This is a genomic window from uncultured Mucilaginibacter sp., assembly GCF_903893715.1.
Taxonomy (GTDB): domain Bacteria; phylum Bacteroidota; class Bacteroidia; order Sphingobacteriales; family Sphingobacteriaceae; genus Mucilaginibacter.
In genome coordinates this window covers 1-57,671 of the sequence record NZ_CAITNG010000081.1, presented here as the reverse complement: position 1 = coordinate 57,671, position 57,671 = coordinate 1, and the positions used below count along the sequence as shown (strand labels likewise).

The window sequence follows — 57,671 nt, the reverse complement described above, 5'->3', positions numbered from 1 at the left end:
TTTCGCGTTTTTGGTATTCGTAGGGATTGTGAGCCGAAAGCTGAAAGCCGAAAGCTGAAAGCTTTTCTTCCGCTTTGTGCTTTGTGCTTTTCGCTTTCCGCTCAACATAACGTTTAACCAAAGCCTGCGCAACCGGTATTTCGTATTCGGGTTCTTCGGTTAGGGATACACGTACGGTATCGCCGAGGCCATCTTCCAGTAAGGTGCCGATCCCCACTGCCGATTTGATACGGCCGTCTTCGCCATCGCCGGCTTCGGTAACGCCGAGATGAAGCGGATAGTTCATACCTTCGGCAACCATGGTTTCTACCAATAAACGGTAGGCCTGCACCATTACCTGCGGGTTGCTCGACTTCATCGAGATAACGAGGTTATAATAATTCATATCCTCGCACATACGCATAAACTCCATTGCCGACTCCACCATACCACGCGGCGTATCGCCGTACTGGCTCATGATCCTGTCGCTCAGCGAACCGTGGTTGGTGCCAATGCGCATGGCCGTGCCATACTCCTTGCAAACCTTAACCAATGGCGCGAATTTTTTATAGATACGCTCGAGTTCGGCCTGGTACTCTGTTGGCGTATAGGTCAGCTGGTCGAATTTCTTTTTATCGGCATAATTGCCCGGGTTTACCCGCACTTTCTCCACAATGCGGGCGGCCACTTCGGCGGCGTTGGGGGTAAAGTGTATATCGGCAACCAGGGGCGTTTTATAGCCGCGTTTGTGCAACTCTTTTTTTATGTCGGCCAGGTTTTGGGCCTCTTTTATGCTTGGCGCAGTAATGCGCACATATTCGCAACCGGCATTGATCATCCGGATGCTTTGCTCTACCGTGGACAAAGTATCCAGCGTATTGGTGGTCGTCATGCTTTGGATGCGGATGGGGTTATCGCCACCCATGGGCACATCGCCAATAAATACCTCGCGGGTTTTAAAACGGGAGTATTCTGTTAGTGAGTTACAGTAACGGCCTTTGAGGGCTTTTATCGCTTCGGCATCCATGCAGATAATTTTGTATTGCAAAAATAGGTATTCGGAAGCTTTTGTTGGTTGGATGAACGTAAAGTTTATTTTCAAAACTTTGTGTTGCCACGAAGGCACAAAGGACTAAGCTTGTCAATTCGAGACTTTGTGTCTTAGTGGCTAAAAATGTTGTGGGCATTTCATATCCTCGTTACTTGCTTTCCACTAATATGGCTACCGCAATATTTCGGTTCTTATTTACTCCTTTTCACCACAAAACAACCAGCCAACTGGTCGTGAATGGCTTGATGGCGGAATGACCAGATGATTTTCATATAAGCCAGGTAGGAAAGCGGGCCGATGATAAGGCCCAAAACTTCGTATATAGTTTTACCGAGGTTCCGCCTTAACGCATGCCAGAAGGTTAGGCCATAACCCAAACCATCTACCACAGCCAGTCCCAAAATATATTTGCCAACCGAGCCGCGCATACGGCCGGCCTCGCAAAGCGAATTGTATAGAACAGTAACCACAAAAACCACCAGTTGGATGATGATGATTTCGGTTTGGTGCTTCAATAGGTTTTCCTGCAACTTAGGGTCGGTGAGAGCGCTTAATGTAAAAACGCCCATTAAACGGCTCATGTATCCCGGGAAAAGTATAAAAGCCAATATCTCGGTACCAAATACAATGATGATAAAATCGATAATATAAGCCGGTAGGCGTAAAAAGTAGCTGGCCGTATTTTCGGGCATAGGGTAATAAATACCCTCGTCGATGAAATACTGCTTAAACTCGGGCAGCAGGTGCGCCTCGGTGCCTTGGTTTTGCAAGGGCATCACCAACAGGTCGTCGGGCTCCAGCGGCCGGTCCATCAGCTCCTGCGGGGTAAATGGCCCTATTTTTTGGCCCGATTCTAAAATATAGTATTCGTTGTCCATTGTACTGTAAGCGAGCTGCTAAATTAAGGATATAATTCTATAGTTCATGGCCGTTGTTTTGTTCATGGATCATGCCGGGAAGTTCATAGATCATAGTTCATGGTTCATGGTAAGAAGTTTTGGGGGTACGCAATTCTTTTACGAATAAGCTTCCCTTTTACTATGAACTATGAACCATCAACTATGAACTTCTTCACACCAACCTGTCTTTTATCACCAGCGTACCGGCTATCATATCGTGCAGGCATTGTTGTTTTTTGGTAAAAAAGCAGAGCAGGTACGGGACTAGGAAGGCCACCGTGGATAATATTTTGGTGAGGTTGCGCGCCGCGGCTTTGGTGTAGTCGGTATTGGAACCATCTTCTGCACATACACTGATATGAAGTACAATTTTTCCGTAGGTGGCGTGTTTGGGTCCGCCTTCCAATACGATGCTGTAAATAAATTTAGCAAGCGGAACCAATATAAACATCAGGCCCAATAAAACGAGCCTGATCATGGCATCCCGCATCAAAATCATGCCGATAACCGCTGGTAGCATAAACACGGCCGAAATCAGCAGCCAATCGAGCATGGTGGCCATTACCCGCTGATCGAACCCGGCAAAGTACTGGGGCGTTACCGGCCGCAGGGCAAAACCGAATATAGCGCGCAGTTCGGCAACTTCGTGGGCTTCTTTGTAGTCGTCCATGGTATCGGTGCGCACAAAGTCGGTGGGCTTTATGCGGCGCGCCTTGAGCTCATCGATGGTAAATGGGCCTTCGGGCCTGCCGTTAACAACCAAAACATATTCCTGGGGCATGGTATAAAAACAAAAAGGGGAACAAGTTTTTGTTCCCCTGTAAATTTAAAGGTTTTAATCAATAACGCGATACTTTAAAATCGGCCATGCCGCCTTCAATGTGGATGTACATTTTTTTGGCGGCGTGATCAAATCCGGGGGTTTGATACTCCGAATCGTCTTTTTTGTCGAACCCATTAAAGTTTCGTGATGAAAGGCCGGTATCGGTGGTGATATCGCAGGCAGCATCGCGCGGTACGGCTATTTTTACTGTTGAGGCACCGCTTTGTATTTCAATATGTGTTGCCTCTAAAGGCTCACCCATTTTAACATCTAAGGAAGCGGCATAACCCTCCAATTCCAGTTTTTTCACTTTATAGGGCGTCAAGTCGAACTTGAGGTTTGTCGCCCCGGCAGATACATCAATATCCCAAACAGGTTTGCTGTTGAGCCTGATGACAGCCTTATTGCCATTGTGGTTAAAAAAGAAAAAACCGTGGCGTTTGTTTTTGGTGCCGTTCATGCTGAAGTCGATGACTTCGGTGGCGCTGTCCATACTGGTTTTGAGGGTATAGCCCATGCCGCTTTCGCGTGTTTTGGCATCAAACAGTTGGTTGGTGGTATCCTTTAAGGTATAGCTTGTGGCGCCGCCGCTAATGTTAAGTTTGGCGGTTTGTACCGCTGAGTTATATGGCTCGTTATAGTCGCCATTGCCCGAACCTGTATAGCTGTCGCTATCGTTCATGTTATTTTCCCACGAAAAATTCCAATGGCTATCGTGGCGGGTTGTGCCATCCCAAATTAAAATGCCCATTCCAATAACTAATACTATTATTTTTAAGGCGGTTGCCCAACCTGTTCGGTTGTGCGCAAACACCAGGTTTACCCCCGCTATGATGAGAATAATAGGCCAAAGACTAAAAAAAGTTTCCCAGCTAAAATTGATATAGCCAAAGTTGTCGAGCAAAAAAATCGCTCCGATTATTACCAGGATCATGCCCGGTATCAGTCTGTCGTTTCTCATGGCTTAAATGGTTTCGTTAGTGTCTTTGTTTTCTTTTTGTTCACCTTGCGCCTTGTGCCAGTTTTCAAACTGATTGGGTATCTCCCGGCTTTTTCCGGCGCCAAAAATAATGGCAAGGCCTAATACCACAAATACCAATGGCCAAAGTTTGTGGTATTCAAAATAAGGTAATATATCATATTCCTTCATTAAAAACAGGGCACCGAAGAAAATCAATACCAAACCCACAACCATGGTGCCGGTTACCGTAGAACGGGCAGGCACAGTGGGGCCATCGGGTGTTGGTATGGTATAGTCAACACCCGGATTAATGGTAAATTTAGCGGGTATCACTATCCATAAAATAATATAAACCCAAAAACTTAAGCCGGCAAATATCCAGCCCAGTACAAAGATGACGCGCATCAGGCCTATGTCCATATTAAAGTAGTCGGCCAAACCGGCACACACACCTCCTATTGCTTTGCGATTTTCATCGCGGTATAAAGTGTTTCTCATGTTGTTTTACATTTAATTGTTAATTGTTATAACTGCCCCCCGACAGGTTTTATCACAATCTCATCGACGTTTGCCCCCGCGCTCATTTTGTAAGCGCAGATGATTGCCGCCGCTACATCACCGGGCGAAACAAACAAGTCAGGCAACAGGTTTGAATCTTTCCACGATTCTGTAAAGGTTGATCCCGGCAATATGGCGGTCACTTTAACATTGTGCGCCTGCATTTCGAGCCTCATTACTTTTGTTAGACCCAACAAGGCAAACTTAGTTACAGAATATGTGCCGGCTTGCATCACAGGATCGATAGCAGCTACCGAACAGGTATTAAAAAAATGCCCGCTTTTGGCCCCCATCATGGTTTTACCGAAAAAGCGGTACAGCTCGTAAGCCGGCAGCAGGTTGGTATTGATGAGTTTATTGAAGGTATCTTCCTCATCATCCAAAATACTTTGGTGGATGTACGTGCCCACATTATTGACGATAACGTTGATAAAACCCAATTGCTGTTGTGCAAATGCCGCGAAAGCTTTGATATCGGCTTTGTCTGACGTATCGGTTTGACGTATGGCCACTTTGATGCCTGGGTTGATGGCCAGCAGTTCATCGCGCAAAGCCAACAATTCTTTTTCGTTGCGCGAACATAGGGCAAGGTTAAGACCTTCTTTAGCGAAAGCGGTGGCTATGGCACGGCCCATTCCTTTTGAAGCGCCGGTGATCAATACGTTTTGCATGGTTGAATTTATATAATTAAACACAATGTTAGGCATACTTGTTAACACAGAAAACTATTATCAAGTTTAAATAAAATTACAAAGCTATTAAATGCCAGCGGTCATACTTTGACTAAAAAGCGTATTTTAGCCAAATTAATAAATAGGAATGCTATACCATTTAGGGAGATATATACTGTTGATGCGGCTCAGTTTTAAAAAGCCCGAAAAATTCAGCGTGTATTGGGCCGAGGTAATGCGCGAAATGGTATCCATCGGTATTGGCTCGTTGGGTATTGTGGCCATTATTTCGTTGTTTATTGGCGCGGTGGCTACCATACAAACGGCTTTTCAGTTGGTGGTTGATTATATACCCAAATCGGTAGTGGGCACGATTACCCGCGACTCGACCATACTGGAGTTCAGCCCTACCATCACCTCGCTGGTGTTGGCGGGCCGTGTAGGTTCGAGCATTGCCTCGCAAATTGGCACCATGCGCGTTACCGAACAGATAGACGCGCTCGAAATTATGGGCGTAAACGCGCCGGGTTTTTTAATATCTCCCAAAATCATAGCCGGCATCACCATGATACCTTTGCTGGTTATCATTTCGATTTCGCTGGGTTTGTTTGGCGGGTACATTGCCTGCGCGGCATCAAAAGAAGTGGCCGTTGCCGAATACATACAGGGCCTGACAGGTGGTTTTAAACCCATCATTTTGCAGGTATCGATGGTGAAGGCCTTATTTTTTGGATATATCATCACTTCTATTTGCGCTTACCAGGGCTTTTATACCAGCGGAGGCGCCCTGGAAGTGGGCCAATCGGCTACACGCGGCGTAGTGTTCAGCTGTATCATGATCTTATTTGCCGACTTAGTTATATCGCGTATCATGCTATGATAGAGACCATCAACATTTGCAAAAACTTTGGCGATAACGTGGTGCTGAAAGACATCAACGTACAACTGAAAGCCGGCCGCAACAACCTCATCATCGGCAGTTCGGGTTCGGGTAAAACTACTTTGCTTAAGTGCATTGTGGGCCTGCATAAACCCACATCGGGCGAGGTGCTATACGATGGGCAAAACTTTACCAAAATGCACTTTGTGGAGCGTGTTCCTATCCGCAAACAAATCGGCATGCTGTTTCAAAGTTCGGCGCTGTTCGATTCGATGAGCGTGCAGGACAATATCATGTTCCCGCTCAATTTGTTTACCGATATGAGCAAGGCCGAAAAGATAGACCGGGCCAACTTTTGCTTAGAGCGCGTTAACCTGGCCGGGAAGAACAAACTTTTCCCTGCCGAACTTTCGGGCGGGATGAAAAAACGGGTAGGTATTGCACGGGCCATATCCATGCAGCCGAAGTACTTGTTTGTGGATGAACCCAACTCGGGCCTCGACCCAAAGACCTCCATCCTGATAGATGAACTGATTGCCGAAATTACCGTCGATTTCCAAACCACTACCGTGGTGGTTACCCACGATATGAACTCGGTAATGGGTATTGGCGACCACATCATTTTTTTAAACGACGGCCAAAACTGGTGGGAAGGCACCAACAAAGAAATAGCCCATACCGATAATGCCGAACTGAACGCCTTTGTGTTTGCCAGTAAGTTTATGCGGGCAGCGAAGGAGAAGTTATAGTAGCAGTTGCAGTCCCGATAGTTATCGGGATGAGTGGCAGTTTGGATGTTTTAAGAGACTGCTACTGCAACTAAATCCTGCCACTCACCTCCGCACCAAAACATACTCTCCCCAAAAATCCGTGGGCGTTGATTGGCAGGAAATATTTAAAATTGATTATATTCGTATAAAATTTATCCCATGAATAAAGCAAAGGCTACCGAGGCTATTAATGATATGCCTACCGATTTTGAGCTGGATGTTTTAATTGAAAAACTGATACTGATAGAGAAGGTAGAAAAAGGCCTGGATCAGTTAAATGTCGGTAATACCTTTACCCATGAACAGGTTAAACAAAAAGTTCGTGAATGGCAGAAATAATTTGGACGGCATTTGCACTCGAAGATCTGCAATCGGTATATGATTACATCGCAAAAGATTCGAAGTTTTATGCAGACCGATATATTGACAAATTAGTAGACAGGGTAGATATTTTAATTGAACAGCCAAAAGCGGGTCGGATCGTCCCCGAATTTGAAAACGAATTAATAAGAGAACTGATAGAAGGCGCTTATCGGATCATCTATAAAATAGAGTCCTTTAATGAAATTGCAATTATCCGTATTCACCATTCCGCGCGGTTACTCAAAGACTTTATATAATTCACTTTTTCACCAACATATACTCTCCCCAAAAATCGGTGGTTGACGTTACGGCTGGTAGATGGTCTCCTTTTGGAGCTTCCGCGCCTGCTGCTAGGGAAACGACAAACACTCCGTTAGCATTCTTTGTGGCCGTAATCCCGAAATCCCTATCTACATTAATCCCCGGTAAAAGTATATGGTAAGCAAATTTAGTGGGATTTACAGTAGATAGCTTGAGATGTTTTAATGGAATAGCAAGTTCGTAGGTATAAGCCATCGTGTTATCAAATGCTTCGCTAACTTTAATGCCTTCGCTACTGTAAATTGAAAGAAGCGTGTCGATACCCGGTATACCGCTGGTGCGTATAAACTTCTCATTTGAGTGTAACTTTTTGTTGGACACCCTGCTTACCGAATCCGGATTCAACGCTGCCGCCTTACGTTGAGATGCCAATTGGCCCATAATAGTGAAACGGATATAGGGTTTGTTATGATATTGAAGTTCAAAAATGGGGAAAGTAACGGATGCTGCATTTTCATCACTCTTCTTCCCTGAAGCATTTACCCTGAACACTACACCGCAATTGGTTATTTTAGTGAGCACATCCGGATCTGTAGCATGCACAACCAAATACAGGTTATCGTCATCGTTACTGATGGTGTAAAAGATATCGGTGGCGTGGTTGTATGCCTGGAACTGGTTGTTCCATTCGGTGGTTTTGCCATCGATTTTGATATTGGCCGGGGCATAGAGGCTGCCTTGTTGGATATTGGGGAGTTTTTGGGCGGTGGCGGCAAGGCTAAACAGCAGCAAAACAAGGGTTATCTTTTTCATGGCGATTACTTTTTTGCGAGGGTGTATTCTCCTGAAAGGTCGGTAGCATAATCCAAAACCAATGTTTCAGGTGTATTTTTCATCTCTAAGGAAGGGTAGCCAGGTGTAGAACGCAATGTGGACTGTCCGTCGGCCGATAGTTGCACTGTTGTATTGGTATTGTAAAAAAGGCCGTTCAGCTTGATATTGTATTTCAACTTATCATTGGTAACACCGGCAGCCTTTAAGTATTTTAGCGGGACTGCTATCTCGCAGGTATAAGCCTGACTATGATCCATTAATGCCATCGCCTTGATGCCCATAGTGTTATTGGCAGTAAGCAAAGAATCTTTGAAAGACACGATCCCGCTAACTTTTATTCCGGAAAGACTTAGCATTTGCGTATTTAAAACCGCTATCAACGAATCGTTGGTTTTACTCACAGCCGCATCGTTCGCAATGCTTACTAATTTGTTCTTATTCTGAATAATGCTACCCTGATTTTTTCTTTCTATCGAGGGATAAGTAACACTCAATGCAATATTCTTGCTTGCTTTATTTCCTTGATTTACAGTAAGCGTAATATTGCCATAAATGATCTTTTTAATAACCACCGCATCGGTAGCCTGCACCACAACATATAAATTATCATCGTCGTTACTTATGGTATAGAAAATATCAGTAGCATGATTATAAGCTTGAAATTGATTGCCCCATTCGTCTGCCTTGCCGTCTATTTTAACATTCTCAGGCGCGTAAAGGCTTGTTTGCTGGATGTTTGGGAGTTTTTGGGCTTGGGAGATAAGTGCCAATAACAAACCCATAACTGCGGCAAATGTTGTTTTCATGAAAGATTGGTTTATAACTATAAATATAGTTATTTATGATTGGTATTTCCAAATGCAACAGATTTTTCTTATATTGTATCGAATGGTGAGTGGTGAGTAGTGAGCGGTGAGTTGATGGAAATTATTGTTATAGAATACCCATATTTACCCATAGCCTCCAAAGATTTGACAACTTTTAAAAAGTTGTCAAATCTACCGGCGAGCAAATTGTTCTTTGAAAGATACCCATAAATACCCATGAGTTTGGCAAAGCGCGTAGCGCATGGCGCAAAGCGTCAAAAGCATTTATATATTGGCACCTGCCAGCCGGCAGGCTGACATCCGCTCATCCCGATAGCTATCGGGAACACATTACACATACCCATAAATACCCATGTGATAAGATGGAAGATGTAATCCCGATAGCCATCGGGAGGAAGACGGAAGATGTGTTTTTTTAATGTACCCATATTTACCCATGTGTTTTTATCTTTGCAGCCGTCGGCGTTTGGGGAATGACTAAATGACCCAATGATTTAATGACGCAAAAAGAATGATCCAACTGCTTACCCCTACCCACTGGAAAGATTACGAACTGATTGACTGCGGCGATTTTGAGAAACTGGAGCGCTTTGGCGAGCTGGTGTTGATTCGTCCGGAACCGCAGGCGGTGTGGGACAAGGCCTTGAGCGAATCGGAATGGCAACGCAGGCACCATATTAAATTCAGGGGCCGCTCGGCAACTTCGGGCGAGTGGGTGAAGAAGAACCAAGGGCTGCCCGACCGCTGGAACATAGGTTACCAAAACGATGATGTAAGCATCCGCATGCGAATGGCGCTCACTTCGTTTAAGCATGTGGGGGTTTTCCCGGAGCAAGCGGTTAACTGGGACTATATATCGCACCATGTCAAAAAATTCAAGACAGCGGAGCAGCCGCGGGTATTAAACCTGTTTGCCTATACCGGCGGCGCATCGTTGATAGCGAAGGCCGCCGGCGCCGATACCACTCATGTGGATTCGATAAAGCAGGTGGTTACCTGGGGCAACGAAAATATGGAGCTATCGGGCATAAAGGATATACGCTGGGTGGTTGAGGACGCGCTCAAGTTTGTAAAACGCGAGGTAAAACGCGGTAAAACCTATAACGGTATTATTTTAGACCCGCCCGCCTACGGCCACGGCCCCAACGGCGAAAAATGGAAGCTGGAAGACAGCCTGAACGAAATGATGCACGACGTGGTAAGACTATTGGACCCCGAAGAGCACTTTTTGATTCTGAATACATATTCGCTGGGCTTTTCGTCGGTTATTGTACAAAACCTGCTGCAAAGCGCTTTCCCGAAAGTACAAAACCTCGAGATAGGCGAACTTTACCTTCAGGCAACCGCAGGGCCGAAACTGCCGCTGGGTGTTTTTGGCAAGTTTTTTAAACACAAAGCATAGGCAGTTTGCATCCACAGTTAACAAAAATTGAATATTGTTAAAAACTTTTAACCCTAAGCCTTAGTTAAGCTTGGTATCTTGCACTGGTGTTATTATCGCCTCATTAAATTCAAATGAAATTGAAAACCCTTCTTTCCGCCATCGTATTATCCACATCGGTTATTGCGTTTACCAATTGCCATTCCGGCGATAAAACAGGTACAGCCTCGGCCGCAGCCACAACAATAAAGGCAGATACTGTTAAAAAACCCGCTGCCGATACAGCAGCAGTTAAGGTAACTTATCCGCCACTCGACAAAGCCAAATACGACTCGTTAATGAAAAGATTGGCCAATGGCGATACCACAGGGCGCTGGCCGGTTAAAAATACCCCTTACCCTTTGCCAGGTGCCATATTGCCCTTTTACAGGGTGGTAGCTTATTACGGTAATTTGTATTCCAAAAAAATGGGCATTTTGGGCGAACTGCCTCCTAAAGAAATGATTGCCAAATTGCAAGCTGAGCGCAAGCATTGGGAAAAGGCCGACCCTAAAACCCCAACCATGCCGGCACTGCATTATATAGCCGTAACCGCTCAAGGCGAACCCGGCAAAAACGGACTGCATAATTTGCGCATGCCCGATAAACAGATTGACAGCATTTTGCATATCGCCAAAACCATACATGCCCTGGTGTTTTTAGATATACAAGTGGGCTTTAGCAATGTACAAACCGAGGTACCGCGTTTGGAGAAATATTTAAAAATGCCGAACGTGCATTTGGGTATTGACCCGGAGTTTTCGATGAAGGAAGGCAGTGTACCGGGCAAACGTATCGGCACATACGATGCAACGGATGTTAACTTTACCACCAACTATTTGGTTAACCTGGTAAAAAAATACAACCTGCCCCCCAAAATATTTATACTGCACCGCTTTACCCGTAAAATGGTAACCAATGCCAAAAACATGAAACTGCACCCCGAAATACAATTTGTTTTGGATATGGACGGCTGGGGCGAACCGGAGCTGAAATTAGGTACTTACCGCGATTGGATATATAAAGAACCGATCCAATTCACCGGCTTTAAACTGTTCTACAAAAACGACATCAAGAAAGCGCCAAACCATATGATGACGCCTGAAGAGGTATTGAAATTGAAGCCGGCACCGATTTACATACAGTACCAGTAAAACAAAAAGCCCTCACGAACAAACGCGAGGGCTTTTTTATAGGACATAATCCGGAAGAAGTACTTATTTAATGCTCACCAAAGCAATATCAACACCCTGGGCATTATCTTTGGTTTTGCAAACCAAGGGGAAGTCGGGGTTGTTCAATATCCACATTTCGCCTTTGCCGTTGGTTGCTATAGCATGGTAAACATCCAGTGGTTTACCATTTAACTTGATGGTGCCACTGTCATCTTTTTTAACGGTATATTTCAGGTCGTCAAACTCGAAGCTTTGTGTTTTTACCATGTTGGCAAATGCTTCTTTCGATATGCAGGCTACAGTTTGATAGCTGGGAAGCTTGGTCAACTGGTCGGGTTCAGCGGCTGTTATTACCATGCCTTTACCACTCTCGAGTGCTTTGGGCGACATTTCGTAATTGCCGGAGCCAACACCTTCGATATTCCAGTCTATTTTTATCGGGTCGCCCAAGCTGCTAAAGGTGAGGGTGAGCGACAGGTCTTGCCCGTCCTGTGTATAAGTGTAGGTAATTACCGAGTTACCCTTTATAGAGGGCACTGTGTTTTGGGCGAATACTGCTGTACCTAGTACAAGTGCCAGTATCGTGAGGGATAGTTTTTTCATTTTAGGTCAGTTTTTGATTATTTGCCTTGATTATAAGGTCTGACTGTGGCAATCTAAAAAAGTTCGACGTGTAACCGTAATGTTATGTTCGTTATGATTTTCTCAAAAAAAACAACAGTTTGATGTAACTTTCATAGTACAGACTACAGAACATCCTTCCGACCCTTGATTTATAATTACGATAAGCGTTCCACAAATTCATCAAAAAATAATCAGACTTTTGCAGGATGGGATATCCGTTTAACCTGAACATAAATTTATGCGTTATTACCTGGTAGCCGGCGAAGCATCGGGCGATTTGCATGGCTCGAACCTGATGAAGGAGTTGAAGAATTTGGACGCTAATGCGGAGTTCAGGTATTTTGGCGGCGACCTGATGCAGGCCGAGGGCGGCACTTTGGTAAAGCACTATGCCGACATGGCCTTTATGGGCTTTGTGGAGGTGATAGCTAACCTGCGTACTGTTTTAGGGAACCTTAAATTTTGCAAACAGGATATTGTAGCCTGGCAACCTGATGTGCTGATATTGATTGACTTCCCGGGTTTTAACCTAAAAGTTGCCGATTTTGCAAAGAAACAGGGGATTAAGGTTTGCTACTATATATCGCCAAAAGTTTGGGCATGGAACCAAAAACGGGTGCTAAAAATCAAAAAATCAGTTGACCATCTGTTCTGTATCTTGCCATTTGAGGTTGATTTTTATAAAAAGTGGGATATGGAGGTTGACTATGTTGGCAACCCTTTGCTGGATGCTGTAACGGCCTTTAAACCGGACACTGATTTTAGGAAAGCAAATGGCTTGTCGGATAAACCTATCATCGCCCTCCTTCCGGGTAGCCGCAAACAGGAAATCAGTTATTTGCTGCCAACCATGCTGGAGTGCGCAAGGCAGTTTCCCGGATATCAATTTGTGATAGCGGGCGCACCATCATTCAGCATAGACTTTTATACGCCTTTTTTTGTTGATGGGCAAAGCATTGCGGTGCTGTTCAATTCGACATACAACTTATTACACAAAGCGCAGGCAGCCATCGTAGCTTCGGGCACGGCAACCTTGGAAACGGCATTGTTCCATGTACCTCAGGTGGTGGTGTATAAAGGGAACGCTGTTTCTATCGGGATAGCGAGGGCAGTGATACAAATCAGGTTTATATCGCTGGTAGACCTCATTATGGACAGGTTGGTGGTGAAAGAGCTGATACAGGGCGATTATACACGCGAAACCGTTCAAGCTGAATTAGAACTGTTATTGCATGACGAGATTTACCGCAAGCAAATGCTGGATAACTACGTCGAATTAGATGAAAGAATGGGCAAACCCGGTGCATCCGGAAAAACTGCTTCCCTTATTTTCGGCTATCTTACAAAAAAACAAATCCCGGCTTAAAGGCCGGGATTTGTTTTTCATAGGTAGATGATAAAAAAATAGGTAGATATATATGTTGATCAGGCAGCCGATAACGTACCGGCGTCCATCCCTTGTTTGATGCTATTTAAAACTCCGCTTTTCGCAGCTTTCATCGTTTTCAAATCGTTCAATAATATATTCTTCAATTCGTTATCGAAACGGGTAAGCAATTGGCTTATCGATGGTTTCTTTATGGTCTTCATAGGTTGATCGCTCTAATATGTTGCTTTGTGTATTGCCAATAGTATGCCAAACAATTGTTTCGCTATGGCTTGTTATCATATCTACGCAAACAGGCTGGCAAAAGGATTTTAAATCATAGAAAAATATGAGAGTGCAATATTATCGTTTAAAAAAAGCTACAGTGTGTCGGTACAATTGAGCGGTTTAGGTGGTAACGGCTATGCGGCGGCTAAACAAGTGTACAAGCAGTAAGGTTGTTGAAAAACCAAGGCCGATGGCGCACACGCCATTCCAGTGGTAGCGGTTCCAAACGGCACTTGCCAAATACGTTCCAAGTGACCCGCCGAGAAAATAACAAACTATATAAACTGTATTAAGGCGGTTCCTTTCGTGCGGGTTGAGGCCGAAAACCATGGTTTGGTTTGAGATATGGGTTGATTGTACACCAAGGTCGAGCAGGATAACGCCGATAACCAAGCCGATCATGCTGCTTCCCGAAAAGGAAAAAACCACATACGAAACGATGATGAGCAAAATAGTAACTGTGGTTAGTTTATAAGGATTTACCCTATCGCTCAGCCGCCCCATTACCGAAGCACCCAAGGCTCCAAATGCGCCAACCAAGCCAAAATATCCAGCCGTTTGGCTATTGCCTTTAAACTGCGGCTGACTTAACAGAAAGGTGAGGGTTGTCCAAAAAGCACTAAAGCAGGCAAAGCCCAAAGCGCCACGGAGTGCGGCCAACCTTAGTTTAGGTTCGGTTTTGATGAGTCTGAGCATTGAGCGCATCAGCGAGCCGTAGTTGCCATCGTATTCAGCTTCTACGGTTGGCAGCATAAAATAAAGCAGTACCCATAAAACAAGCATCAGTGCGGCTGCTATTATAAACATCGTCCGCCAGCCAAAGTGAGCGCCTATGTAACCGCTCAAGGTCCGCGACAGTAAAATACCCATCAACAAACCGCTCATTACAAAGCCAACGGTTTTACCACGGTTTTCGGGACCGGTCAAGTGCGCGGCCATGGGTATCAGCATTTGTGGTATCATGGATGATAAGCCAATAAAAAAGCTCGCTATCAACATAACGGCCATATTTGGCGCAAACGCGGCGCCCAACAACGAAAGGACAATGAGCACAAAATCGAACATCATCAGTCGTTTGCGTTCCAACATATCGGCCAGTGGCAATAACAGCAACATACCGGCAGCATAACCCATTTGCGTAAGCACCGCAATTAACTGCGCCCGGCCTTCAGTTATTTTAAATGTGCCCTCCATTTGCTTCAACAGGGGCTGGTTATAATAGATGTTGGCTACTACCAAGCCGGTAGCTATAGCCATCACCCAAAGTAATGACGGTGTGAGCAGTGGTTGTTGTTTTAAAGGTGTATTACGCATTGAGGCTGCAAATAAAACGTTTTATCCATTAAGCTTTTAACTTGATTGTTTTTTCGACCTGTTGATGTGATAGGGATATGTCTTAGTGGCACGAAATTGGCAAGTGGTTACCCGTAAATTAAAAGTATGAACAACCTAAACGACGAAACACAAAGTAAAGGCGCTTTCGAAAAAGTGAGCAATACCATCACCGATTTTAGCTCCACATCGGCTATGTTCGCAATTGCCGTAGGGCTGATATTGATATGGGCCATCAGCGGACCGATATTCGGTTACTCAAACACATGGTTACTTATTGTGAATACGGGTACTTCCATTATTACTTTTTTGATGGTGTTCCTGATACAGAAGGCACAAAACAAGGAATCGATAGCGGTACAGTTAAAACTAAACGAGTTGATAGCAGCCAATAACAAAGCAAGCAACCGCCTGCTGAATATACAAGACCTAAGCGAAGTTGAACTGCGTACCCTTTATGAGCATTACCAAAAACTGGTGGAACTGACCCAACTGGCCGCTACCAACACGCAAAGCCATTCGGTTGAAGAGGCTATTGAATTGAAAAAAGCGGAAGAAGCTTTAGAAGGTACCAACATCGCGCTCGACAAAGTGAATTGACCCCTATCGACGCCCGGCAAGTGAGAACCTAAAGCCTTGGCTTACTTTGGTCCCATTATTGAAGGCTATGCCATACATTACCCTGATAAAGAGGTACTGCAAGCCAAAACCATACTCGGTATAGCCCTGCAAATCGGGCGTGGCGAGGTAATTCACATCGACAATTTCCTGCAGTTTAAGCTTCCGGATAAGTGGCAGTTTATTGGTAATAAAGCCCGAAAAATTATGCTCCAAATGTCCTTCAAAGTATTGCTTGGCAGTGCTGTACTTATAGTAATCGAGCAATAAAAACTTATTGGGTGAGGTGTCGTAAACCTGCAATAAATTACCGTTGAAGTGTTTATAATCGGTGTAGTATACACTGCCTGCATTCAAAAATTTACCCGCGCCAAGGTAAAACGATGTTTTGCCATACAGGCCAAGGCTAATGTCGGATTTTTGCAGATCGGCGGAGAGTTCGTCATAATCAACATCAGAGCCAAATATATTTTTGATACCTTTTACATAGCTGATGCCCAATGTTGGGTATTTCGACGGGAAATAACGCCGCCCGTTAGGGAAGGTTTCGTATTGGTTACTAAAATCGTAAGTGGTGCGGAGGGCTACTTTAAAGGCGTCGCTATTGGCAAATAAGGGGGCATTGCTGGTAGGTTGGATGGGGTTATTACTGGTATACTCGCGCGAATCGTTGTAAAAAAAAGAATACGATGAGGTATTGGACAGCCATTGGCGTTTGGAAAGTTCTGCTCCGATGCTACCCTGCCAGCCACCGGCAATGCGGTGCGACAGGGATAGGTTGGCAAATTGCTTATCGTAAAACTTTTCGAAGTTTTGCCTTTGGATGAGACTGTATAATGTATTATCGCCGCTACCAAAAGGCACCAAATTATTCATATCCAATACATCCGACCCGAATTTGAAGCCCAGGTTATAGCTCGCTATCGGGATATTTCCGTTGATATTGCCATGTACTAACCTGTCGGAAAAACCGTAGCGCATAGCGCCCTGTACCAATAAATATCGATTATTCAAACTGTCTATTTGTTTTACATACCTTACATCATAATTAAAGTTAAAACCCTCCACCGTATTAAATGATAGCGAACCCAAAACCGAGTTAAAATGCATGTACTCTTTATGGTATCGGTCATTATGGTTTATGCCTGAACCAATGAGTAGCCTGCTGAGCTTGAACTTATTGTTGACGCTGTCAATCGAGTCCATATAGGTTTTCGATTCGCGCTTTTTGGCTAGTACTTCCTTCTTTTTATAGTCTGTTGTTTCTTCGGTCGTTAGCGGTATAGGCCTTTCGGCGTTCCAGTAGGCAGAGTCTTTTTTGTTCACCTCTTTGGTAATGCGCAATACTTCGTTAAACTCGTTCTTCTCGATTTTAGGGTCGAGGTCGTAATTTTTGTATATCGAAATAAAATACCCGCCAAAACGGAATGCCAAAAAGCCCCCGGTAAAGTCGAAACGAATAGAAGCCGGCATCCACACCGTTTTTGATACCGGATAAAACTGCTGGTCGACCTTTAGGGTATCCACAAAATTTATCCCGGCTTTTTTGGTGATGAACAGGTTGGTGCCGTAAAGCCGCCAGCTATCGTTAATAATATAGATAGTACCCTCAAAAACGGGGTCGTAACCACGGCGAGGTATTACCTGAATTTTGTTGATGGTCTCGCCGTTCTCCACAATAGTGCCCAGTAATTTATAGCGGTAATAAAACAAGGCGTTATCAGATATGGGCGATATGAGCGGGCGGTTGCTCAAGCCTTCCCAGTCTTCGTTGTTTTTGTAAAAGTCGACCTTCACGTCGCTTGCGCGATTGAAACTGAATGCATTATTACGGCCCGATACTTTTGACGATATCATTTCCTCATGTACCTTATCGGGCTGCATAAAAGTAAATTTAGATTCAGACTCCGACAGGTAAACGATGCCTGTACGGTTTGAATCAAGGCCATTTTCGCGGGCTATTTTATCAATATCGGCACCTAAAAACTTTTTGGGCGCTGCCAATAATTTTTGCAAGCCTTTTATATACACTTCGCAGCTATAAGCATTTACCTGTTTAAGATAAAAAGGCCGTTTTTTTATGGCCTTGCGGATGATGGCATAGGCAGGGTCTTCGCCCGTGGCATGGATGTCTACATTTTTTAGCTGGTAGGCCTCTATGGCCAAGGTAACGTTGACTTGCATATCAGCCTTAATAGTGAGCTTCCTGCTTTCCTGATGATAGCCTATGGCTCGGTAAAGTATCTCGTAGTCGCCGGTATTGAGTTGAAGTTGGTATTTACCATCGATGTTTGCAGATGTGCCTCTGGTAGTATTTTTTACATAAACAGTGGCAAACGGGACGGGATGATTGCTTTGGTCGGTAATGGTACCGCTCACGGTAACTAATTGTGCAAATAAATTAAGGCCGCAAAAAAGGAAAATAAACAGTGTAAAAGTGTACTTCATGCAAAAGCGTTTTTATTTAAGATGAATATAGTACATTATTGGTTGCACTATATGTTAAATAATGTTAAGCGGGCTAAAAGAAGCAATAAAAATAATTTATCAAGGTTTATTTGATAATTAAACCGATTTAAATTTTTGATAAAAATTCAAATTTTAAAGATATTCAATTTTTGATTTTATCAATTATTTGTTAATTTTATTGATAATATCGCACCAATAATACGTGGTGATTAAAAATTTTAGTAGTTTATGACAAAAAAATTACAATTAAAAATTTGGAGCTTTGAAAATTAGTGTTACCTTTACACTATCAAATCAGCAACGATGTTGACGAGATTGAAAAAAGTTTAAAATAGTCTTCTCATAATTTAGGTTTATAATTGGTTAGTAAAGGCCCCCTGCCCATCAGGGGGCTTTGCTGTTTTATAACAACTCGGTTTTTTGAAAAACATATTTGCCCACAAAAACTTTTTTGTTACTTTTGCCATCCCAATCGGGGGATTAGCTCAGCTGGCTAGAGCGCTTGCATGGCATGCAAGAGGTCATCGGTTCGACTCCGATATTCTCCACATTGATTATCAGCCACTTAAACGAATGTTTGGGTGGCTTTTTTATGCCAGCCGTGTAACACGATTCCTTGGTCTGCAAACTGACTAAACTCCGTGCAAAAGCGTTCATTTTTATAAAAAATTAAGTGTTCGTAAAAATGTTCCTACCTTTCAGCATTTGACTTCTGTAGTTTTTTAAATATCAAGACGAATGGTCGCTTTAATCAATACTATCGTCTCCTAATTTTGGCGTTATCTAATCAACCTTCTCTGTGGCTTTTACCAAATAATCGAACAAATTGACGTTCGACGGAAGCTCGAGTTTTTTTCTTAACCTGTACCTGCTTACTTCAACAGCCCTTATGGTAATGCTCATTAACTGTGCAATCTCTTTTGACGATAGATTCATTTTTAAATAGGCGCACATTTTAAGGTCGTTTTGGCTCAATTCGGGAAATCTGTTTTTTAGCGTGGTTAAAAAATTGGAATGAACCTGATCAAAGTGTATGGCAAAATGGTCCCAGTCAGAATCTTTTCGCTCGGCCTCATTTATCAAACGAAGTACTTTTAACAGCTCCCGCTGTTTGCTGTTTGCATCTGCGTCTTTTATCAGCAATAGTCCTTCTTTTATTTTCGCCATCAATTTGCCACGCTGCACCAGGTGCATGGTCGTAGTAGCCAATTCTTTGTTTTTGTAGCCCACTTCAGCTTCCAGCTTTTCATTCTTCAGGGTAACAATTTCGCGCTCGTTATGCTCCATCTCCAACTGATGCATATACTTAAGCTGTATTTCGGCCTTTTTATGCTTCTTCTGCTGTAACTTGACAATGCTATAAAGTGTCAACAGCATCAACAGGACGTATAACATATAGCACCAAATAGTTTGGTACCATGCCGGCTTTATTTCGAAACTGTACTCAACATATTTTGATTCGCTTCCCAAATTATTTCGTGCTTTAACCCTGAATGTATAGGTGCCATAGCCTAAATTGGTGTACTCTTTTTCGCTTTTGGTACTCCATTCCGACCACCGCGTATCAAAACCTACCAACTGATAGCTAAACTCGATATTGCTGTGTTGCTCAAATAAGGTAGAAGAGAACTCAAAATGAAAAGAGTTAAAACTATGGGGAAATTGTAAAATCGAATCTTTATTTTGGGTTTGGTCAACATGGTTTTTACTCAAGAAGTACCCGCCGAATATAGTACTGTCTTTATCGCCGATAATCCGTACTTGTCCCAATAATACGTTGGGCTGACTGATGTTTTTTTTATACTTATCGTAGTTGATATGAAAAACTCCCCTGTTTGAACCGATAAACACATTCTCGCTATCATAGGGATAAACGTTTTCAAAGCCGGCCACAACCTTTGCAGTTAATTCAGGGAAGTTAACTATTGTGAAAGGCACTCCTGAATTGCTTCTGCTAAAATCAACTACACCAACTTTCTTATTGCCGATAAACCAAATATTGCCGTACTTGTCTTCATTAAGGTATTGCAGTTCAGTGTTTTTGAAAATTGCGTAAAAGTATGGCGATTGGTAAAAACGGTTGTTTTTGGAGTCGTATTCATATACACCTTTTTCGGTAGTGACGGCATTCCGCCCCTTTATTTTGAAAACATAATTGTGCAAAGATGACGGTAACCCATCGCGGCTGGTAAACAGTTTTTGGCTCGCTATCTTTTTGCCGTCTGCCGATAGAACGATTTTGTAAACCCCCCTGTAAGGATGCGATGCCCATATAGTATGTGCGTCGGCATCAATAGTTAAAAACCTCAACGACTCCATAAGGCCATCCAGTTGGCCCATGTCGGTAAATTGATTACCGGTATAGTCCAACAAACGTAACCCGTTGTAAGTGCCCACAATCACACTTTTGGATGTTTGGTTGGGTGAAAGCGGTTTGAACAGCCAAGTACCCGGAAATGTGTAAATAGGTTTTGAACTGTTCTTATCAATAAGATAAGCACCATCTTCGTTCCCTAACAACAGATGATTGTTTACTTCGTTCAAGTTCCAAACCTGCCCTTTGGTACGTTGCACCTCAATAAAGCGGCTGCTGCTGTTGCTGATGTCTTTTACGGAGTCTTTAAGTGGGATGGTGAAAACGGCATCTGATGTGCCAATATACAGCGACTGTTTGAAAACCCTAACGGCATAGGTAGAGGAGAGTTTATTGGCATCAGGATAAATCTGTTTGACGGAACTATTATATGCAACATAGCTTATCCCGTCGTCCAGGCCAAGCCAAATGTTTTGATCACGATCTGAAAATAAGCTGCGGATATTGTTTTTTTGTAAAGATTGTTCATTAGAGAAGTTTTGCACCATCCTGCCTTTTTTATCGATGACGTAGCAACCATTAAAGGCCGAACCGATTGCATAGTGGTTTTTATCAATCGCTTGCATGGTGTTTATCCAAACGTTTGAAAATTGTCCATCCAATACGGTTGATTTTTTAGTCAATATGCTGTTGTGCAACAGAAACAAGCCTTCCTTTAGGGTGGCCACCATCATTGTATCACCCGAATAACTGAGTACAGCCGTTACAATATTTTTAGCTGGTAGCGTGGCCAAAGGCTCCCACTTTGTATTGTTTAACTCCATTAGCTGGCCGGACCGCTCTTCGGCAATGAGTTTGCCGTTGCATTTTGCCAGATAAAGCCAGCCTTCTTTCGATTCGTACGATCTTATCGAGCCGTTGTCGAGTTCGAATATCCTGGCATTGGTCCTGAAAAACACTTTTTTTCCTAAAATCACCACATTCCAAACATCGCTAAACGAGCTATCTTGTTTGGGAACAAGGTGTTTTAACGAGGTGTATTTCAGCACACCTAATTGATTGGGAAAAAAATAGCCAATATCATCTTGCGCGCCTGTGTATATTTTGCCGTCATCGGCAATTTGAACGGATCGCACTACTGTTTTGTTCGGAATTGGGTAAAGCTTCCAATTTTGGCCATTATATGTCAACAGGCCTTCATTATTGGCAAAATACATAATACCATTCGCGTCCTGCTGTATATCCCAGTTTTGATTACCACCCCGGTATTCGGCGCTTGTAAAGTTGACCACTTGCGGTAACCCAATCGGGTTTTGGCCGAAGACTAAGGTTTTTACAAACAGTAATAAGATGATTAAGTAAAATTTCCTCATACTTTATTTCGACAGTAATTGCTCTGGGTAAGTTTTGTTTGGCACTTAAGCCCGGAGCCGGTATTTATAATGGTTTATAAATGTATAAATGTTTAGCTTAAAATTAAACCAGCCGAACGGTTGCTTAAGCTGCAATAATGCCCAACCATGCCTAATTGCAGTTATAAGCGTCGGAAAGACGATTGATTTTGAACAGGGTATAAATGGGATTTAAACACCGGAAGCACGTTTTTAAGCACCTTATTGCGTAAATAACGACAATTCGGCATGTTATAAACTGATAACTTTTTACAAATAATTTTTTCTTGATGTAGTAGTATTGTAGGGGTGGAAAACTGTCAAAATCGATAAAAATCAGCGTTTTGTATGGGTTATGTAGTAGTATGGAAATTTTTATTTGCGGAGATAATGCCCATGTTTGCAGTGTTCAAAATCCACGCCTTGTGGTTTTGATTTATAAACCACCATTATGCACATTTATGATTTTTGTTTGCTGACCTATGGTTAGGCGGCCTGCTTTGTTTTATTAAAAATTGCCGGGCACCACCAATTGCCCAAACCGTTAAATCAATTAAAAAAATTATCGATGAGAAAAAAAATTACTTTATTCATTTTACTCTTACTTTTTGCAGGTAGCCAGCTATTTGCCCAAAGTTTAAAGATTGCCGGCAAGGTGACCGATAGATCGGGACTGCCACTTCCAGGCGTTACCGTAAAGGTAAAGGGGACCACTACGGCCGTTTCGACCGATGCAGCAGGAAAGTTCACTATCAGCGCGGCCGCAAATTCAGTGTTAAGTTTTTCGTTTATTGGCTATACCGGGCAGGATATTGCTGTAAACAACCACACAACAATCAATGTAGTTTTGCAGGATGATATCAGGACATTAAACGATGTAGTTGTAGTTGGATACGGCTCTCAAAAATCCGAAAAGGTATCCGGAGCAATATCAACCATCAAAAGCTCAGATGTCGAAAAAGTTAACGCAGTTCGCGTAGAAGATGCCATTCAAGGCAGGGTTTCGGGTGTCGAAATTATTCAAAGCGGCTCGCCTGGCGTAACTCCAACAGTTTTGATCCGGGGTATACCTTCTTATACAGGTAGTGATCCTCTGGTAGTGATAGACGGAGTTGAACAAACTTTAACCGACTTTAACTCACTTAATCCTACCGATGTGGAATCGGTGTCGATACTGAAAGATGCAGCCGCGACCGCCATATATGGTGTAAATGGGGGTAACGGAGTTATTTTAGTAACCACCAAAACCGGTAAAAAAGACCAAAAAACACAATTTAGGTTGAGTACCAGCTATGGCATTCAACAGGTAGCCAATAAAGTAGATGTTTTAAATGCAACGCAATTTGCTGCAATGGAAAACGAAGCCAGTACCTTATCGGGAGGTCCCCTCATTTTCCCTAATTTAAGTACCGTTGGGGTTGGCACTAACTGGCAGGATCAGATTTTTAAAAATGCCCCGCTTCAAAATTATACGCTATCGGCAACCGGTGGTACCAGTAAAACCACCTATTTTTTGGAAGCAGGTTATACCGATCAGGCTGGTATAGTAGGCGGTATTGATAAATCAGATTACGGTCGCGGAAACTTTACCGCGAATTTGAATTTTGACTTAACACCAAAGCTGAGATTTACCATTAATGCGACCGATGTTATTCTCAATTCAAAAGGCGTTGCTGAAAACTCTTTTAATAGCGTAATAGGCAATGCGTTGAACTTTGACCCTACAGTACCTGTTTATAACAATGTACCGAACACCGTGGGCACTTATGGTTTTAGCAGGCTTGAACTGCAGGAAGTACATAACCCCTTAACACAACTCGATAATACGTATAACAAAGATTTAGGCAATAAGCTATACGGCAAGTTTGAGTTGCAATATGATGTTGTAAAAAATATAAAATTGACCTCACGCTTTGGTTATACCGATTATAACGACAACGCAAAATCATTTAACCCGTTAATTTTTTACGGTTTAAATAATAGCGATAATACCATGAACGCGGATGGTTCGACTGTAACAGGCGATCATAACTCGGTTACTTCAGTCCGCAACGGTAATTTTAACTGGAACTGGGAAAGTTATGCTAATTATGATTTTAGCTATAAAACCGACCATCATTTTCAAGCTGTAGCCGGTATTACATTTGCCGAAATTACCGGCAATCAAATCGGTGTGTCGCGGCAGGATGTACCATTTAATTCCTGGACATACGCAGATTATACCGCTGCAACAGGTGTCAACTCGGCCACCAATACCAACGCGCAAACAGGGTATTACTACCAATATTCCGATAAAAAGCTCTCTTACTTCGCTAGGTTGAATTATGACTATAAAGACAAATATTTAGCCACCTTTAGCGATCGCGAAGACGGCGATCAGGTATTTGGCGCCAATAACAAGTTTGGTAATTTTTACGCGGCCTCGTTAGGCTGGATAGTTTCGAAAGAAGACTTTTTCCAATCTAAACTGGTAACATTCTTGAAATTAAGAGGCAGCTATGGTATATCAGGTAATAGTAATGCCTCCAATGCGCAAGTATCAACTATTGTAACAGGCGGGCCTTACAATACCATAGGCAACAGCAACGGTTATAGTTTCGGAAATATGTTTGAGCCAGGTTCATCAATCGGCTCGCTGGCAAACCCTGATTTGGCGTGGGAAAAAGACAAGCAAACCGATATAGGCTTTGATATTGAATTGGCACATAAGCTAACTTTTAACTTCGATTTGTACAAAAAAGACGTTGACGGGCTGTTGTTTACGCCAACTCAGTCGTTGTATTTAGGTACAGTGCCTGCCTCCAATGCTAACATCGGTTCAACATCTACCAAGGGTATTGATGCGATGGTTAGTTACAACACTAACTTTGGCAAAAACTTTAAATTCAGCACATCTTTAACTTTTAGCACTTTCAAAAGCAATGTTACGGCAACTAATTCCGATAATTCGGCCATCGTAACCGGCGGGTCTTTTTATAACGGACAAAGCCAAACGGCTACCGTATTTAAAACAGGATATGCCCCTGGCGAGTTTTGGGGATATAAAACAGATGGCCTGTTTCAAACGCAGGCGCAGATCACTCAATCGCCGGCGCAAGCCGGAGCACAACCCGGAAGTATAAAGTATGTTGACGTTAATGGCGATGGGGTAATTACCAGTGCCGATCAAACGGATTTAGGCAGCCCCTTTCCTAAATTTACCATGGGCTGGAATTTAAACCTGGCGTATAAGCAATTTGACCTGACTACATTTGTTTATATATCCGAAGGCAACAAAATTTTTAAAGCCTGGGACAGGAACGCCAACTATACCAACAAACCAAGTACCATCTTAGCAAGATGGACCGGTCCGGGATCCACTAACGATGCGGCCAATCCTGAGTATACATTTACTGATGTGAGCGATAACTCCCGTGTATCCGACAGATATATTGAAGATGGTTCATTTATAAAAATCAAAAACATACAGCTTGGCTATACTATCCCGAAGTCGATTTTAAAGGGTCAAAATACCAGCCTGCGCATTTACGCCCAGGTTAAAAACGCGTACACATTTACTAAGTACACCGGTTTTGACCCTGAAATATCGGGCGGAATCATGAACAGCGGTGTAGATTATGGAAATTATCCTCAGGCACGTATAGGGCTGGTAGGTCTTGATTTTAAATTTTAATTTAAAAATTACAGAAATGAAAACGTATTTAAAAATAGCAGCGATGATGGGCTTGATGGTCTTGGTCGCGTCCTGCAAAAAATTTGTCGACTATAATCCTACGGACTCCTACCTGATCACGGCTTCGTCATCATTGCAATCAGCATCCGATTACCAAACAATGGAAATCAGTGTTTATACCCCCTTGCAATGGCTAAATCAGGTGGTACCTATTGGTGATATTGCTTCTGATAATTCAGTGGCCGGCGGCGAAAGCGCTTCGGACGTGCTTGACCTGCAACAGATAGACCAGTTTACAGTTACTCCAACAAATGGCACCCTGACCAGTATATGGCAGTATGCCTATGAAGGCATAAACAGGGCGAATTATCTTACCCAATACCAAACAAACAACCCTTCGGGGGCGCAGGTGAATTTTACAGGTAAAGATGCCATGTATGGCGAGATTTACTTTTTGCGGGCCTATTACTATTTCACGCTGGTAAAAATGTTTGGCGGTGTACCACTATTTATCGATAAACGCCTGGATTTTTCAAACTCGGGTACTTTACAAAGGGCGGCCCCCGCTGCTGTTTATGCGCAAATGGAAGCCGATTTAACCAAAGCCATATCTGTATTGCCAACCATACAATCGCAACCGGGGAGGGTTACCAAATATGCTGCACAGGCACTATTGGGCAAGGTTTATTTATATGAAAAGAAATATACTTCAGCCGCGCCGGTTTTGCAAAGCGTTATCGACGCGGGTGCTTTCACGCTGGTAACCAAGTTCGATTCGATTTTTGTGAAATCAGGAGAGAACGGCCCGGAATCTGTATTTGAGATTCAATACAGCAATAGCTCTCCTTACTACCAATGGTCGAATGTTTTACAGGGACAAGGCAACTACTCGGTACAACAATGCGGCGTAAGGCAAATGAGCGGTACATCGGCCATGCCCTATGCAGCAGGTTGGAGTACTAATCTGCCTTCAGTTAACTTATACAATGCCTATCAGGCAGGCGACCAGCGCCAGCCGGGTACCTTGTTTGACGTTGCAGCCTATGCCACTGCAAACCCGGCTTTAAATGTTACCTATCAGGTCGCACCCTATGAAAATACCGGATACTACAATAAAAAGTATTTGCCGCGAAAAGGCCAGACCAGCGGGCAACCCGAATTAAACTATTTGAACAACTTCAGGACCATCAGATATGCCGATGTGCTTTTAATGGCTGCCGAAGCTTATAACCAGAGCAATAATGATGCAAAAGCGCAGCTTTACCTCAATCAGGTACGCCGCAGGGCATTTCAGGTTGCCGATGCTTCGCATGATGTTACTGCAACAGGAGCAACGCTCTACACTGCAATTTTAAACGAACGCCGTTTGGAGTTGGCCATGGAGGGAGAGCGCTTTTTTGACCTGGTGCGTACCGGTCAGGCAGCAACGGTGCTTGGATCAGCTTTTAAAACAGGCAAAAACGAGCTGTTTCCGATACCGCAGCAGGAAGTTACGGTATCAGGCTTGGCGCAAAACCCGGGTTATTAATTTCTAATAAAAAGAAGAACAACATGAAAATATCAAAATTTTTAGCGCTGCTCAGCATTCCTATTTGCTTGGCTTTAGGATGTAAAAAAGACCAATTTGATGATACCTCCTTGGTTAATACTGCTGCTCCGGCAAGTAATGTGTCAGTAATGTTCAATATTACGCATGACAATACGGGGCTTGTAACCATCACCCCTAATGGCTCGGGTGTAGTGAAATATGATGTTTACTATGGCGATGCCACTGTAAGCCCGGCAACTGTTCCCTCGGGGCAAAGTACCTTACATACTTATGCCGAGGGTACCTACAATGTTAAAGTAATAGCTCACGATCTAGTTGGCGGCACGGTAACCGTTACTCAACAACTGGTGGTTTCATTTTTGGCACCACAAAACCTGGTAGCAAAAGTAACAACCAACAATTTAACGGTAAGCGTATCGGCAACTGCAAAATATGCTACCCTGTTTAAAGTTTACTTTGGCGACTCTACCAACGTATCTCCAATCCCATCGGTAAGTATACTGGCCGGCGTAACCGTAAACCATAACTATGTGAATGCAGGCAAGTATATTGTTAAGGTCATCGCTTTAAGCGGGGGTGCTGCAACTACGCAATATCTGGATACTATCAATGTATCCAAACAAATAGCGTTGCCGGTAAACTTTGAAGACCCCAACACTAACTATACCATGTCCGATTTTGGCGGCAATGTATCCACGTTCGCTGTAGACCCCAAAGTTAGTACCAACCACGTGATGAAATCTGTTAAAACAGCCGGTGCACAAACATGGGCAGGTACTACTATCGGTACAGCCGCAGGGTTTGCTACTCCGGTGCCACTTACTGCTGCAAATCTTAAAATGACAGTCAGGGTATTATCACCTGCTGCAGGTTTGGATGTGAAGCTAAAGCTCGATAATCACGGCAACCCAAACAATGGTTTATCTGTAGAAACAGATGTTAAAACAACATTGGTTAACCAATGGGAAACCTTAACCTTCGATTTTAGCAAACCGGCAACGGGCACACCTGCCTGGACAGCCGCTAACACCTATGATCTGGCATCTATTTTCTTCGATTTTAATAATGCCGGAACGGGCGCAACCTTTTACTTTGACGATTTGATGATGGCCCCGCCGTCATTGACACAAATAGATTTACCTGTAAATTTTGAAGCGACTACGGTAGATTATACCATGTCCGACTTTGGAGGTAACTCTACTGTGATCGGTAAAGACCCAACCAATAGCAGTAACCATGTGATGATATCGACCAAAACATCAGGAGCGCAAACTTGGGCAGGTACAACTATTGGTACTACCAACGGGTTTTTGCACGCCATTCCGTTGACAGCTAACGCCACTAAAATGACACTGAGGGTTTATTCACCAGCAGTAGGTCTTGATGTCAAACTAAAATTGGATAACCACGCCAATCCCAACAATGGCCTGTCTGTTGAGACTGATGTAAAAACAACAGTAGCCAACAAATGGGAAATGCTAACGTTCGATTTTACACAAAACGCGGCAGGGACACCGGCATTAAATCTGGCTAATAAATATGATTTGGCTTCTGTCTTCTTCGATTTTAATAATGCGGGCACCGGTTCGGTATTTTATTGGGATGAACTGCACTTTTTATCCCAAATGAGCTTGCCGGTTAATTTCAATAACCCTGATGTTGATTATACAGTAACAGATTTTGGAAGCAATTATTCCTCGCTTGTAGCCGATCCGGCCAACTCCGGCACTTTGGTAACTAAAACAACCAAACCCGCAGGTGCGCAAACATGGGCAGGCACTACCATGGGAACGCCGGTTGGTTTCGCAACAGCTATCCCAATCAGTTCCACAAGGACAAAAATGACCTTGCAGGTATATTCTCCGGCCGCGGGCATACCCATCATGGTGAAATTGGAAGATTTGAACAGTACAACATTTGTGCAAACCCAGGTTAACTCAACAGTTGCCAACCAATGGGAAACATTGACCTTCGACTTTAGCGCCCCATCTGCCGGTTCGTATACAGCAGGTGTAAAATATGTAAAAGCGTCTGTTTTCTTCGACTTCAACAATGCTGGTTCGGGCAAGGTGTTTTACTGGAACAACGCAATCTTTTTATAACCAAAAAAAATAAAGACATGGAAAAAAATATGAAATACGTCTTGTTGTTGGCCTTCGTGGCGACAATAGCCATAACGGCTTGTAAAAAGACCGATTATACTTTCGGGAGTATTACTGCACCAAGTAATTTAGCCATAACCGCTGCTATACAGGGTTTAAATACAGCCAACCCCACTGGCGATGGCTCGGGCAACGTTGCCTTTACCTTATCGGCAACCAACGCGCTTGGTTACAAAATCTATTTTGGTAACGGCGACTCGGTGTACACAACATCAACCACAGCCAACTATAAATACACCAAACTGGATACCAATACGTACACGGTTACCGTAAACGCTATAGGTACCGGCGGCGCCATGACGACTGCAAGCAAGCAAATACGGGTGTTATACAAATATCAAATACCGGCAAACATCATAACATTGCTTACTAACGGTACGTCAAAAAATTGGGGCGTGGCAAAAGACACAACAGGTCATTTTGGTGTTGGGCCAATAACAAGTTTCACCCCCGATTGGTACCAGGCAGTACCCAACGAAAAAGCGGCCACCCCGTGTGCTTACGCGGGTACCATTACATTTACACAGGTAAGTGCTAATAGCATTTCGATGCTCGATAATAATTTGGGTTCTTCGTTTATTATCGGTGCCGCAACGCCATTTTATGGTCAATCGGGGGGTGATGGCTGCTATGTCATAAATACGGGAGGAACCAAAATACTCGGTTTTTCCGGAGCCAACTCGGGGTCTAATTCTACTAACTCAACCGGAGTGCAATTTAATGTCCCCGGCAATGGTCTTGTAAATTTTGGTACCGGGGGCACAACGTATGAAATTATATCTTTAAAGGTCAATGTAATGGTTTTACGGAATATTGGCTCCGATGGTAATGCCTGGTATCAAATATTAAGGGCCAAATAATTGGTGAATATTAACAACTTACCACTGGATTTAATATCCATGTGGTAAGTTTATAAATAATTAAAAATGAGGAATTTTCTTAACGCCTGCATCTTACTGAGTTTTTTCCTGATAGCCTGTAGTAAGTCTGGGCAAAGTGGTACAGACACCGGTAATTTACCGCCTACTAATTTAACTGTAAGCGCGGTTGCGGCCCAAGATAGTACAGGCAACGTAAATTTTACAGCTGTTGCCACAAATGCTATAACTTACGATTTTGACTTTGGCAACGGCGTGATACAAACTGTGGCATCGGGAGTGGTTACCTATAAATATTCAGCATCAGGCACTTATAATGTGAATGTTATCGCGAAAAGTTCATCCGGGCAAACCGTATCTGCAAGTACAACGGTAACGGTTAGTGTTAAGCTAAATTTGGTTTGGTCGGACGAGTTTAATATCGACGGTGCTCCTGACCCTAATAAGTGGGGTTATGATATTGGTACCGGTTCGGGCGGATGGGGTAATAGCGAGTTGGAGTATTATACTAACCGTACGCAAAACGTTTTTGTTCAAAACGGCCTGTTAAATATTGTTGCGTTAAAAGAGAATTATAGCGGCAGTGCTTACACGTCTGCTCGGTTACTTACGCAAGGTAAATATGCTTTTACCTATGGCCGTATTGATATCAGGGCTAAATTACCTTCAGGTATGGGGCCTTGGCCCGCCATTTGGATGCTGGGCAGCGATATAAGCACCACCGCCTGGCCCGCTTGCGGCGAAATGGACATTATGGAAACCAATGGCAATAATTCCAACAAAATTTATGGTACATTACATTATCCCGGCCACTCGGGTGCAAATGGAAACGGAAATACCACTATCATCAGTGGCGCTACAACGGCGTTTCACGTTTATTCATTAGTTTGGTCGGCATCATCTATTAATATTTTGGTTGATAACCAGGTTTATCAAACTGTTGCTAATTCAAGTAGCCTTCCATTTAATCAAAATTTCTTTATCCTGTTAAATCTGGCAATGGGCGGAACGTTTGGAGGCACGGTTGACCCTGCGTTCACCAGCGCCACCATGCAAATAGACTATATCAGGGTGTACCAATAAAAGTATTCAAATTGTTTTAACACCATTTTTCTACAGCGTGTCCTGTTCCTCGGCGGGACACGTTTTTAATACGCTTTAATATGTTAGTATTCATCAGGATGCTTAAATTATCTATTACAACCATTTTACTTATCTGGTTAGGGTCGTTAACGTGTTTTGCGCAACAAAACACGTTGGATTCTCAAGCGCCTATCGCACAAAAGGTTGACCAGTTATTGCTAAAAATGACGCTGGAGGAAAAAGTGGGCCAACTTAATCAATACGCCAGCTATAAAAATGCCACAGGCCCGATTAATAGTACCGGCAATATTGTAGATGAAATAAAGCAGGGGAGGGTTGGGTCTATACTAAAAGTAAACGGAACGGTTGATATACGCATTTACCAGCAGGCCGCTATGCAGTCGCGTTTAAAAATCCCCCTATTGTTCGGCGAAGATGTTATCCATGGATATCATACAACCTTCCCCATTCCGCTCGCGGAAGCGTCAAGCTGGGACATGGCGGCCATTGGTTTATCGGCCCGTATAGCAGCAACAGAAGCCGCCGCTTCCGGAATTAACTGGACGTTTGCTCCGATGGTTGATATCAGCCGCGACCCGCGTTGGGGACGCATAATGGAAGGCGCCGGCGAAGACCCATACTTAGGTTCGCAAATAGCTATTGCACGGGTTAAGGGTTTTCAAGGCAATGGTCTGGGCAGTCTCGACGCCGTAATGGCCTGTGCCAAGCACTTTGCGGCATACGGTGCCGCCATTGCGGGCCGCGATTACAATTCTGTTGACATAAGCGACCGAACCTTATGGGAAGTTTATTTGCCGCCTTTTAAAGCAGCCGTTGACGCAGGTGCGGCAACTTTCATGAACTCGTTCAATGAGTTGAACGGCATACCCGCAACCGGGAACACTTACCTGCAACGCGATATACTAAAAGGCCAATGGGGCTATAAAGGGTTTGTTGTGAGCGACTGGGGCTCGATAACCGAAATGATCAATCACGGCTTCGTTGCCGATAAAAGGCATGCTGCGATGGCCGCGATTACCGCCGGGTGCGACATGGATATGGAAGGAAGAAGCTATATCGATAATTTGCCGCAATTGGTAAAATCGGGCGCGGTTTCTGTTGCGCTGATAGATGATGCGGTGCGCCGGATACTACAAAAGAAGTTTGAATTGGGTTTGTTTGACGATCCATTTAGATTTTGTAACACCGAACGCGAAAAAACAGTTGTAAACTCTCCTGAAAACAAAGCCATAGCACGTTCGGTAGCCCAAAAAAGTATGGTGCTGTTGAAAAACGACAATCAATTATTGCCCTTATCAAAAAACCTAAAGCAGATTGCACTGATAGGCCCCCTTGCAAAGGCAAAAAAAGATATGCGGGGATTTTGGGCGCTGCCATGGGGCGAAAGTGACGAAACCGATCCAGTTTCGTTATATGAAGGGATACAAAATAAACTGGGAAACAATACAACATTATTGTACGCAAAGGGCTGCAACATAGATGATACTGTTCGGGCAGGTTTTGCCGATGCCGTAAAAGCAGCACAACAGGCCGATGTTGTCGTAATGGCCGTAGGCGAAGCATTTGATATGAGCGGCGAAGCAAAAAGCCGCGCCAATATTCACATACCTGGTGTTCAGGAAGATTTGATAAAAGCCATTCGGGCAACTGGGAAACCATTGGTTGTTTTGGTTATGGGAGGTCGGCCACTTATTTTTAACTGGACAGCCGACCACGCGCCGGCTATATTGTACACCTGGTGGCTGGGCACCGAAGCCGGTAATGCCATGGCAGACGTTTTATTTGGAGACTACAACCCCTCTGGTAAACTACCCGTTTCGTTTCCACGGTCCGAAGGGCAGATTCCCATTTATTATAGTTACAAAAGTACAGGACGTCCATTAATAAGTCCGGCAGATGTGGTCTACAAATCTGCTTATATCGACCAATTGAATACCCCCCGCTATGCTTTTGGATATGGTTTGAGTTATACCAGCTTTAAATATTCCGACTTAAAATTGAGCGCAAAAACTATGAATGACAAGCAGAAGATATTGATAAGTTTTGCCCTAACCAATACCGGCAAATACGCCGGCGAAGAAGTGGCGCAGCTTTACCTGCACGACAGGGTTGCAAGCGTAACCCGGCCTGTTAAAGAATTAAAAGACTTTATAAAAGTAAATCTCAAACCGTCGGAAACCTGTGTGGTCAATTTTGAAATAGATTCAAAGAAACTGGCATTTTATAATCAAAAAATGATTTGGAGCACTGAACCGGGCATGTTCGATATAATGATTGGCAGCGCTTCGGACGATATCAGGTTAACCGATACTTTCCAACTTATAAAAACGCAATAATGTATTATCGGTATAAAATGTCTTGTGGGGTTTTGTTGCTGGCGGCGTATTGCGGCTTCTGTTCGGCACAAGCAATAAAAAGTCAAAAAAAACAAGTTGAAATTTACACTACCGCCCAAAACACCGCTTACAGACTTAGCCATACCGACATTCTTTCTCTCTCAAAGACAAGAAAAGCGCCTACCGAAAAGGATGCGCTTATTTTTATCGATACCCTAAAAAAATTCCAAACAATAGTGGGCATCGGAGGAGCGTTGACAGATGCCGCCGCCGAAACTTTTTATAAACTTCCTGCAACAAAACAACAAGAGTTGATTAATGCCTATTTCAATCCACAATCGGGCATTGGTTATACCCTGGCACGCACCAATATGCAAAGCTGCGATTTTTCGAGCGACATGTACACCTACGTGAGCGATGGTGATGCGGCTTTAAAAACATTTAGTGTCACACACGATGAAAAATATAAAATGCCGCTCATTAAAGAGGCTATGAAGGTTGCCAAAGGTAAGCTATCGTTGTTTATTTCGCCCTGGAGCCCGCCTGCCTGGATGAAAGACAATAGCAGCACCTTAAACGGCGGTAAGTTATTGCCGGCCTTCGCGCAAAGCTGGGCCAACTTTTATATCAAATTTATACAAGCTTATAAGCAACAGGGAATACCGGTTTGGGGTTTAACGGTACAAAATGAGCCGCTTGCACAGCAGAAATGGGAATCGTGTATTTTTACGGCTGAAGAGGAACGCGATTTTGTAAAAAACTATCTGGGCCCTGCGCTGCACAATAACGGCTTTAGCAACAAAAAGCTTATTATTTGGGATCATAACCGCGATTTGATATTTCAACGCACTGCTACTGTTTTGGCTGACAAGCAAGCAGCTAAATACGTGTGGGGCATCGGGTATCATTGGTATGAAACCTGGACAGGTGGCCCTATGCAGTTTGACAACGTACGACGCGTGGCCGAATCGTTCCCTGAAAAGCACCTCATTTTCACCGAGGGCTGCACCGAGAAATTTGATGCCTCAAAAATGGACAATTGGGAACATGGCGAAAAGTACGGCATCTCGATGATTAACGACCTGAATTGCGGCGTTGTGGGATGGTCAGACTGGAATATCCTGCTCGATCAAAACGGCGGTCCCAACCATGTTGGCAATTATTGTTTTGCGCCCGTGCATGCCAATACTCAAACTGGCGATATAACTTACACTAACGCCTATTACTATATAGGGCAATTTTCAAAATTCATCAGGCCGGGAGCTAAGCGGGTGGCGTGTTCGTCAAATCGCAGTCAGTTGGCCACCACGGCTTTTATCAATACCGATGGCAAATTGGCCGTAGTGATACTCAATGTAACAGACGATAGCGTCAACTACCAACTATCGCTGGATGGGTATATTGCATCATCGACAATTTTACCTCACGCTATCGCCACTTTAATTGTCGATAAATAATTTGAAGTATAATTGTCTTTTTTGAATTACCGCAATTTTCCAAAACCGATTTCATGAGCTTTGAATACAGAAACTTTTATGCCCCATTTCTGTTAATCGGTCTCAAATGCTTGAAAGACTTTCAATTACACCTGCGCGTTTAAAGGTTCATTAAATAGAGTTGTTACAAAATTTCCAAAGTCAGACTTTTACCAAATCGATAGGTCAGCTTTAGCTCTTGTGAGATATTGTTTAGTCTGCCCAATGCGTAGTTGCATAAACTAAATTGATAGCTAAAACCGAACCGTGTATTCTTGTTCAAATTAGTAAAAAGATATCGGCCAGAGCACTATCATTGCGATAACTAAACCCATTCGTCAAAATTTCTTCCATATACAATATTACAGAAACGTTATAATCAAAGGACAACGCATTGCCCCGATAACACAATGAATCGGAAGGCCTCACCTTAAAATCGCTACCCAAATGCTGCTCGTAGGCACCCGTTAATTAATAAGCTGCAGGAAGATCTGAAACCACGCTGTTACTCAACGGGAAACCGATACATAGGCATCATAATTGCTACCATCAGCGATACAACGAAACCCTAATAAGAGATCGTTTTCGTTGTTATTAATATTTTAAAAGAAGGATGGGTTAGATCTCTTGAACAGGTTAATTTATGATTCCTGAAACCTGCATTAATTGGGTCGATAAAAAGCTAATCCCCGTGAGTTCTATCTTTTTGTCAAAAAAATAATTTCAGTGAGATTTTTAATCCGAATATATCAGTAAAAGACTTTTTAAACGTACACAACAATGCTTACGCTCGTCCATTGAACAAAGTCTCATTAATTCAAGAGAATTAACTCGTATCCTAATTCCGGCTCAATCAGTTCCTAAAAATACCTTTCTGATCTATAATTGGATATTTAGATAGGCGACCCAGTTGATTCCTTTCGTCTCAAACGCATTTTGCGTTGTTAACTTTGGAAATCACAACTCATAGACAATGAAATTGTTAAAGTGCGACAGCTTAACTTTTTGCTGTTTTGGGGTTAAGTAAGTGGTCAACGGCTTTTGAATATTCCTACTAGCGTACAGTCGAACGCATTGGGCAAGCAAATAGGTTCTGACTGTTGTGGTGCTTAATTAATTTATTAGAAATGAGTATAGTTCGTTACTATCTCCGTGCACACAATTTGCACACAAGTACTGCGAACGAAGGAAAATAATTGAAATTGATTGCAAATCAATTCTTAATTAAATCACTTTTAATCAATAACTTATAAAAAAATGCAAACAAATGAAAGGATATGAAAATCGTACGACTGCGCATGGCATGTAAGAGGTTATCGGTTCGACTCCGATATTCTCCACATTAATAAAAAAAGGGTTGTCTTTCGGCGTCCCATTTTTATGGCTTAGCAATTGGTAAACTGAAGTAAAAGGTAGCCCCTCTCCCGTTTTCGCTCTCCACCCAAATATCACCTCCGTGCAAATGAATAATTTCGGCGCTTAAATAAAGGCCAATGCCGAAGCCGGCCACGTGCTTTGTATGATCTGCGTCGACACGGTAATAGCGGTCAAATATCCTTTCTATATCCCTCGGTTTTATACCTGGACCTTCGTCTTTCACGCTGACTACAACTTTTCCATTATCGACTACGCAATTGATTTCGATACCGGTTCCGCCGGGGGCATATTTCACGGCATTGCCAATCAGGTTTGATATGACCGAACTGATCCTGTCCCTATCGGCAGTTATCGAAACAGGCCGTTCAGGCTCGAAACTTATTCGGTGCATGCTTCCGGCGAGGTTGGCTTCATCAATTACTTCGGCCAACAGTTCGTCCAATTGAAAAGTTCGTTTATCAATCAATATTTTACCAGACTCAAGGCGGGATACATTAAGAAAGCCGTTGATCATATCGGTCATCCGTTTCACCTGTATATTGGCTTTTTGTATTGCGGTGGCTAAAAACCCGTCCTCGTTGTTTTTAAGTTTGGTGCCCACTACCTGAAGCAAAATATTTAGCGACGTGAGCGGCGTTTTTAATTCGTGGCTAACCATAGCGATGAAATCGCTTTTGCGTGTTTCGTTTAACTTTTGTTCGGTGATATCGCGTGCGATTTTTGATAAGCCAATGATATTACCCCCCAAATCATTAAGAGGCGATACGGTGACAGAAACATCGATCAATTGGCCGTCCTTGGTTAATCTCCTGGTTTCGAAATGCTCTACCCGTTCGCCCGACTTTATCCGGGAAAGTATTTGCGGTTCTTCTTCCAACCTATCGGGCGGGATCAACTTATATATCGTTTCACCAATAATCTCATCAGCGGTATAACCAAAGATGCGTTGGGCTGAATCGTTCCAACTGGTGATTACACTGTCGAGGGTTTTGCTGATAATAGCGTCATCCGACGATTCGATGATGGCGGCCAGCTTAGCGCTTTTTTCTTCGGCAATTTTCCTTTCCGCCATGTTTCGGTTACGAAGGATGACGGCATCGGTTACTTCAATGACAAAGACCAAGATGCCATCCGGTTGCTCTTTTTCGTTAAGCCTGGCCTGATAGATAAAATTAAAGTAACGCTCTTCTATCGATCCCGTGTCAGTTCTGGCCAATGGAATGAGCAATTCATAGCCTTCAAAGGTTTTGCCTGTGCGGTAAACATTTTGCAATATATCCCAGATGGGTTGGTCGCGCACCTCGGGTACGGCATCCAACAAAGCTCTACCCAATAGCTGGCGGCCCGGGAACAATTGCTGGTAGGTGGGGTTAACCAGTTCGTATACCAGTTCGGGGCCATCGAAGATACAAATACCTGTTGGGGCCTGCATAAAAAAACGGTTCAAACGATCCCGCTCTTTTTGGGCCATTACCCGAGCGGTCTCAGCCATTTGCCGTTCAACCACCTGTTTGGTGTTTTCGAGCACCCAAACAGCTACTTTGGTTACTGTACCTGTTTTATCTTTTATCGGCGAATAAACAAAGGTCACAAAGATCATCTCTTCGCGGCCATGCCTGATGAGCATCAATTCTACTTCATCCGCATAATACGCCTCACCGGTTCGCACTACGCCGGCCAGGGCGTCCTCATAACGCTCACGGATTTCGGCAAATGCGTCCCAGTAAAACTTTCCACGTATGTGGTTGTAGGGTTTGCCGGCTACCTCCAAAAATTTATCGTTTACAATTTCGGCTATAAGCGTGCCGGCATCAAGTATGCAAATTCCGATGGGTGCGCGGAGTACAGCGTAATGTAGATCTTCTCCGTCGGTTAATTGCATGTAGGCCTGATTGTTCTTTTATATAGTCAACCAAGTTAACCAAATAATTGAGAGTTTGTTTGAGGAATATTTCCGGTAGATAAAGGAGGCAGGGTACTATACGGCAACCATGTATTTTTTTACGCTATCAAGCAAATAGTCCAAGTCGTAAGGTTTGGTGATATAACCATTGGGTGCACCTGGCCCGTCCATCGATCCAGCCAAATCAAATGTTGCCGAAACCAAAATAACAGGCACGGCATTGGTTAGTTGGTTTTCTTTAATGCTACGGCAAATCTCCCGTCCGTCCAATCCGGCCAAACGCACATCCATTAAAATCAAGTCGGGTTGATATATTTCTATTTCATCAAATACGGTATCGCCTGAGGACAACAGTTTTACGTCATATCCGGTATCTGTCAAAATAAACGAAAGGATATCCAGGTTATCCTTGTCATCATCCAAAATCAATATTTTTTTCATCAAAGTCAATTTAAAATAGGGATAGCAGCCTGGGGTCCGGTTTCCACTTTTAAGTAGATCAAAAAAGTAGTACCAACGCCGGGTTCACTTTGTACAACGATATTGCCGCCTGCCGCGTTCACTATTTTTTGGGTAAGGTATAAACCTATGCCATGACCTTCCACCGCATGGTTCAACCGCCCGTACATATTGAATATCTTATCGATATCCTCTTTGGGGATACCCTCGCCATTGTCTTGAACAGCAAGTACAACCTGATCGCCCTCCTTTTTGGTATTTATCAGGATAACAGGGCTTTTACCCCGATTAAATTTAATAGCGTTGGAGACTAAATTATATACAATACTGCGCATGTTCTTTTTTGAAAACCTGACCTGTTTGACGGCCAGGTTACGGCTGATAACGGCGCCTGACAACATGATTTTATCTTCAAGGCTCCACTCGATATTGTTAACGATTTCGTCCATATTAACCATCTCCATCATCGCCATATCAGCTTCAACCTTTGCAATCGTAGAGATGTCGGTAATCAACGCACGGAATTTTTTGACAGAGGTGTTGATGATGTTCAGGAAATCATTCAGTTTGGCGCCGCTCAAGGCCACCCTGTTCATGATATTGATGCTCGTTTCGATATTGCCCAGCGGCGCCAGCAAATCGTGCGAGGCGGCATGGATAAAATTATCGAGGTCGGCATTTACCCGGAGCAAGCTTTTGTTTTTCTCGTTGAGTTCTTGCTGGGCTTTTTTCAGTTCGGTAATGTCGTTAAAGGTAATTACAGCACCGCTGTTTTTATTTTCGGCTTGCTGCACGTAGGGCATCGTCATGATTTGGTACCAACGCCCATTGTTAGTTTCTATTTCTTTGGTAATGATGCCCCCTTCTGCCAACACTGTTTTAATATCTTCGATTATAGTTTCGAACTTGATATTGGTGGAGATGTTGCTAAGCGGGCGGCCAATGTCGCTCTCCAACAGGTTGATCTGTTTTACCGCCCCCGGCGAAAACTTCATCAACAACAAGTCGTTATCAATAAACAACTGCCCGTTTACGTTGCTCCTGAAATAGTTGTTCAGGTCGTCGTTGATTTCGAGCAATTCCTTGTTTTTTTGCTGATAATCGGAATTAATGGTATCCAGCTCTTCGTTTACCGACTGCATTTCTTCGTTAGTACTCTGCATCTCTTCGTTGGCCGAGAGCAACTCTTCGTTAAACGATTGCATGTTCTCGTTCGAGGCATCCAATTGCTCGCGCAGGGAATGCAGCTTTATTTTGAGCTCTTTTACCTCATCTTCGAGGTTTAAGGTGTATTTATCCAGGTTGGCCTGTTCATCAAAAACATTGGTTGCCAAAGCATCGGGTTGATCGCTTTTGTCTTCGCTAAAAGTAACCAGCAACCATTGCTGCGGGCTGTTTTTTTGACGCAGCGGGCTCACCGACAGATCGACTTTTATCACCCCTCCGCCTGCGTGTTTAATTCTTATACCTGTTACGGTAGTCTTTTTATTATCGGCAATGGCCTGGCGGCTCAAAGTATTGAACGCCAAAGCCAGGGGTTTGGGCAAAAGATCGGTAAGGCTTGAGTTAAAGAGTTTAGGCAATAAATATGGCGCGGTATGCCCATAAGATTTTACAACGTGGTTGTCTTCATCAACACAAACGGCTAAATACCCCAAGCCTATGGCAAGGCTTTCCTGCATGGTCTCGGCCAATGTTAAATCGGCGTTATAAGTAGGGTATTCTCCCGCGAAGGCAGCCCTGGCACGCTTGCTATCGGGCAGTTCGGGGAATGAAAAAGCATCAAAACTCATCGCCCGCTTGGTTTCGAGATTGCGATAAATCTTCCATTTTTTGTTGACCACTTCGAGGTTGCGTATAATGGGCGCGGGGTTTTCGCTGGAGCCTAAAAAGAGGTATCCATCCATTTTAAGGCCAAAAAGCAACATGGCAAACACCTTTTTTTGCAATATGGGTGTCATGTAAATGAGCAAGTTGCGGCAGCTGATAAACTGCATATTGCAGTACGGAGGATTTTTAATCAAATCGTGCTGGGCGAAGATGACCATTTTACGTATAGCCGGACTGATGCGATAGTTTTCGCCATCTCTTGTAAAATACTTTTCCAAACGCTGCGGCGAAATACTTTTGGCAATAGCCGACGGGTAAACCCCCTTACCTGCATAAGCCAAAGCCGCACTGTCAATATCGGTAGCAAATAATTTCACCACGGTATCTTTCAATGGTCCGACAAGCAGCTCTGAGATCAATATGCCGATGGAGTACACTTCTTCGCCTGTTGCGCAACCTGCCACCCACATTTTTAATTCCTCTCCGGGGGCCAGTTTTTCTAAAATCTTTGGAAATATCTTGGTTTCGATATATTCAAAGGCGGCAGGGTCCCTAAAAAAAGAGGTTACGCTGATGAGGAAGTCTTTGGCCAGGGCCTCTATTTCCTCGGGCGTTTTCTTTAAAAAAACCAGGTAGTCGCCCAAGGTCGAAAAGTTATGCTGTGCTGCCCGCCTTAAGGTACGGCGCAATATGGTGCTTTGCTTATATTCAGAAAAATCGAGCGGTAGTTTATCTTTTATAAGGTTAAGGATGGCTTTGAGGCTTTTTTCATCCGCTTTGCTATCGGTTACCAGTTCGGTTCCGTACTTTACATAATCCTCAATAGCATTTGGCATTAATTCGGGCTCCAGTACAAAATCGACCATGCCCGTTGCAATAGCGTGCGACGGCATGCTTCCAAAATCGGAGGTTTCGGGGTTACGGGCTATCACCATGCCTCCCGCCTTTTTTATCGCTTTTATCCCTTCGGTACCATCTGACCCAAGACCTGACAAAACAATGGCTATGGCTTTTTTACCGCAATATTCGGCCAGCGAAGTAAAGAAACGGTTGATGGTGAGGTGCGGTGCTTTGGTTTTTTCTTTATCGGCGAGGAATAATTTACCCTCGCGGATGACCATGTATTTATCGTTCGGAATGAGGTAGACCAGGTTACATTCCACAGTCATACCGTCGGTAGCTTCAATAACATCGAGCTTGCTGTGCTTGGCCAACAATTCGACCATCCGGCTTTTAAAATCGGACGACAGGTGCTGGATGATGATATACGAAACGCCGTCTAAAGGTGTATGATCGAAGAATGCGTTAATCTCTTCCATTCCCCCCGCGGAAGCGCCAATGGCTATGATATGATGTGGTACTACGGGCAACATAACGGGGATTTAAAGAGCAGTTGTAATCCGGAAAAAGGGACCGGCAGTGGGCGTTTATGTTATAAAGTTAGTTAAAAAATATGATGAATTTTTAAAAAAAAAGAAAATATATTAACTGTGAGGTTTTGGATTGTTTGGTAAATCGCTGTTTGAAGAACGATTGAGGACTAAATGACTGCGGCAGGACAAAAAAATATGATGAATGCTCCTTTTTTTTGTTGCGGATTTGGTTGCTTTTTTGGAAATACAGGCGATTTTTTGTACCTTGTATAGTTTTGCATAAAGAATAAGGAGCAAAGAATAAGGATAGACAGACGTGAAATATTTCTTACAAAATCCCCCCCGGTGTGAAGGATTAGTCATTGGGCCATTAAGTCATTGGAAAATTTGTTAGAGAGGATGATGGATGGATTTGTGAAATATTTCCTACTTTTTCCCCCTGTGTAAGGCATTGATCATTGGGTCATTAAGTCATTGGAAAATTTGTCAGTGAGGATGATGGATAGATTTGTGAAATATATCTTACTTTTTCCCCCCTGCTTGGGGGGCTGAAAAATGTTAGATACCTAAATTGTTACTGAATTTTGAATTGGCGGATTGTTGTTAAGTCCAACATATTTGGTTTATTTGTAGTTCAACAAAATAAAAGTAATGCGACACCTTAAATCAAGATTATTTGGTTTGCTGCTTGCACCGGCTTTGATGCTGGGCAATGCAAACCTGATGGCGCAAACAGGCGCCCAACCCGATTCAATCCACTATGAACATCAGGACGCTTTTGGCCCCATTACCTGGCCAACGCCGGGCAGCGAGTTGCGCAGTGCAAGCGGTAAGCCGGGTCCAAAATACTGGCAAAACCGTGCCGATTACCAGATAAAAGCCAGCCTGAACGAACTGCCAACAGATACTACGGTTACCGGCCAGGTAACGGTATCGTATACCAATAACAGCCCCGACCAATTGGACCACCTTTGGTTTCAGTTGGACCAAAATTTGTTCAAGCCCGACTCGCGCGGAGCTGCCACTACACCCGTTAGCGGCGACAGGTTTGACGTGCGCGGCTTTAGCCGCGGCGGTTATCATATCCAATCGGTAACGGTTACTTATATGGGCAAAAGCTATAATGTTACACCGGTAATTAGCGACGCGCGTATGCAGGTGCGCCTAAAAACACCGATGGCAGCCAATGGCGGCAAAATACAGGTAAAAGTGAACTACGATTTTTCGATACCGTTTTACGGTGCCGACCGTATGGGCCGCAAAACCTTTAAACAAGGCGTAGTTTACGAGATTGCCCAATGGTACCCACGCATGTGCGTGTACGATGAGATAGAAGGCTGGAACACGCTGCCTTATATGGGCTTAGGCGAGTTTTACTGCGAGTACGGCGATTTTGACTACTACATTACCGCGCCAAGCGATATGACGGTAGTAGGATCGGGCGACCTGCAAAATGCAGCCCAGGTACTCACCCCAACCCAGTTAGGCCGTATTGCCGAAGCACGGAAAAGCGATAAAACGGTAATGATCATCAAGCCGGAAGAGGTAGCGCAGGCAGCCACCAAATTTGGTATCGGCAAAACCCGCACCTGGCACTTTAAAATGTTGAACAGCCGCGATGTATCATGGGCAGCGTCAAAAGCCTTTATCTGGGATGCCGCAAGGATCAACTTCCCCTCGGGGCGTAAAGGTATAGCACAGTCGGCCTACCCTGTTGAAAGCTTGGGTAGCAGCGTATCCGCATCTTGGGGCCGCTCCACCGAGTATTTGAAATACAGCATCGAAATCTATTCGGGCAAATACATCGAGTACCCATGGAACTCGGCTGTTAGTGTGGCCGGAGTGGCCTTGGGCATGGAGTATCCCGGTATTATTTTCTGTTTGGATAACCTTGGCGGGAGAGGTCTTTGGGGAGATATCACCCATGAAATAGGGCACAACTGGTTCCCGATGATCGTTGGCTCGAACGAACGTAAGTATATGTGGCAAGACGAAGGTTTTAACACCTTCATCAACGAGTATTCGACGGAGAAGTTTAACAAAGGTGAGTATTTTGATACCGTGAGTACATCGGCTCGGAACATCTTGCGTCAGTTTTCACGCAACCTCGACCCGCTGATGACCCCTCCTGAAGCGATGAACCTGCGCGATTATGGTGCTTACTATAACAAAACATCGTTAGGTTTGGACATGCTGCGTAACCTGGTTTTAGGGCACGACCGATTTGATTATGCCTTTAACTATTATGTGAAGTATTGGGCCATGAAACACCCTACGCCATACGACTTTTTCCGTGCCATGAACAGCGCGTCGGGCGAGGACCTGAACTGGTTTTGGAAAGGCTGGTTTTTTACCACCTGGAAGCTTGACCAAGCTATTGGCGGCGTAAAATATGTGAGCGATAGCGATCCGTCAAAAGGCGCCTACATCACCATTGTAAACAAAGAGAAGCTGGTGATGCCGGTAGAGATAAAGATAGTTCAGGTAGGCGGTAAAACCGAGGTGTTAAAACTGCCGGTTAACATATTTCAGCGTGGAGCTGTATGGACGTTCAAATATCCATCAACCTCAGCCATCGAAAGCGTTACGCTCGACCCGTATGGCCACCTGCCGGATGTGGACCTGAAAAACAACGTATATAAGCCAGTTGCCAAATAAGGCGCCATATATGGAAATGAAAAGGGCGGGTGTTTAAAACATCCGCCCTTTTTTTATGCCTGGCTTTGGCTTTCCTGTTGAGCGGGTTTTGTATTTTTTTCCGCCCGGATGAACCATATGTAGGTAAACCATCCCAAAAGAGCCATAACGGTATAAAAGGAGGCCCACATCAACCATGAAGGTGCTTGATCAGGTTTGATCATGATACCGAATAGCAGCTTGTTGACCAGCAAATAAGAGACATTGAGGATAACAAAGGCAGCTAACAGTATCTTTTTAACTTGTTGCTCGTAGGCTTTCTTCATGCTACTTTTTTGGGTAAATCCCCTTGTCAATCAGGCTTTTTCGAACTCTAAAGAAGCGTAGTATTTTAAGCTGTCGCAAAGCTCTTCGTCGGTGCACACATTGTCTATCTCGCATTGACCAATATTGGACAACAACGAGCAATTGATTTTACCGCCCTGGTTCTTTTTATCTTTGCGCATGGTATCGTTCAGCTGGCCGAAAGTTGATTCGTCCAATGGATATTTGCCATATAAGCCAAGCAGTGTATCGATAATTTCCTGCATCGCGGTAAGGGAAAGCCCGCATTTTTGGTGCGAAAGATAAGTCTCGCATATCATGCCGGCTACAACGGCCTCGCCATGTGTTAAGGGGTTCTCATCATTGTTCAGCGAATAGCTTTCGATAGCATGGCCAATAGTATGTCCAAAATTAAGGATCTTGCGAAGGCCGCGTTCTTTGGGATCGGCTATCACCACGTCGTTTTTAATGGCTATCGAATCGTATATCAGCTCGGGGTTCAGGTTTTCAAGGTCGCTTTGTTTTAGTTTTTGCCAGTAAGCGGCATCGGCTATGAGGCCGTGTTTCAACATTTCGGCCAAACCTGATTTTACCTGCCTTGCGGGCAAGGTTGATAAAAAGCGATGCTCAATAAATACAGCTTTGGGTTGCGTAAAAGTGCCAATAATGTTTTTTAGATTGAAAATATCGATACCGTTTTTACCACCTACCGAGGCATCAACTTGCGCCAAAAGTGTAGTAGGCACATGTACAAAATCGATACCGCGTTTATAGGTTGATGCTGCAAAGCCACCCAAGTCGGTAATTACACCGCCACCAAGATTAATCAGCAGGCTATTACGGTCGGCACCGAAATCGATGAGCATCTTCCAAATTCCTACGCAAAAGTCGATACTCTTGCTTTCTTCGCCTGCGTTTATTTCAATCAGGTCGTAATTGTCGTTATCATCCAGGTTTTCAATCAATAAAGGCAGGCAGTATTTGGCAGTATGCTCGTCGGTTAACACAAAAAAGCGCGAGTAGTTGCCCTGCTTTATAAACCTGTTCAGCTCGGCAGATATATTGTTGAAATAGATGGGATAGTCTATGCTTTGTAAGGTATTCATTTGTTACTTGATCAAAATTTTGTTGCCCCGAAACTCCACTATATCGCCCGCTCTCACTTTGAGGCGTTTGCGGTAGTCAACGGTGCCGTTGTATTTTACTTCGCCCTCTGTTACAACTATTTGGGCTTCGCCACCTGTTTGTACCAGGTTGGTGGCCTTCAATAATTGAATCATCGGGATAAATTCTTCGGTAAGTTTAAACTCAATCATCAGAAGCGCAAAAATAAACTATTCAACGGATAAAGCTTTAATATATGTTACATTTTATAAATTTGCCGTATGCTGATCCATGAAACCGATACCCCTTCGCCTGAGGGTGGCCTTTCTTTTGAAAACACCGAAATAGCCTTCCGCCATACTTCAAATGCTGCTTTGCGGCGTGCATATTGGCTTTTCAAGCTGATAAACATCAATTTCTTTGTGCGGGTGGGCCCGCCTATCACCAACTTCGCTTTAAAGATACGCTTGCCCATCAAAGGTATTATCCGCGCCACCATTTTCAAGCATTTTTGCGGCGGCGAAACGATTAATGGCTGCACGCAGGCAATCAACAACCTGCACCAAGGCAAAGTGGGTACCATATTAGATTACTCGGTTGAAGGCGAAGACGACGAACAGGTTTTTGATGAAACCCGCGACGAAATTATCCGCATTATCTACCGCGCGGTTGGCGACCCGGCTATTCCGCTTACCGTATTTAAGCCAACCGGTGTTGTACGCTTTGGTTTGCTCGAAAAATTGGATGCTGGGCAAACATTGACCGAAGCCGAACAAAACGAATTTTCCAGAGCCAAAGGCAGGTTCAATGATATTTGTGAAACCGCTTTCGACTTGGATATACCCGTAATGATAGATGCTGAGGAAAGTTGGATACAGGACACCATCGATGCCTTAGCGCTCAATATGATGCGGGAGTATAACAAAACCCGCCCCATAGTTTATAACACTTACCAATTGTACAGGCATGATAAGCTGGAATCGTTAAGAAAGCATGCCACTACAGCAATAGACGAGGGGTTTTATTTTGGCGCTAAACTGGTTCGCGGCGCGTATATGGAAAAAGAACGCAAGCGTGCTGCCGACAATGGTTATCCGTCGCCCATACAAACTACAAAACAAGCCACCGACTATGATTATAATAGCGCGATGGAGTTTTGTATAGCCAATATAAAGCATGTGGCGTTTGTTGCTGGAACCCATAACGAAGATAGCTGCCGGTTTTTAGTCGACCTGCTAAACACGCATAAAGTTGACCATAACCACCCGAGCGTGTATTTTTCGCAATTGTTAGGTATGAGCGATAACCTGAGCTTTAACCTTGCCGATGCCAATTACAACGTGGCCAAATATGTGCCCTATGGCCCTGTCGAGGCGGTGCTGCCTTATCTTTTCAGGCGTGCCGAAGAGAATACGGCCATATCCGGCCAAATGAGCCGGGAGCTTGGCTTGATAGCAAAGGAGAAAAAAAGGCGAGGGATATAATTCATTTCTTTAACTCTACTATCCTGCTTTGCACGTAAGCAACGTACTCGTGTTCTTTTTCGGGTGGTTTGGAGTCGAGGTATTTCTTGTAGTATTTTAAGGCACTTTTTTTGTCGTGGAGTTGCTTGTCGTACAAGCTGGCCAACGAATAATATATTGTACCGCTTTCTTTAAAAAACAAGCTTTTTTGATAGTTGGCGGCTTCTGTTTTAAATTGGTTTAGCGTATCGTCAATATCTGCAATTTCATCATAATAGCTATCTGTGTAAGGGGATATCGCCTGTTTTAAAGCATTGTCGAAATTATCTAATGCTGGTTTGTATTTTTTCAGTGCTTTATAACTCATGGCAACCAGGTAGTAAGTACCCTCAGTTTGGTAAATATCAGGCAGCATAGCGAATGATTCGATACAGCATTCATGGTTCTTAAGCTTGTAGTACGAATTGCCCAATTTGCTGATGACACCTACTGATTGGTCGCCTTGTTCGATAATTTTGTTGCAGGTAACAATCGTTTCTTTAAACCGATTTGCATTGTATTGTAAGTTAACTACCTGCCTAAGCAAAAGCAAATTGGTCGAATCGGCGGCAAGTGCGCGTGTCAAAATACCTTCAGCCTGTTTCAATTTTTTGGATGCAATAAGCACTGCGCTCAGGTCGGTTGCAACATCGGGTTCTTCAGCGTCAATATAATTAGCCTTCGAGAGGTTTTTTAGAGCATTCAGTGTATCTGCCTTTTCCAAATATAAATGCCCCAATTGCTTGTACACCTGAAAGTTATTTTTGTCGATATTACTTGCTTTCTCGTAAAAGTAAATCGCTTGGGATTTATTTTCGCGGCCTGCATTGATTCCCGCAAGGCTGAGCAAAACAGGCACGCTGGTCGAGTCCTGGTCGTACATCCGCTTATAATAAGTTTCGGCTTGCAACGCTTTCCCGGCCATTTGGTAGGCATACGCAAACCGGCTTAGTATCTTGATATTGGTTATTGGTTCAGGGCAGTTCTTTTTTAGGTAATCAACCGCATCCATAAAGCGTTGGTTTTGGTACATGTCGATCAGTGCAGCATCGTTTACGTTATATTGTTGAGCTTTTAACGAGAACGAACTAATCATTAGTACCATTAAAAAGAGGCCGGTCAAAGTGTTTTTCATAGACAAGAAGTTTTCAACTAAAATAATAGTTTAAAATGATTTTTGCAACTATTGTTTTAGTTAGATTTCTATATGGAGCTTTCTGCGCGGGTACTGTCAATTTAACCGAAACTTATTATAATTTTGACAGGTTTTACAAACGGATGGCAACACTCAGCTCTTCGCGCCAAAAAGCGCTGTTACGTAAATATTCAGGCAACATCAAACTGCTGATGATGCTGGTGAGCATTTGCTTTATTGTATTGGTACTGCCTAAACAGGCCAAGTTTAGGTACGAGTACGAAAAAGGCAAAGTATGGAACCAGAAAGATCTCCTTTCACCATATATCTTCGCCATCCAAAAAACCGACCAGGAAAAAAAGGATGACCGTGATGCTGCTATCCGCAGTATTACTCCGATATACCAACTGGACGTAGGTATCGAACAGCAAAGCCTCGAAAGTTATAAAAACGGATTCGAGGTAAAATGGAAAACAAGTGGCATTGCCCCCGATTTAAAGGAGAAATATTATACCATTGGCTATAACCTTTTAAAAGAGGTGTATGATAAGGGGCTGCTTACCCTCAACAAAAAATACCAAACAGGGTCTGAAAATTACCGGATTACCATACTGCACAATAACATAGCCACCGAAACCAACACAGCGCAGCTATATACTTCGGAAACTGCCCTCAGTTATATCGACCAGACATTATCGTCCTATAAAAACATCGACAAAGCCTTTCTCATCGGTATCATACAGGACCGATTGCAGTACAACCTCACTTTTGATGATAAACTGACCAGCAGGTTAGAGAATGAAGCTATCGAAGGCTTATCCTCAACCCGGGGCATGGTGCAAAAAGGCGACCTAATCGTGTCCAAAGGTTCGGTTATCAATCAGGATATATACCAAAAGCTGGAATCGTTTAAAGCAGCCTTTGACGATAACGTACGCGTTAACGGCGACCCGCGACTGGTTTTGATGGGCCAGTTTTTATTGGTTGCTATTGTTATCAGTTTGCTGATGGTGTTCCTGTACCTTTTTCGTAAGGATATATATTACGACAACCGTTTGGTGAGCCTTATTTTGCTGGTTATTACAGCGATGTTGGCAACCTTATCGTTGGCCATCAGGCTGCAGTTGCCTAATTTTTATTACATCCCGTATTGTATAGTACCTATTATCATCCGTATCCTTTTCGATACCAGGCTCGCGCTCAATATACACTTGCTGGTAGTGCTTATTGCAGGCTTTTTTGTGCCGAACAGTTTTGAGTTTGGCTTTTTTGAGATTACGGCGGGTATGGTATCCATCTACAGCATCAAAAATCTGGTACGGCGCGAGCAGTTCCTTATATCGGCAGCTATCATTCTGGCTAACTATTTTGTGGCTTTTGTGGGGATATCCCTCATCCGCGAAGGCAGCTTTACCACTATTGATTGGGAAGGCTTTTTGCCATTCCTGTTTAGCGTAGGCTCAACACTGCTGGCCTATCCGCTTATCTACATATTCGAAAAGGTATTTGGCCTTACGTCTGATATTACCCTCATCGAGCTCACCAATACCAATGCCACTTTGCTACGCAAGCTGGCCTTTAGTGCCCCGGGTACGTTCCAGCATTCGCTACAGGTTGCTAACCTCGCCGAGAGCGCTATATATGCCATTGGCGGCAATGCCCTGCTGGTTAGGGCGGGTGCATTATATCACGATATTGGTAAGATTGAGAACCCGCTCTATTTCATCGAAAACCAAAACAGCGGCTTTAACCCGCACGATAAGCTGACTTACAAGGAAAGCGCCCAAATCATCATCCGCCATGTAAGCAAGGGCATCGAAATGGCGCGTAAAGAGAACCTACCCGAAATTGTAATCGACTTTATACGCACCCATCATGGCAATACGCGTGTGGATTATTTTTACCAATCGTACCTTAAAAACTTCCCTGAGAAGATAGTCGACGAGAATACTTTCCGTTATCCCGGCCCTATCCCATTTTCGAAAGAGACAGGCGTATTGATGCTGGCTGACTCAGTTGAAGCAGCTTCGCGCTCCCTGCACGAACCAAATGCCCAAACCATCGACTCGCTGGTAGACCGCATTATCGAATATAAGCTCGACCAGGAACAGTTGAAAGACAGCAACATAACGCTGAAAGACCTCGAAACGATCAAGATGATATTTAAACGGATGCTGATGAGTATTTACCACGTGCGGATCGATTATCAGAATAACTAAATATTTTTTTGACGGGATAAGCGATTTGCTATATTTGCAATCCCAAAAAACAGGGGACATGCGCTTTGCGCGACTGTACTGGTGAGGTGCCTGAGAGGCCGAAAGGATCAGTTTGCTAAACTGACGTACGGGAAACTGTACCGAGGGTTCGAATCCCTCCCTCACCGCCAAACAAAAAATGCCCGGCATATCCGGGCATTTTTTGTTTGGTAAGAGGATAGCAAAACCGATGTAACTTCTCAATAAAATTAACAAACAACCTATCCCGACCGTTTGCGGTAATTTAAGATTGCCCAACCATTAAAAAACACGGCAAAACCCAGCATGGCCAGCATTTGGAATTTGATATCGCCAAGCCCACTCCCTTTTAGCATCACCATGCGCATAACCTCGATAAAGTAAGATACCGGGTTAAATTTGGTAATCATCTGCGCCCAGCCGGGCATACTTTCGATAGGGGTGTATAAACCGCTGAGCAGGTTAAATATCATGGTAACAAAGAACGACACCAGCATAGATTGCTGCTGTGTTTGCGCATAGGTAGAGAGTAGTAAACCTAAGCCTAATATGGCTACCAAATAGATGCCGGCAAAAACATATATGGTAAAATAGCTACCAAGCGGCACTATACCATAAACTAATCGCGCTATAGCGAGACCCATCGTCAATACGGTAAGGGCAAGCATCCAAAATGGAATGAGCTTCCCTAAAATAAACTGGTATTTTTTAATGGGACTAACATTTATCTGTTCGATGGTTCCCATTTCTTTTTCGCGCACTATGTTGTTGGATGCGAAAGATGAACCAATCATAGTTACCAGCATTACCAATATACCCGGTACCATAAACACCCGGTAGTTCATGTTGGGGTTATACCAATCGGAATAGGTAACCTGTATGGTGGGTTGCGGGTTATAGCGCGGATATTGTATCCACTGCACGCGCACATCCTGATTATAATCCTGGATGATGCTTTGTAGATAGGCACCTCCCAAGCCAGCTTTAACACCGTTTATGGCATCGACGGCAATAAATAACGAAGCTTGGTTTTCCTTAATCAGGCTGCGTTCAAATTGTGCTGGTATTTCCAGTATCAGGTCTGTTTTATCCAACTCAATGGCTTTTAAACCCTGGTTAAAAGTTGGGCTATCGTCTTTTAGTCTAAAATAACCGGATGCTATAACCTTATTAACCAATTTGCGCGAATATTCGGTATGGTCATGGTCAACTACACCAAGATTGATGTTTTTGATCTCATAGTCGGCAGCAAGGGGCAATATGAGCAACTGTACCATCGGCATAATGAATAATATCCTGATGATCGCCGGGTCGCGGATGATCTGCCTGAGTTCTTTCTGCAATAAAAATTTCAGCATCCTCATGTCAGCCTGATCTTAAATTTGTGAATACTGATGCCCAATAAAGTTGTGGTCATACCGATCAATATGACTGTTTCTTTCCATACCGAAGAAAAACCAAGCCCTTTGATCATCACATTCTTTACGATGATAAAAAACCATTTTGAGGGCACTATATTCGAGATGATCTGCATGGGTATGGGCATATTTTCGATAGGGAACATAAAGCCACTAAACAGCAAAGTGGGTAGGAACAAACTCATCATGGAGGTAAACATGGCGGTTTGTTGAGTTTGCGCAAAATTCGAGATCAATATACCTACCGATAGCGATGTGATGGTAAACAACATGCTTTCGCTCATCAACAGCCACACACTGCCCACTATGGGTACATCCAGTGCGTATACGCTCAACAACAATATGCTGGTAATATTGAGGACAGAAACCAGTAAATAAGGTACTGTTTTGGCAATAATGATGTGAAACGGTTTTAGTGGCGAAACCAGCAGTACTTCCATGGTGCCCATTTCTTTTTCCTTCACAATAGCAATCGAGGTCATCATCGTGCAAACCAGCATCAATACCAAGGCCATTACACCCGGCACAAAGTTGTACGCGCCTTTTAGTTCGGGATTGTACAGCATGCGCACCTGGGTTTTGATGGTATAAGGCAGGTCCTGATTTTGGTTAATGGATTGCGGGTAATCATTGATAATGGCATTGGCGTAATTGGTAAGCATATTGGCCGTATTAGGGTCGGATGCATCGGCAATCAACTGGATCTGGGCGCTGTTGCCATGAAGCAGGTCGTCACGAAAATTTGCCGGAAAAACTACGGCCATCCGGATCTTGCCTGTCCGAAAAGTAGCTCCTATATCCTGATACGAATTAAGGTTTTTAACCAGATGAAAATACCTGCTCGACGCGATCTCGTTGGAGATAACGGTGGTAGCCTCATCTTTCGATTGGTCGAGAATGGCGATATTGGAGTTCTTTACTTCGTTAGTAAGCGCAAAACCGTACAAAACAATTTGTATAACAGGCATCCATATCAGGATAAACAGGGTTCGCCTGTCGCGCCAGATGTGCAGCCATTCCTTTTTTACGAATATCAAAAACTGTTTCACCTTTAATTATTTAGTTTAATCGCCTGTTCGTACGGCTTTTCGGGCCAATTGTAAAAAAACCTCATCCATTGATGTTGCCGAATATGTTTTCATCAGGTTGGCCGGCGCGTCGAGCGCATCTATCCTGCCATCTACCATGATGGAAACCCGGTTGCAATACTCCGCTTCGTCCATATAGTGCGTGGTAACAAAAATGGTAATACCCCTTGCCGATGCCTCATATATCAGGCTCCAAAACTCCCTGCGGGTTATGGGGTCAACACCACCGGTAGGTTCGTCCAAAAAAACAATAGCGGGGTCGTGCACTATGGCTATCGAAAAGGCGAGTTTTTGTTTCCAGCCAAGCGGCAAGTCGCGAACCAAGGTTTTTTCCTGGTCTTCCAGATGGAGCTGCTTTAACAGTTGTGCCGTTTTTATCTTAATCTGCTCGTCGCGTAAGCCATAGATGCCGCCGTAAAAACGGATGTTTTCGCTCACAGTCAGGTCTTCATAGAGCGAAAACTTCTGACTCATATAGCCTATGTTCTGTTTTATCTGCTCGTTTTGCTTATACACGTCAAACCCTGCAACCGTGGCTTGGCCGGATGTTGGCAACAACAAGCCGCACAACATGCGCATGGCGGTGGTTTTACCAGCGCCGTTGGCACCCAGAAAACCAAATATCTCGCCCTTTTCCACATCGAAGGTGATATTATCTACCGCGGTAAAGGCCCCGAACTTTTTAGTGAGCTGATGGGCTGTTATTACTTTTTCCTTTTCCATCGCTATTCCTTCATTAATGCCATAAAACAATCCTCAATATCCGGCTCTATGGCCTGTACCTCAAAATCCTTAAAGTTTCCCTGTTTGGCCAACTGCTCCAAATGAGTTTTGTTATCGCTCCCGGTTTTAAAAACCACATGGTGATATTGACCAAAAGGATAACAGCTTTCAACTAATGGGTCGTCTTTTATCGCGTTCATCAACCTGAACATTTCGCTGGCTTTTACGGCCCATAAAGGTTTTTTAAATTGGCTGATAACTCCTTTAGTAGTATCTACAGATAATAACTGCCCTTTTTGTATCAATGCTACACGGTCGCAAAGGCCGGCTTCATCCATATACGCGGTGGAAACTAAAATGGTAATGCCTTGTAGTTTTAGCTTGTGCAGCATTTCCCAAAATTCTTTTCGCGATACGGCATCCACCCCCGTTGTCGGTTCATCCAAAAACAATACCGATGGTTTGTGTATCAATGCGCAACATAAGGCAAGTTTCTGTTTCATCCCGCCCGATAGTTGCCCGGCCTTGCGGTCTTTAAAGGGTTCTATCTGCTGGTATATTTCTTTTACCAGGTCGTAGTTTTCGGCGATAGTAGTATCAAAAATCGTAGCAAAAAACTCGAGGTTCTCCTGCACCGACAGATCCTGGTACAATGAGAACTTGCCGGGCATATAGCCAATCCGATGGCGTATTTGCTTATAGTCTTTAACCACATCAAAACCGTCTACAGAAGCCGAACCACTATCAGCCAACAACACCGTCGTTAAAATACGGAACAAGGATGTTTTGCCTGCCCCGTCGGGCCCGATGATGCCGAATATCTCACCCTTGTCAACCGAAAATGAAACGCCCTTGAGGGCTTCAACCACATCCTTTTTGGTTTTGTAGGTTTTGATTACATTTTCGACAACAACAGCTTTCATATCAGTTAAAATTAACCTCGCCGTACATCCCTATCTTCAAATAGCCGTCGTTTTTAACATGTATCTTAATTGCGTAAACCAGATTAGCCCGTTCGTCTTTTGTTTGGATGGTTTTGGGCGTAAATTCAGCCTTATCCGATATCCAGATAATCGTTCCGGTATAGTTTTTATAGCCCGACGTATTGTTATCCACCAATACCTTCACCTGTTGATTGAGTTTAACCTGCGACAGCTGTGTGCCGGTAATATACGCCCGAAGTGTTATCACCGACAGGTCGGCTATTTTATATAAGGCCTTCCCGGCAGCGGTAACCTCGCCGGCCATGGCATATTTGGTCAACACAGTCCCGTTTATGGGATTAGCTATATTGGTACGCCTAAGCTGGTCGTTTATTTGGGCTACCGATTTTTGCAGCGGCTTATACTCACTTAAAACCGAGCTGTTTTGGGTTCCGGTACTTGTTTCCTGTACTTTTATCTGTTCACGGGTTACATCTATTTGCCTTTGCAATACTTTGATCTGGGTATTCAGGTCATCCAATTGTTTGGTAGTGGCGGCATCCGCGTTGATCAACCTTATAGTGCGTGCTTTTTCATAAATAGCCTGGTCGAGTTGTGTTTGTGATACCGCTATCTGGTCTTCCAGCATTTTCACCTGTGGTCGTACATCGGTAGTTTTTTCGTGCAGCGCGCCAATGGTAGCTTCAACCTGTTCTTTTTGTAATTGCAACGGCAAAGGGTCGATAATGCCTATCACGCTGTCCTTTTTCAAAACCGAGCCCTCGTCAATGTTAAACGACAGCAACTTGCCCGGCACTTCGGCAGACACGATTACCTCATCCGCTTCAAACGTCCCCGAAGCATCTGATACCTGGCTATTCATGTTACAGCCCATCAGCAAAAGGGGCAACACACTTACATATAATAATATCCTGATTTTCATTTTGGCAGCTCTAAAGGTTATTGGTTTTTGATGTTACCTATGGTGTTTTGGTAATTATATTGCGATTGCAGCAACTCTATTTGGTGCAGTATAAGGTTTTGCCTGGCCTGGTCTTCGGCGTTTACCTGGTTGATATAATCGTGCGCGCTGAGCACGCCATTTTCCAGTTGTGCGCTCGCCGCTTTTTTTACCGATTCGCGCAAAGCTATAATGGCATTGTCCTGCTTAAACAGGTCGTTGTATTTCTCAATATCGGCTTGTTGTTGCTTTTGGGTGAGGGTGGTATTGAACAAAAAGGTCTCCTTTTGTACATCCAACGATGTTTTGTCAATGCCGAGTATTTGCCTTTGGTTTTTGAGGGTGTACAGGCTGCCAAAATTCCAGCTCAGTTTTAAGCCGCCCATGTAGTACCAGGCAAAGTTATTGTTGAGTGAATTTAAACCCGGCCTGCCATAACCGCCTTGTGCGAAGAAACCGAATTTGGGTAGCAATTGTATGTTAAGCATTTGCCGTTGCAAATCATAATTTCGCTTTTGAAGGTCGTAGGCCAGCAACTCGGGCCGGGTTACGCGGTCGTCGGTGTACGCGGGTGGTGCAGGCTTGTCCAATATACAGCTTTCATCGAGCGGCGAATTGATAAACAAGCTGAGCATAGATAGGTAAGCTTTTTTGCCTGCCTTCAATTCAACCATTGCCTGTTGCGCTTGTAAAAGCTGCGCTTCCAGTTCATCAACACTGCTGCGATAGGCTGTGCCATTCGCAACCAATGCTTTTGCTTTGCTTATGCCATTCAGGATATCCTGTTTCAACAAGTCGTTTTGCTTTAGCTGCTCATTGATGAGCAAGGTGCCGAAAAAAAGTTGGTTTACCCTGTCATACAGGGCATACAACGTTACCTCGAGGTTTTGTTCCTGTATAATGCCGTTTACTCTGGCGGTCTGTTTTTGGTTTTTAATGGCCCCGCCATCAAAAACTACCTGATCTATCTCACCATAAACCCGGTACTGGTCTTTGCTATAAGTTGGCAAGGTAAAGCCCGGAACAGGCACGGTAAACGGAAAACTGGTTACCGTCGACTGATAAGTTGCCTGGCCATTTATCACCAATGTCGGCAAGTAGCCTTTGGCCGCGTTCGAAACTGAATAATCACTTGCTTTGGCTATCAAATCGCGCTGTTTGATTAGCGGATAGTTTTTTTGAGCCAATTGATAAACCTGTTCAATCGAGAAGTGGCTTATGGTTTGGCCACAGACCGGGATATCGGTCATAATGAGGATGGCCAATAACAAAATTAACCGGACAGGGCACTTTAACATACAGCAGATTTTGTTGTCGAAATTGCTGATAAACTAAAGCGCAGACAATGATGAGTGTCACTTAATTTAGACTCTTTCTACGGTTGCCGGTGCATTTAATATTTGCGCCTAATAAAGCAAATGCCATGACTACTAATTGCCTGTTTCCCTTATCTTTCGTATCTTCTCCAACTCCACCACGTCTATCTGGTCTTTAGGCCTGTTCACACTTTTCTTGTTCTGTATTAACTGGTTAATATGAAGGAAAGGAATATTGACTCCATCAATGTCAACTACGGAGGCTTGCTTATGACAATCCGAAAAAGTCATATCTTCCAAACCTTTCATG

Annotated in this window: 45 protein-coding genes, 2 tRNA genes and 1 pseudogene (1 of these 48 running past the window's edge); 20 read left to right on the top strand and 28 right to left on the bottom strand. The window is 43.7% G+C overall.

What is annotated here, in order from left to right:
• The 6 genes from ispG to QZX97_RS09635 form a co-directional block, all read right to left on the bottom strand.
• Nucleotides 1–1,006 carry the beginning of a (E)-4-hydroxy-3-methylbut-2-enyl-diphosphate synthase gene (ispG, locus tag QZX97_RS09660; RefSeq protein WP_295653816.1) on the bottom strand. Its footprint begins 1,025 nt before the window's first position, so 1,006 of the gene's 2,031 nt are visible here — the first part of the coding sequence; the start codon lies at nt 1,004–1,006; its stop codon lies off the left edge, out of view.
• 215 nt (nt 1,007–1,221) lie between these two features.
• On the bottom strand, nt 1,222–1,908 hold the full coding sequence (locus QZX97_RS09655) for an RDD family protein (protein WP_295653813.1): 687 nt from the start codon (nt 1,906–1,908) through the stop codon (nt 1,222–1,224).
• Nucleotides 1,909–2,101: 193 nt separating this feature from the next.
• A complete protein-coding gene (locus QZX97_RS09650; RefSeq protein ID WP_295653811.1) occupies nt 2,102–2,710 on the bottom strand; it encodes an RDD family protein in 609 nt (202 codons plus the stop codon).
• Nucleotides 2,711–2,768: 58 nt separating this feature from the next.
• Entirely contained in the window at nt 2,769–3,713 is a 945-nt protein-coding gene (locus QZX97_RS09645) for a DUF5668 domain-containing protein (RefSeq protein WP_295653809.1), read from the bottom strand.
• 3 nt (nt 3,714–3,716) lie between these two features.
• Nucleotides 3,717–4,211, bottom strand: coding sequence for a PspC domain-containing protein (locus QZX97_RS09640; protein ID WP_295653808.1), 495 nt, complete (start codon nt 4,209–4,211; stop codon nt 3,717–3,719).
• Nucleotides 4,212–4,237: 26 nt separating this feature from the next.
• Entirely contained in the window at nt 4,238–4,942 is a 705-nt protein-coding gene (locus QZX97_RS09635) for an SDR family oxidoreductase (RefSeq protein ID WP_295653806.1), read from the bottom strand.
• Nucleotides 4,943–5,090: 148 nt separating this feature from the next.
• Between QZX97_RS09635 and QZX97_RS09630 the strand changes: the two genes are divergently transcribed.
• The 4 genes from QZX97_RS09630 (at nt 5,091) to QZX97_RS09615 (ending at nt 7,212) form a co-directional block, all read left to right on the top strand.
• A complete protein-coding gene (locus QZX97_RS09630; RefSeq protein WP_295653803.1) occupies nt 5,091–5,822 on the top strand; it encodes an ABC transporter permease in 732 nt (243 codons plus the stop codon).
• A complete protein-coding gene (locus QZX97_RS09625; protein ID WP_295653801.1) occupies nt 5,819–6,571 on the top strand; it encodes an ATP-binding cassette domain-containing protein in 753 nt (250 codons plus the stop codon). The genes QZX97_RS09630 and QZX97_RS09625 overlap by 4 nt, the downstream gene beginning before the upstream one ends.
• 180 nt (nt 6,572–6,751) lie before the next feature.
• On the top strand, nt 6,752–6,931 hold the full coding sequence (locus QZX97_RS09620; RefSeq protein ID WP_295653799.1) for a hypothetical protein: 180 nt from the start codon (nt 6,752–6,754) through the stop codon (nt 6,929–6,931).
• Nucleotides 6,919–7,212: a type II toxin-antitoxin system RelE/ParE family toxin gene (locus QZX97_RS09615; protein ID WP_295653797.1), complete on the top strand. Its 294-nt coding sequence runs from the start codon at nt 6,919–6,921 to the stop codon at nt 7,210–7,212. Before QZX97_RS09620 ends, QZX97_RS09615 begins: the two co-directional genes overlap by 13 nt.
• Nucleotide 7,213: 1 nt before the next feature.
• Here the strand turns inward: QZX97_RS09615 and QZX97_RS09610 are convergent, their stop codons facing one another.
• From QZX97_RS09610 to QZX97_RS09600, 3 genes are all read right to left on the bottom strand, one after another.
• Entirely contained in the window at nt 7,214–8,029 is an 816-nt protein-coding gene (locus tag QZX97_RS09610) for a hypothetical protein (RefSeq protein WP_295653796.1), read from the bottom strand.
• A gap of 5 nt (nt 8,030–8,034) precedes the next feature.
• Nucleotides 8,035–8,856 carry a hypothetical protein gene (locus tag QZX97_RS09605; protein ID WP_295653794.1) on the bottom strand — a complete coding sequence of 274 codons (822 nt, stop codon included), beginning with the start codon at nt 8,854–8,856 and terminating at the stop codon, nt 8,035–8,037.
• 275 nt (nt 8,857–9,131) lie between these two features.
• Entirely contained in the window at nt 9,132–9,305 is a 174-nt protein-coding gene (locus QZX97_RS09600) for a hypothetical protein (RefSeq protein ID WP_295653791.1), read from the bottom strand.
• An 83-nt stretch (nt 9,306–9,388) separates the two neighbouring features.
• Here QZX97_RS09600 and QZX97_RS09595 point away from each other — a divergent pair, with 83 nt between their 5' ends.
• Nucleotides 9,389–10,279: a class I SAM-dependent methyltransferase gene (locus QZX97_RS09595; RefSeq protein ID WP_295653789.1), complete on the top strand. Its 891-nt coding sequence runs from the start codon at nt 9,389–9,391 to the stop codon at nt 10,277–10,279.
• 113 nt (nt 10,280–10,392) lie between these two features.
• Complete coding sequence (locus tag QZX97_RS09590; protein ID WP_295653787.1) at nt 10,393–11,451, top strand: hypothetical protein; 1,059 nt, start codon at nt 10,393–10,395, stop codon at nt 11,449–11,451.
• 63 nt (nt 11,452–11,514) lie between these two features.
• On the opposite strand, the gene QZX97_RS09585 is transcribed toward QZX97_RS09590, so the two are convergent.
• Nucleotides 11,515–12,075 (bottom strand): hypothetical protein, encoded by a 561-nt coding sequence (locus QZX97_RS09585; protein WP_295653785.1) that lies wholly within the window; start codon nt 12,073–12,075, stop codon nt 11,515–11,517.
• A 259-nt stretch (nt 12,076–12,334) separates the two neighbouring features.
• Here QZX97_RS09585 and lpxB point away from each other — a divergent pair, with 259 nt between their 5' ends.
• Nucleotides 12,335–13,462, top strand: a complete 1,128-nt coding sequence (gene lpxB / locus QZX97_RS09580; RefSeq protein ID WP_295653783.1) for a lipid-A-disaccharide synthase — start codon at nt 12,335–12,337, stop codon at nt 13,460–13,462.
• 59 nt (nt 13,463–13,521) lie between these two features.
• Here lpxB and QZX97_RS09575 read toward each other — a convergent pair whose 3' ends face one another.
• Nucleotides 13,522–13,686, bottom strand: coding sequence for a hypothetical protein (locus QZX97_RS09575; RefSeq protein ID WP_295653780.1), 165 nt, complete (start codon nt 13,684–13,686; stop codon nt 13,522–13,524).
• A 184-nt stretch (nt 13,687–13,870) separates the two neighbouring features.
• The gene (locus tag QZX97_RS09570) at nt 13,871–15,064 is read right to left on the bottom strand and encodes an MFS transporter (protein ID WP_295653779.1); all 1,194 of its coding nucleotides are present in this window, start codon (nt 15,062–15,064) and stop codon (nt 13,871–13,873) included.
• A gap of 126 nt (nt 15,065–15,190) precedes the next feature.
• On the opposite strand from QZX97_RS09570, the gene QZX97_RS09565 reads away from it, so the two are divergent.
• Nucleotides 15,191–15,682: a low affinity iron permease family protein gene (locus QZX97_RS09565; protein WP_295653778.1), complete on the top strand. Its 492-nt coding sequence runs from the start codon at nt 15,191–15,193 to the stop codon at nt 15,680–15,682.
• Nucleotides 15,683–15,685: 3 nt separating this feature from the next.
• On the opposite strand, the gene QZX97_RS09560 is transcribed toward QZX97_RS09565, so the two are convergent.
• Nucleotides 15,686–18,148 carry a DUF5686 and carboxypeptidase regulatory-like domain-containing protein gene (locus tag QZX97_RS09560; protein WP_295653776.1) on the bottom strand — a complete coding sequence of 821 codons (2,463 nt, stop codon included), beginning with the start codon at nt 18,146–18,148 and terminating at the stop codon, nt 15,686–15,688.
• A 495-nt stretch (nt 18,149–18,643) separates the two neighbouring features.
• On the opposite strand from QZX97_RS09560, the gene QZX97_RS09555 reads away from it, so the two are divergent.
• A tRNA-Ala gene (locus QZX97_RS09555) sits at nt 18,644–18,717 on the top strand.
• Between the two features lie 235 nt (nt 18,718–18,952).
• Here QZX97_RS09555 and QZX97_RS09550 read toward each other — a convergent pair.
• Nucleotides 18,953–21,856 (bottom strand): triple tyrosine motif-containing protein, encoded by a 2,904-nt coding sequence (locus tag QZX97_RS09550; RefSeq protein ID WP_295653774.1) that lies wholly within the window; start codon nt 21,854–21,856, stop codon nt 18,953–18,955.
• A gap of 586 nt (nt 21,857–22,442) precedes the next feature.
• Between QZX97_RS09550 and QZX97_RS09545 the strand changes: the two genes are divergently transcribed.
• From QZX97_RS09545 to QZX97_RS09515, 7 genes are all read left to right on the top strand, one after another.
• Complete coding sequence (locus QZX97_RS09545) at nt 22,443–25,547, top strand: TonB-dependent receptor (protein ID WP_295653773.1); 3,105 nt, start codon at nt 22,443–22,445, stop codon at nt 25,545–25,547.
• Between the two features lie 16 nt (nt 25,548–25,563).
• A complete protein-coding gene (locus tag QZX97_RS09540; protein WP_295653771.1) occupies nt 25,564–27,075 on the top strand; it encodes a RagB/SusD family nutrient uptake outer membrane protein in 1,512 nt (503 codons plus the stop codon).
• 23 nt (nt 27,076–27,098) lie between these two features.
• Nucleotides 27,099–29,198, top strand: coding sequence for a hypothetical protein (locus QZX97_RS09535; protein WP_295653769.1), 2,100 nt, complete (start codon nt 27,099–27,101; stop codon nt 29,196–29,198).
• Between the two features lie 17 nt (nt 29,199–29,215).
• Nucleotides 29,216–30,118 carry a PKD domain-containing protein gene (locus QZX97_RS09530; RefSeq protein WP_295653767.1) on the top strand — a complete coding sequence of 301 codons (903 nt, stop codon included), beginning with the start codon at nt 29,216–29,218 and terminating at the stop codon, nt 30,116–30,118.
• Between the two features lie 66 nt (nt 30,119–30,184).
• A complete protein-coding gene (locus tag QZX97_RS09525) occupies nt 30,185–31,219 on the top strand; it encodes a family 16 glycosylhydrolase (RefSeq protein WP_295653766.1) in 1,035 nt (344 codons plus the stop codon).
• Between the two features lie 173 nt (nt 31,220–31,392).
• A complete protein-coding gene (gene bglX, locus QZX97_RS09520) occupies nt 31,393–33,576 on the top strand; it encodes a beta-glucosidase BglX (protein WP_295664600.1) in 2,184 nt (727 codons plus the stop codon).
• A gap of 17 nt (nt 33,577–33,593) precedes the next feature.
• Nucleotides 33,594–35,033 (top strand): glycoside hydrolase family 30 protein, encoded by a 1,440-nt coding sequence (locus QZX97_RS09515; protein ID WP_295653761.1) that lies wholly within the window; start codon nt 33,594–33,596, stop codon nt 35,031–35,033.
• A 1,396-nt stretch (nt 35,034–36,429) separates the two neighbouring features.
• On the opposite strand, the gene QZX97_RS09510 is transcribed toward QZX97_RS09515, so the two are convergent.
• The 3 genes from QZX97_RS09510 to QZX97_RS09500 all read right to left on the bottom strand — a co-directional run bounded on the left by QZX97_RS09510 (nt 36,430) and on the right by QZX97_RS09500 (nt 41,993).
• Nucleotides 36,430–38,310 carry a PAS domain S-box protein gene (locus QZX97_RS09510; RefSeq protein ID WP_295653759.1) on the bottom strand — a complete coding sequence of 627 codons (1,881 nt, stop codon included), beginning with the start codon at nt 38,308–38,310 and terminating at the stop codon, nt 36,430–36,432.
• Between the two features lie 96 nt (nt 38,311–38,406).
• Nucleotides 38,407–38,772, bottom strand: a complete 366-nt coding sequence (locus tag QZX97_RS09505; protein ID WP_295653757.1) for a response regulator — start codon at nt 38,770–38,772, stop codon at nt 38,407–38,409.
• A gap of 5 nt (nt 38,773–38,777) precedes the next feature.
• Complete coding sequence (locus QZX97_RS09500) at nt 38,778–41,993, bottom strand: chemotaxis protein CheB (RefSeq protein ID WP_295653755.1); 3,216 nt, start codon at nt 41,991–41,993, stop codon at nt 38,778–38,780.
• A 651-nt stretch (nt 41,994–42,644) separates the two neighbouring features.
• Between QZX97_RS09500 and QZX97_RS09495 the strand changes: the two genes are divergently transcribed.
• Nucleotides 42,645–44,651, top strand: coding sequence for a M1 family metallopeptidase (locus tag QZX97_RS09495; RefSeq protein WP_295653754.1), 2,007 nt, complete (start codon nt 42,645–42,647; stop codon nt 44,649–44,651).
• Nucleotides 44,652–44,704: 53 nt separating this feature from the next.
• On the opposite strand, the gene QZX97_RS09490 is transcribed toward QZX97_RS09495, so the two are convergent.
• From QZX97_RS09490 to QZX97_RS09480, 3 genes are read right to left on the bottom strand one after another with little or no spacing between them, the layout of a single operon-like run.
• Nucleotides 44,705–44,956, bottom strand: coding sequence for a hypothetical protein (locus tag QZX97_RS09490; RefSeq protein WP_295653753.1), 252 nt, complete (start codon nt 44,954–44,956; stop codon nt 44,705–44,707).
• Between the two features lie 30 nt (nt 44,957–44,986).
• Complete coding sequence (gene aroB, locus QZX97_RS09485) at nt 44,987–46,060, bottom strand: 3-dehydroquinate synthase (protein WP_295653750.1); 1,074 nt, start codon at nt 46,058–46,060, stop codon at nt 44,987–44,989.
• A gap of 3 nt (nt 46,061–46,063) precedes the next feature.
• Nucleotides 46,064–46,270 carry an RNA-binding S4 domain-containing protein gene (locus tag QZX97_RS09480; protein ID WP_295653748.1) on the bottom strand — a complete coding sequence of 69 codons (207 nt, stop codon included), beginning with the start codon at nt 46,268–46,270 and terminating at the stop codon, nt 46,064–46,066.
• A 69-nt stretch (nt 46,271–46,339) separates the two neighbouring features.
• On the opposite strand from QZX97_RS09480, the gene QZX97_RS09475 reads away from it, so the two are divergent.
• Complete coding sequence (locus tag QZX97_RS09475; RefSeq protein ID WP_295653747.1) at nt 46,340–47,542, top strand: proline dehydrogenase family protein; 1,203 nt, start codon at nt 46,340–46,342, stop codon at nt 47,540–47,542.
• Nucleotide 47,543: 1 nt separating this feature from the next.
• Here the strand turns inward: QZX97_RS09475 and QZX97_RS09470 are convergent, their stop codons facing one another.
• Nucleotides 47,544–48,695 (bottom strand): hypothetical protein, encoded by a 1,152-nt coding sequence (locus tag QZX97_RS09470; RefSeq protein WP_295653745.1) that lies wholly within the window; start codon nt 48,693–48,695, stop codon nt 47,544–47,546.
• Nucleotides 48,696–48,838: 143 nt separating this feature from the next.
• Between QZX97_RS09470 and QZX97_RS09465 the strand changes: the two genes are divergently transcribed.
• On the top strand, nt 48,839–50,914 hold the full coding sequence (locus tag QZX97_RS09465) for an HDIG domain-containing metalloprotein (RefSeq protein WP_295653743.1): 2,076 nt from the start codon (nt 48,839–48,841) through the stop codon (nt 50,912–50,914).
• A gap of 80 nt (nt 50,915–50,994) precedes the next feature.
• Nucleotides 50,995–51,084, top strand: a tRNA-Ser gene (locus QZX97_RS09460).
• 90 nt (nt 51,085–51,174) lie between these two features.
• Here QZX97_RS09460 and QZX97_RS09455 read toward each other — a convergent pair.
• The 7 genes and pseudogenes from QZX97_RS09455 to QZX97_RS09425 form a co-directional block, all read right to left on the bottom strand.
• Nucleotides 51,175–52,296, bottom strand: a complete 1,122-nt coding sequence (locus QZX97_RS09455; RefSeq protein WP_295653741.1) for an ABC transporter permease — start codon at nt 52,294–52,296, stop codon at nt 51,175–51,177.
• Nucleotides 52,293–53,399, bottom strand: a complete 1,107-nt coding sequence (locus QZX97_RS09450; protein WP_295653739.1) for an ABC transporter permease — start codon at nt 53,397–53,399, stop codon at nt 52,293–52,295. Before QZX97_RS09450 ends, QZX97_RS09455 begins: the two co-directional genes overlap by 4 nt.
• A 15-nt stretch (nt 53,400–53,414) precedes the next feature.
• Complete coding sequence (locus QZX97_RS09445; RefSeq protein ID WP_295664599.1) at nt 53,415–54,161, bottom strand: ABC transporter ATP-binding protein; 747 nt, start codon at nt 54,159–54,161, stop codon at nt 53,415–53,417.
• 2 nt (nt 54,162–54,163) lie between these two features.
• Nucleotides 54,164–55,084, bottom strand: coding sequence for an ABC transporter ATP-binding protein (locus QZX97_RS09440; RefSeq protein WP_295653733.1), 921 nt, complete (start codon nt 55,082–55,084; stop codon nt 54,164–54,166).
• Nucleotide 55,085: 1 nt separating this feature from the next.
• Nucleotides 55,086–56,027, bottom strand: a complete 942-nt coding sequence (locus QZX97_RS09435; protein WP_295653731.1) for an HlyD family efflux transporter periplasmic adaptor subunit — start codon at nt 56,025–56,027, stop codon at nt 55,086–55,088.
• Between the two features lie 17 nt (nt 56,028–56,044).
• Entirely contained in the window at nt 56,045–57,343 is a 1,299-nt protein-coding gene (locus tag QZX97_RS09430; RefSeq protein ID WP_295664598.1) for a TolC family protein, read from the bottom strand.
• Nucleotides 57,344–57,475: 132 nt separating this feature from the next.
• Nucleotides 57,476–57,671, bottom strand: a pseudogene (locus tag QZX97_RS09425) (hypothetical protein); the annotation flags it as partial.

What these genes read in the sequence shown, in the direction of transcription:
- QZX97_RS09430 (WP_295664598.1), bottom strand. Translation starts at nt 57,343, where the DNA reads ATGTTAAAGTGCCCTGTCCGGTTAATTTTGTTATTGGCCATCCTCATT.
- QZX97_RS09500 (WP_295653755.1), bottom strand. Translation starts at nt 41,993, where the DNA reads ATGTTGCCCGTAGTACCACATCATATCATAGCCATTGGCGCTTCCGCG.
- aroB (WP_295653750.1), bottom strand. Translation starts at nt 46,060, where the DNA reads ATGAATACCTTACAAAGCATAGACTATCCCATCTATTTCAACAATATA.
- QZX97_RS09650 (WP_295653811.1), bottom strand. Translation starts at nt 2,710, where the DNA reads ATGCCCCAGGAATATGTTTTGGTTGTTAACGGCAGGCCCGAAGGCCCA.
- QZX97_RS09530 (WP_295653767.1), top strand. Translation starts at nt 29,216, where the DNA reads ATGGAAAAAAATATGAAATACGTCTTGTTGTTGGCCTTCGTGGCGACA.
- QZX97_RS09505 (WP_295653757.1), bottom strand. Translation starts at nt 38,772, where the DNA reads ATGAAAAAAATATTGATTTTGGATGATGACAAGGATAACCTGGATATC.
- QZX97_RS09535 (WP_295653769.1), top strand. Translation starts at nt 27,099, where the DNA reads ATGAAAATATCAAAATTTTTAGCGCTGCTCAGCATTCCTATTTGCTTG.
- QZX97_RS09625 (WP_295653801.1), top strand. Translation starts at nt 5,819, where the DNA reads ATGATAGAGACCATCAACATTTGCAAAAACTTTGGCGATAACGTGGTG.
- QZX97_RS09565 (WP_295653778.1), top strand. Translation starts at nt 15,191, where the DNA reads ATGAACAACCTAAACGACGAAACACAAAGTAAAGGCGCTTTCGAAAAA.
- QZX97_RS09590 (WP_295653787.1), top strand. Translation starts at nt 10,393, where the DNA reads ATGAAATTGAAAACCCTTCTTTCCGCCATCGTATTATCCACATCGGTT.
- QZX97_RS09540 (WP_295653771.1), top strand. Translation starts at nt 25,564, where the DNA reads ATGAAAACGTATTTAAAAATAGCAGCGATGATGGGCTTGATGGTCTTG.
- QZX97_RS09585 (WP_295653785.1), bottom strand. Translation starts at nt 12,075, where the DNA reads ATGAAAAAACTATCCCTCACGATACTGGCACTTGTACTAGGTACAGCA.
- QZX97_RS09440 (WP_295653733.1), bottom strand. Translation starts at nt 55,084, where the DNA reads ATGAAAGCTGTTGTTGTCGAAAATGTAATCAAAACCTACAAAACCAAA.
- QZX97_RS09525 (WP_295653766.1), top strand. Translation starts at nt 30,185, where the DNA reads ATGAGGAATTTTCTTAACGCCTGCATCTTACTGAGTTTTTTCCTGATA.
- QZX97_RS09615 (WP_295653797.1), top strand. Translation starts at nt 6,919, where the DNA reads ATGGCAGAAATAATTTGGACGGCATTTGCACTCGAAGATCTGCAATCG.
- QZX97_RS09655 (WP_295653813.1), bottom strand. Translation starts at nt 1,908, where the DNA reads ATGGACAACGAATACTATATTTTAGAATCGGGCCAAAAAATAGGGCCA.
- QZX97_RS09465 (WP_295653743.1), top strand. Translation starts at nt 48,839, where the DNA reads ATGGCAACACTCAGCTCTTCGCGCCAAAAAGCGCTGTTACGTAAATAT.
- QZX97_RS09635 (WP_295653806.1), bottom strand. Translation starts at nt 4,942, where the DNA reads ATGCAAAACGTATTGATCACCGGCGCTTCAAAAGGAATGGGCCGTGCC.
- QZX97_RS09545 (WP_295653773.1), top strand. Translation starts at nt 22,443, where the DNA reads ATGAGAAAAAAAATTACTTTATTCATTTTACTCTTACTTTTTGCAGGT.
- QZX97_RS09470 (WP_295653745.1), bottom strand. Translation starts at nt 48,695, where the DNA reads ATGAAAAACACTTTGACCGGCCTCTTTTTAATGGTACTAATGATTAGT.
- QZX97_RS09620 (WP_295653799.1), top strand. Translation starts at nt 6,752, where the DNA reads ATGAATAAAGCAAAGGCTACCGAGGCTATTAATGATATGCCTACCGAT.
- QZX97_RS09550 (WP_295653774.1), bottom strand. Translation starts at nt 21,856, where the DNA reads ATGAGGAAATTTTACTTAATCATCTTATTACTGTTTGTAAAAACCTTA.
- QZX97_RS09475 (WP_295653747.1), top strand. Translation starts at nt 46,340, where the DNA reads ATGCTGATCCATGAAACCGATACCCCTTCGCCTGAGGGTGGCCTTTCT.
- QZX97_RS09605 (WP_295653794.1), bottom strand. Translation starts at nt 8,856, where the DNA reads ATGAAAACAACATTTGCCGCAGTTATGGGTTTGTTATTGGCACTTATC.
- QZX97_RS09445 (WP_295664599.1), bottom strand. Translation starts at nt 54,161, where the DNA reads ATGGAAAAGGAAAAAGTAATAACAGCCCATCAGCTCACTAAAAAGTTC.
- lpxB (WP_295653783.1), top strand. Translation starts at nt 12,335, where the DNA reads ATGCGTTATTACCTGGTAGCCGGCGAAGCATCGGGCGATTTGCATGGC.
- QZX97_RS09455 (WP_295653741.1), bottom strand. Translation starts at nt 52,296, where the DNA reads ATGAGGATGCTGAAATTTTTATTGCAGAAAGAACTCAGGCAGATCATC.
- QZX97_RS09435 (WP_295653731.1), bottom strand. Translation starts at nt 56,027, where the DNA reads ATGAAAATCAGGATATTATTATATGTAAGTGTGTTGCCCCTTTTGCTG.
- QZX97_RS09575 (WP_295653780.1), bottom strand. Translation starts at nt 13,686, where the DNA reads ATGAAGACCATAAAGAAACCATCGATAAGCCAATTGCTTACCCGTTTC.
- QZX97_RS09645 (WP_295653809.1), bottom strand. Translation starts at nt 3,713, where the DNA reads ATGAGAAACGACAGACTGATACCGGGCATGATCCTGGTAATAATCGGA.
- QZX97_RS09600 (WP_295653791.1), bottom strand. Translation starts at nt 9,305, where the DNA reads ATGGGTACATTAAAAAAACACATCTTCCGTCTTCCTCCCGATGGCTAT.
- QZX97_RS09480 (WP_295653748.1), bottom strand. Translation starts at nt 46,270, where the DNA reads ATGATTGAGTTTAAACTTACCGAAGAATTTATCCCGATGATTCAATTA.
- QZX97_RS09610 (WP_295653796.1), bottom strand. Translation starts at nt 8,029, where the DNA reads ATGAAAAAGATAACCCTTGTTTTGCTGCTGTTTAGCCTTGCCGCCACC.
- QZX97_RS09640 (WP_295653808.1), bottom strand. Translation starts at nt 4,211, where the DNA reads ATGAGAAACACTTTATACCGCGATGAAAATCGCAAAGCAATAGGAGGT.
- QZX97_RS09495 (WP_295653754.1), top strand. Translation starts at nt 42,645, where the DNA reads ATGCGACACCTTAAATCAAGATTATTTGGTTTGCTGCTTGCACCGGCT.
- QZX97_RS09595 (WP_295653789.1), top strand. Translation starts at nt 9,389, where the DNA reads ATGATCCAACTGCTTACCCCTACCCACTGGAAAGATTACGAACTGATT.
- QZX97_RS09510 (WP_295653759.1), bottom strand. Translation starts at nt 38,310, where the DNA reads ATGCAATTAACCGACGGAGAAGATCTACATTACGCTGTACTCCGCGCA.
- QZX97_RS09515 (WP_295653761.1), top strand. Translation starts at nt 33,594, where the DNA reads ATGTCTTGTGGGGTTTTGTTGCTGGCGGCGTATTGCGGCTTCTGTTCG.
- QZX97_RS09490 (WP_295653753.1), bottom strand. Translation starts at nt 44,956, where the DNA reads ATGAAGAAAGCCTACGAGCAACAAGTTAAAAAGATACTGTTAGCTGCC.
- QZX97_RS09570 (WP_295653779.1), bottom strand. Translation starts at nt 15,064, where the DNA reads ATGCGTAATACACCTTTAAAACAACAACCACTGCTCACACCGTCATTA.
- QZX97_RS09630 (WP_295653803.1), top strand. Translation starts at nt 5,091, where the DNA reads ATGCTATACCATTTAGGGAGATATATACTGTTGATGCGGCTCAGTTTT.
- QZX97_RS09560 (WP_295653776.1), bottom strand. Translation starts at nt 18,148, where the DNA reads ATGAAGTACACTTTTACACTGTTTATTTTCCTTTTTTGCGGCCTTAAT.